The 57,671-nt window shown below is 43.0% G+C and carries 47 protein-coding genes and 2 pseudogenes (2 of these 49 cut by a window edge); 36 read left to right on the forward strand and 13 right to left on the reverse strand.

The features are described from left to right. The 6 genes from N0824_RS10370 to N0824_RS10395 all read left to right on the forward strand — a co-directional run. Positions 1 to 2,572, forward strand: the 3' portion of a protein-coding gene (locus tag N0824_RS10370) for a type I polyketide synthase (RefSeq protein WP_108936700.1). 2,012 nt of this gene lie to the left of the window's left edge; the window shows 2,572 of its 4,584 coding nt (coding positions 2,013-4,584); its start codon lies off the left edge, out of view; the stop codon is at positions 2,570 to 2,572. A 98-nt stretch (positions 2,573 to 2,670) separates the two neighbouring features. Continuing rightward, positions 2,671 to 2,973, forward strand: coding sequence for an acyl carrier protein (locus tag N0824_RS10375; RefSeq protein ID WP_108936701.1), 303 nt, complete (start codon positions 2,671 to 2,673; stop codon positions 2,971 to 2,973). Between the two features lie 69 nt (positions 2,974 to 3,042). Next, entirely contained in the window at positions 3,043 to 4,641 is a 1,599-nt protein-coding gene (locus N0824_RS10380) for an alkaline phosphatase family protein (protein ID WP_108936702.1), read from the forward strand. 111 nt (positions 4,642 to 4,752) lie between these two features. Beyond that, the gene (locus tag N0824_RS10385; protein ID WP_108936703.1) at positions 4,753 to 5,637 is read left to right on the forward strand and encodes an alpha/beta fold hydrolase; all 885 of its coding nucleotides are present in this window, start codon (positions 4,753 to 4,755) and stop codon (positions 5,635 to 5,637) included. Between the two features lie 67 nt (positions 5,638 to 5,704). Further along, positions 5,705 to 6,463 (forward strand): SDR family oxidoreductase, encoded by a 759-nt coding sequence (locus tag N0824_RS10390; RefSeq protein WP_108936704.1) that lies wholly within the window; start codon positions 5,705 to 5,707, stop codon positions 6,461 to 6,463. Positions 6,464 to 6,494: 31 nt separating this feature from the next. After that, the gene (locus tag N0824_RS10395) at positions 6,495 to 7,268 is read left to right on the forward strand and encodes an SDR family oxidoreductase (RefSeq protein ID WP_045357576.1); all 774 of its coding nucleotides are present in this window, start codon (positions 6,495 to 6,497) and stop codon (positions 7,266 to 7,268) included. Between the two features lie 70 nt (positions 7,269 to 7,338). Here N0824_RS10395 and N0824_RS10400 read toward each other — a convergent pair whose 3' ends face one another. Continuing rightward, positions 7,339 to 8,706, reverse strand: a complete 1,368-nt coding sequence (locus N0824_RS10400; RefSeq protein ID WP_223213025.1) for a hypothetical protein — start codon at positions 8,704 to 8,706, stop codon at positions 7,339 to 7,341. A gap of 182 nt (positions 8,707 to 8,888) precedes the next feature. On the opposite strand from N0824_RS10400, the gene N0824_RS10405 reads away from it, so the two are divergent. Both N0824_RS10405 and N0824_RS10410 read left to right on the forward strand, forming a co-directional pair. Beyond that, positions 8,889 to 9,848 carry a sulfotransferase gene (locus N0824_RS10405; RefSeq protein ID WP_108936706.1) on the forward strand — a complete coding sequence of 320 codons (960 nt, stop codon included), beginning with the start codon at positions 8,889 to 8,891 and terminating at the stop codon, positions 9,846 to 9,848. A gap of 216 nt (positions 9,849 to 10,064) precedes the next feature. Continuing rightward, entirely contained in the window at positions 10,065 to 11,084 is a 1,020-nt protein-coding gene (locus tag N0824_RS10410) for a PHB depolymerase family esterase (RefSeq protein ID WP_233256408.1), read from the forward strand. Between the two features lie 226 nt (positions 11,085 to 11,310). On the opposite strand, the pseudogene N0824_RS10415 reads toward N0824_RS10410, so the two are convergent. Then, a pseudogene (locus N0824_RS10415) lies at positions 11,311 to 11,781 on the reverse strand (transposase); the annotation flags it as partial. A gap of 197 nt (positions 11,782 to 11,978) precedes the next feature. Further along, positions 11,979 to 12,904, reverse strand: a pseudogene (locus N0824_RS10420) (transposase family protein). A 467-nt stretch (positions 12,905 to 13,371) separates the two neighbouring features. Here N0824_RS10420 and N0824_RS10425 point away from each other — a divergent pair. Both N0824_RS10425 and mutS read left to right on the forward strand, forming a co-directional pair. Beyond that, positions 13,372 to 14,118 (forward strand): metallophosphoesterase family protein, encoded by a 747-nt coding sequence (locus tag N0824_RS10425; RefSeq protein WP_108936708.1) that lies wholly within the window; start codon positions 13,372 to 13,374, stop codon positions 14,116 to 14,118. Between the two features lie 186 nt (positions 14,119 to 14,304). Then, positions 14,305 to 16,953 (forward strand): DNA mismatch repair protein MutS, encoded by a 2,649-nt coding sequence (mutS, locus tag N0824_RS10430; protein ID WP_108936709.1) that lies wholly within the window; start codon positions 14,305 to 14,307, stop codon positions 16,951 to 16,953. A 217-nt stretch (positions 16,954 to 17,170) separates the two neighbouring features. Here the strand turns inward: mutS and N0824_RS10440 are convergent, their stop codons facing one another. Further along, complete coding sequence (locus N0824_RS10440; protein ID WP_108936710.1) at positions 17,171 to 17,668, reverse strand: 2TM domain-containing protein; 498 nt, start codon at positions 17,666 to 17,668, stop codon at positions 17,171 to 17,173. A 60-nt stretch (positions 17,669 to 17,728) separates the two neighbouring features. Next, entirely contained in the window at positions 17,729 to 19,066 is a 1,338-nt protein-coding gene (trmFO, locus tag N0824_RS10445; RefSeq protein ID WP_108936711.1) for an FADH(2)-oxidizing methylenetetrahydrofolate--tRNA-(uracil(54)-C(5))-methyltransferase TrmFO, read from the reverse strand. Between the two features lie 242 nt (positions 19,067 to 19,308). Between trmFO and N0824_RS10450 the strand changes: the two genes are divergently transcribed. Beyond that, entirely contained in the window at positions 19,309 to 19,587 is a 279-nt protein-coding gene (locus tag N0824_RS10450; protein ID WP_108936712.1) for a thylakoid-associated protein, read from the forward strand. Between the two features lie 119 nt (positions 19,588 to 19,706). Here the strand turns inward: N0824_RS10450 and N0824_RS10455 are convergent, their stop codons facing one another. After that, the gene (locus tag N0824_RS10455; protein ID WP_108936713.1) at positions 19,707 to 20,786 is read right to left on the reverse strand and encodes a PIN/TRAM domain-containing protein; all 1,080 of its coding nucleotides are present in this window, start codon (positions 20,784 to 20,786) and stop codon (positions 19,707 to 19,709) included. Between the two features lie 379 nt (positions 20,787 to 21,165). Between N0824_RS10455 and hemW the strand changes: the two genes are divergently transcribed. Beyond that, a complete protein-coding gene (gene hemW / locus N0824_RS10460; protein WP_108936714.1) occupies positions 21,166 to 22,338 on the forward strand; it encodes a radical SAM family heme chaperone HemW in 1,173 nt (390 codons plus the stop codon). Between the two features lie 15 nt (positions 22,339 to 22,353). Here hemW and N0824_RS10465 read toward each other — a convergent pair whose 3' ends face one another. Both N0824_RS10465 and N0824_RS10470 read right to left on the reverse strand, forming a co-directional pair. Continuing rightward, positions 22,354 to 22,677: a cupin domain-containing protein gene (locus N0824_RS10465; RefSeq protein ID WP_108936715.1), complete on the reverse strand. Its 324-nt coding sequence runs from the start codon at positions 22,675 to 22,677 to the stop codon at positions 22,354 to 22,356. Then, the gene (locus N0824_RS10470; RefSeq protein ID WP_108936716.1) at positions 22,677 to 23,249 is read right to left on the reverse strand and encodes a shikimate kinase; all 573 of its coding nucleotides are present in this window, start codon (positions 23,247 to 23,249) and stop codon (positions 22,677 to 22,679) included. The genes N0824_RS10465 and N0824_RS10470 overlap by 1 nt, the downstream gene beginning before the upstream one ends. 233 nt (positions 23,250 to 23,482) lie before the next feature. On the opposite strand from N0824_RS10470, the gene N0824_RS10475 reads away from it, so the two are divergent. Next, positions 23,483 to 24,556 (forward strand): Gfo/Idh/MocA family protein, encoded by a 1,074-nt coding sequence (locus tag N0824_RS10475; RefSeq protein WP_002737757.1) that lies wholly within the window; start codon positions 23,483 to 23,485, stop codon positions 24,554 to 24,556. A 51-nt stretch (positions 24,557 to 24,607) separates the two neighbouring features. Here N0824_RS10475 and N0824_RS10480 read toward each other — a convergent pair whose 3' ends face one another. Both N0824_RS10480 and hisD read right to left on the reverse strand, forming a co-directional pair. Then, positions 24,608 to 24,943: an excalibur calcium-binding domain-containing protein gene (locus N0824_RS10480; protein WP_108936717.1), complete on the reverse strand. Its 336-nt coding sequence runs from the start codon at positions 24,941 to 24,943 to the stop codon at positions 24,608 to 24,610. A 92-nt stretch (positions 24,944 to 25,035) separates the two neighbouring features. Next, positions 25,036 to 26,340, reverse strand: a complete 1,305-nt coding sequence (hisD, locus tag N0824_RS10485) for a histidinol dehydrogenase (protein ID WP_108936718.1) — start codon at positions 26,338 to 26,340, stop codon at positions 25,036 to 25,038. A gap of 66 nt (positions 26,341 to 26,406) precedes the next feature. On the opposite strand from hisD, the gene N0824_RS10490 reads away from it, so the two are divergent. From N0824_RS10490 to N0824_RS10545, 12 genes are all read left to right on the forward strand, one after another. Further along, a complete protein-coding gene (locus N0824_RS10490; RefSeq protein ID WP_108936719.1) occupies positions 26,407 to 27,093 on the forward strand; it encodes a hypothetical protein in 687 nt (228 codons plus the stop codon). Between the two features lie 525 nt (positions 27,094 to 27,618). Then, positions 27,619 to 29,046 carry a UDP-N-acetylmuramate--L-alanine ligase gene (murC, locus tag N0824_RS10495; RefSeq protein WP_108936720.1) on the forward strand — a complete coding sequence of 476 codons (1,428 nt, stop codon included), beginning with the start codon at positions 27,619 to 27,621 and terminating at the stop codon, positions 29,044 to 29,046. A 154-nt stretch (positions 29,047 to 29,200) separates the two neighbouring features. Next, positions 29,201 to 30,079: a UDP-N-acetylmuramate dehydrogenase gene (gene murB / locus N0824_RS10500; RefSeq protein WP_108936721.1), complete on the forward strand. Its 879-nt coding sequence runs from the start codon at positions 29,201 to 29,203 to the stop codon at positions 30,077 to 30,079. A 149-nt stretch (positions 30,080 to 30,228) separates the two neighbouring features. Further along, positions 30,229 to 31,962, forward strand: coding sequence for a peptide ABC transporter substrate-binding protein (locus N0824_RS10505; protein ID WP_108936722.1), 1,734 nt, complete (start codon positions 30,229 to 30,231; stop codon positions 31,960 to 31,962). Continuing rightward, on the forward strand, positions 31,963 to 32,919 hold the full coding sequence (locus N0824_RS10510) for an ABC transporter permease (protein ID WP_002803240.1): 957 nt from the start codon (positions 31,963 to 31,965) through the stop codon (positions 32,917 to 32,919). A 2-nt stretch (positions 32,920 to 32,921) separates the two neighbouring features. Then, positions 32,922 to 33,284 (forward strand): VOC family protein, encoded by a 363-nt coding sequence (locus N0824_RS10515; protein ID WP_108936723.1) that lies wholly within the window; start codon positions 32,922 to 32,924, stop codon positions 33,282 to 33,284. Positions 33,285 to 33,405: 121 nt separating this feature from the next. Further along, positions 33,406 to 34,134, forward strand: a complete 729-nt coding sequence (locus tag N0824_RS10520) for a cytochrome c biogenesis protein CcdA (RefSeq protein WP_079208066.1) — start codon at positions 33,406 to 33,408, stop codon at positions 34,132 to 34,134. 50 nt (positions 34,135 to 34,184) lie between these two features. After that, on the forward strand, positions 34,185 to 35,528 hold the full coding sequence (locus N0824_RS10525; protein ID WP_108936724.1) for a cytochrome c biogenesis protein: 1,344 nt from the start codon (positions 34,185 to 34,187) through the stop codon (positions 35,526 to 35,528). Positions 35,529 to 35,697: 169 nt separating this feature from the next. Further along, positions 35,698 to 36,543, forward strand: a complete 846-nt coding sequence (locus tag N0824_RS10530) for a DNA-formamidopyrimidine glycosylase (protein WP_108936725.1) — start codon at positions 35,698 to 35,700, stop codon at positions 36,541 to 36,543. 161 nt (positions 36,544 to 36,704) lie between these two features. Then, entirely contained in the window at positions 36,705 to 37,760 is a 1,056-nt protein-coding gene (locus tag N0824_RS10535; protein ID WP_108936726.1) for a TrkA family potassium uptake protein, read from the forward strand. A gap of 93 nt (positions 37,761 to 37,853) precedes the next feature. Then, positions 37,854 to 38,075, forward strand: coding sequence for a DUF4278 domain-containing protein (locus N0824_RS10540; protein ID WP_108936751.1), 222 nt, complete (start codon positions 37,854 to 37,856; stop codon positions 38,073 to 38,075). Positions 38,076 to 38,374: 299 nt separating this feature from the next. Further along, positions 38,375 to 38,836 carry a PPC domain-containing protein gene (locus tag N0824_RS10545; RefSeq protein ID WP_108936727.1) on the forward strand — a complete coding sequence of 154 codons (462 nt, stop codon included), beginning with the start codon at positions 38,375 to 38,377 and terminating at the stop codon, positions 38,834 to 38,836. On the opposite strand, the gene cobS is transcribed toward N0824_RS10545, so the two are convergent. Continuing rightward, positions 38,833 to 39,591: an adenosylcobinamide-GDP ribazoletransferase gene (gene cobS, locus N0824_RS10550; protein WP_108936728.1), complete on the reverse strand. Its 759-nt coding sequence runs from the start codon at positions 39,589 to 39,591 to the stop codon at positions 38,833 to 38,835. The two genes, N0824_RS10545 and cobS, sit on opposite strands and share 4 nt — an antisense overlap. 275 nt (positions 39,592 to 39,866) lie before the next feature. Here cobS and N0824_RS10555 point away from each other — a divergent pair, with 275 nt between their 5' ends. Next, on the forward strand, positions 39,867 to 41,132 hold the full coding sequence (locus tag N0824_RS10555) for a hypothetical protein (RefSeq protein ID WP_108936729.1): 1,266 nt from the start codon (positions 39,867 to 39,869) through the stop codon (positions 41,130 to 41,132). Continuing rightward, positions 41,132 to 42,901 (forward strand): class I SAM-dependent methyltransferase, encoded by a 1,770-nt coding sequence (locus N0824_RS10560; RefSeq protein WP_233256409.1) that lies wholly within the window; start codon positions 41,132 to 41,134, stop codon positions 42,899 to 42,901. Before N0824_RS10555 ends, N0824_RS10560 begins: the two co-directional genes overlap by 1 nt. A gap of 413 nt (positions 42,902 to 43,314) precedes the next feature. On the opposite strand, the gene N0824_RS10565 is transcribed toward N0824_RS10560, so the two are convergent. After that, positions 43,315 to 43,791 carry a peptidase C15 gene (locus N0824_RS10565; protein WP_108936731.1) on the reverse strand — a complete coding sequence of 159 codons (477 nt, stop codon included), beginning with the start codon at positions 43,789 to 43,791 and terminating at the stop codon, positions 43,315 to 43,317. 107 nt (positions 43,792 to 43,898) lie between these two features. Here N0824_RS10565 and N0824_RS10570 point away from each other — a divergent pair, with 107 nt between their 5' ends. The 5 genes from N0824_RS10570 to N0824_RS10590 all read left to right on the forward strand — a co-directional run bounded on the left by N0824_RS10570 (position 43,899) and on the right by N0824_RS10590 (position 48,370). After that, positions 43,899 to 44,954, forward strand: coding sequence for a metallophosphoesterase (locus tag N0824_RS10570; protein WP_108936732.1), 1,056 nt, complete (start codon positions 43,899 to 43,901; stop codon positions 44,952 to 44,954). A 15-nt stretch (positions 44,955 to 44,969) separates the two neighbouring features. Further along, positions 44,970 to 45,857, forward strand: a complete 888-nt coding sequence (locus N0824_RS10575; protein ID WP_108936733.1) for a ParA family protein — start codon at positions 44,970 to 44,972, stop codon at positions 45,855 to 45,857. Between the two features lie 12 nt (positions 45,858 to 45,869). Beyond that, a complete protein-coding gene (locus tag N0824_RS10580; RefSeq protein ID WP_108936734.1) occupies positions 45,870 to 46,214 on the forward strand; it encodes a TIGR03792 family protein in 345 nt (114 codons plus the stop codon). Positions 46,215 to 46,336: 122 nt separating this feature from the next. Beyond that, on the forward strand, positions 46,337 to 47,419 hold the full coding sequence (gmd, locus tag N0824_RS10585; RefSeq protein ID WP_108936735.1) for a GDP-mannose 4,6-dehydratase: 1,083 nt from the start codon (positions 46,337 to 46,339) through the stop codon (positions 47,417 to 47,419). A 12-nt stretch (positions 47,420 to 47,431) separates the two neighbouring features. Further along, positions 47,432 to 48,370, forward strand: coding sequence for a GDP-L-fucose synthase (locus tag N0824_RS10590; protein ID WP_108936736.1), 939 nt, complete (start codon positions 47,432 to 47,434; stop codon positions 48,368 to 48,370). A gap of 53 nt (positions 48,371 to 48,423) precedes the next feature. Here the strand turns inward: N0824_RS10590 and N0824_RS10595 are convergent, their stop codons facing one another. After that, positions 48,424 to 49,101, reverse strand: a complete 678-nt coding sequence (locus tag N0824_RS10595; protein ID WP_108936737.1) for a hypothetical protein — start codon at positions 49,099 to 49,101, stop codon at positions 48,424 to 48,426. A gap of 450 nt (positions 49,102 to 49,551) precedes the next feature. Between N0824_RS10595 and N0824_RS10600 the strand changes: the two genes are divergently transcribed. The 4 genes from N0824_RS10600 to adhE all read left to right on the forward strand — a co-directional run. Beyond that, complete coding sequence (locus tag N0824_RS10600) at positions 49,552 to 50,736, forward strand: ATP-grasp domain-containing protein (RefSeq protein ID WP_108936738.1); 1,185 nt, start codon at positions 49,552 to 49,554, stop codon at positions 50,734 to 50,736. Positions 50,737 to 50,886: 150 nt separating this feature from the next. Further along, positions 50,887 to 51,774 (forward strand): CoA-binding protein, encoded by an 888-nt coding sequence (locus N0824_RS10605; protein ID WP_108936739.1) that lies wholly within the window; start codon positions 50,887 to 50,889, stop codon positions 51,772 to 51,774. Positions 51,775 to 52,523: 749 nt separating this feature from the next. Next, positions 52,524 to 56,108 carry an Eco57I restriction-modification methylase domain-containing protein gene (locus tag N0824_RS10615; RefSeq protein ID WP_108936740.1) on the forward strand — a complete coding sequence of 1,195 codons (3,585 nt, stop codon included), beginning with the start codon at positions 52,524 to 52,526 and terminating at the stop codon, positions 56,106 to 56,108. A 395-nt stretch (positions 56,109 to 56,503) separates the two neighbouring features. Next, on the forward strand, positions 56,504 to 57,671 hold the 5' portion of the coding sequence (gene adhE, locus N0824_RS10620; protein WP_108936752.1) for a bifunctional acetaldehyde-CoA/alcohol dehydrogenase. Its footprint extends 1,499 nt past the window's final position; 1,168 of the gene's 2,667 nt are visible here — the first part of the coding sequence; its start codon is at positions 56,504 to 56,506; the stop codon falls past the right edge of the window.

Genomic DNA, 57,671 nt, shown 5'->3' on the forward strand with positions numbered 1-57,671 from the left:
GTGTGACGTGATGGTTGGTCACAGTACGGGAGAAAATACAGCCCTGATTGCATCTGGAACTATCCAACTGGCCAGCCGCCAAGAAATGGGGCAGAAAATTCTTGAACTTAACCAAATTTACCTAGATTTGACAGCAGAAGACCGCATTCCCCGAGGGACTCTGCTCACTGTTGGTGCCGTGGAAACTGCCATTTTGGCGGAGATGGTCGCCCAATCTTCGGGGCAACTCTACCTAGCCATGGACAACTGTCCTAACCAAGCCGTTCTCTTTGGTAATGAAGAGGCCATCAAGCAAGCGGCCAATCAACTCAGGGAATTAGGGGGAATCTGTACCCGTCTGCCCTTTGATCGTGCCTACCATACGCCCTTGTTTAACCAAGTGGCAGAAGCTCTCAGGGAATACTATCAGGGGTTGACCGTTGGACCAGGGCATACCCAACTCTACACTTGCGCTACGGCCGCTCCTTTCCCGCCAACACCACCGGAAATTCGAGAATTGGCCCTGAGCCAGTGGTCGAGCCAGGTGCGCTTCCGGGAAACGATTGGCCACCTCTATGAACAGGGAGTCAGAACTTTTGTCGAGGTCGGTCCGTCGAGCAATCTCAGCAACTTCGTTAGAGATATTCTCTCCGGGCAAGACTGCTTGGTTCTGGCCAGCAGCAGCCAACGTCGTTCCAGTCTCGAACAAATTCAACATCTGTTAGCCCAGTTATTTGTCAACGGTCGCGCCCTCAATTTTGCTCCTCTCTACCAATACCGGCAAGTGAACCTAGTAAACCTAGAGACTGCCTCTCTAGAAGCAGCAGGCAAAGGTAGGCAGAAAAGGCTCTTGGACTTGACCATGCCCAAGATGAAACTTACATCAGCTTTTGTCCACACCCTTGAGCAGAAGCTCCCCTCTGTGCCGCCAGTGGCAACGGGTAGAGAGGGCATAGTCCAGAAGAATATTGAACTACCCTCAACTTTGCCGGTTTCCCTCCCAGAGAAGTCTCCTCTACAAGAGCAGATTTCTTCCCCCAGTTTCTCTGCTTTGTTCCCCGATATTCGTCTTCCCGTCTTCTTGAGTCACTTGGATTTGATGGAGGAATTCCTCAATAGTCAAGCTAGGACGATCAGCAGTTTCTATACAAACCCATTCTCTGATCAGCAGCAAGAAGCGGTTGGTCTGCCGATGCTTGATGTAGAATCTGTTCCCCTCAGCTTTTCAGAGGCTTGGCCTTTCCTAGGGGAGATTATTGAGAAGGGCGAAGGCTACCTCTACTGCCGGCGACATTTCGATCTCCACTGGGATGACTTCATCTATGACCATATGCTAGGAGGCCCCTGGTCCCATCGGCAGGCTGGTGAATTTCCCTTGCCCGTGATTCCCTTTACCGTCAGCATGGAAATTATCGCAGAAGCTGCTGCCTTCCTCTGTGATGGACAGCAATGGGTCAGTCAGGTTGACAACGTGCGTAGCTATCGCTGGCTGGCTCTGGAACAGGGACACTTGGTTCTCGACATCGTTGCCCAACTGCAAGAGCAATTAGCACCAGATATTTGGGATGTCCACGTCCAACTGTTTCAGCCGTCGCGGGGCAGCGAGCGCCGTTTAGTCTTTGAGGGTGATGTCAGGCTCACCTCTCAACTAAATCCATCACCACCAGCAACCCCTTGCCAGTGGCAGGACTCCCAACCCTCACGCTGGTCAGACGAGCAACTTTATACGGAAGGTATGTTCCACGGTCCGCGACTCCAGGGGGTCAAGCATATTCGCCAGGTCAGCCAGCAAGGGATTGAAGCTGATCTAGAAGTGATGCGCGTCGATAATTTTTTTAGAGATATTGCCAGACCCATCTTTCAGATTGATGCGCCACTTTTGGATGCGGCCGCCCAGTTAGTGGCCTACTGGGGTTCGGAGTTCTTTGGGGTGAATTTTCATACTTTTCCTTTCAGTGTTAGGGTTTTCGAGCAATATGCTCCTCCCTTGCCTGCCGGAACTCCCATCTCCTGTCGTGGTTGGTTAAGCTTTGACGGCGAGCGACAGCTTCAAGGTAATTTTGAGTTTCTCAACAGCGAAGACCTTGTGATTGCTCGCGTGTTCGGATTACTGGAAATCTTTATTCGTGTCCCTCTGGAGTATCATCAACTCCGCCGGGAGCCGCAAGTGGCCTACTGGTCCGAGCCTTGGCAAGAGGAACTAGGTCTGCTCTCCCGCCGGCTGACCTTAGTTCCCGTCAACTTTTTGGATGAATTGGGAGGGGTGATTAAATATATCATCGCTCACCTGATTTTCACCCAATCAGAGCGAGAATTTTGGTACAGTTTACCAGAGCAGGGTTCCGAGCGTAAGCAGTGGCTCTTAGGGAGTTTGGTGGCCAAGGAAACTATTCGCCAGTTTGCCTTGCAAAAATTTGACTTGGCTCTGGGCCCCCTAGACGTGCAACTCTTCCCCACCGAGAGCGGTAACTTGCAAGTGTACTGCCCTCCACTGGAGAGGATGGGAGTAGTGCCTGAGGTTTCAATCAGCCAGAATCAGAACGTTTTTGTCGCCGCTGCGGTTGAACCAAGTATTGATCATCAAGAAAACTAACAGGCAGCCTTTGACAAGAGCGGCTAAGTGACTATAATGTAAACACAACATTAATTCTTGTTCAGTTGTTGTTTTTGAAAAGTGAGGTTAATTAATTTATGTCTGGGAAACAAAGTTTAATTTTTAGCCAAGAAGAGATCGAAGCCCAAGTAATTGCTGTCTTAGAAAATATGACGGCCGATTGGGAATTGGAGGATGGCGGCAAAATAGATACAGAAACTCGCCTAATGGAAGATTTGGCTTTTGAATCGATCGATGTGGTGCAGTTGGTAGTAGCACTAGAAAAGAACTTTGAGCGCAAGGGATTACCCTTTGAACAACTGTTTATGAGGGATGGAGACTACGTTGATGAACTGGAAGTGAAAGAGATTGTTGAGTTCCTGCACAAAAATCTACAATAACTATAACAACTAATAGGAACTTGATACTCCCACGGGTAAACGCGTGGGATTCTTTGAAAGAGGATTTTTATGAATAAAGTTTTGATGATTGGACTCGATGGAGCGACCTTCTCTCTCTTGAATCCTTTGATGGAGGATGGTGTTATGCCATTCTTGCAGCGATTTGTCAAGCAGGGAGTGTGGGCAGATTTAATGTCAACCCCTAATCCCCTCACCCCGCCGGGATGGGTATCGATGATCACTGGCATGAGTCCTGATGCTCACGGTATCCATGATTTTTTGTATCCTGAACAGGTTGGCGAACAAATCTTTCTCAAGGTCAATGACTCCCGCAATGTTCGCTGTGAAACAGTCTGGTCGATGGCCAATCGCTATGGCAAACGAGTAACGGCTTTGAACTTTTTTGGCATGGCTCCTCCCCCGCCTCTTGACGGCTATTCCATCTCTGGTTTCGTCACTTGGAAGCATTTACGGAGTGCCACCCACCCCTCTCAACTAATTGATACCATCAAAAACTTGCCTAATTTTGACTACAAACATTTAGGGATGGATATCACGGAAGAAAAGAAAACCATTCAAGGCATACCAGAAGAAGAATACGAAGATTGGATCGCCATTCATTCCCAGAGAACGAAAACTTGGGCTGATTTACTCGCTTATCTGATGACAAACGATCCCACGGATTTAACTGCCATTGTCCTGGACAGTCCCGACAAGCTGCAACACTTTTTCTGGCGCTATCTCTATCCTCCACTGATGGGGACTGATGCCGATCCAAAAGAGAGCCAAATTCGAGAACTCTGTATTCAGCACTATCGAGAGTTAGATGGCATGATCGAGCAGTTGGTGCAGTTGGCAGGACCGGAAACTAATGTCCTTCTGACCTCAGATCATGGATTCGGCACAACAACAGAAGTTGTGTATCTCAATGAATGGCTGGCCTGTCAAGGATACCTAACTTGGGGGGAAACAGCCCAGACGGATACGGACGGCAAGTTAACAGCAGACAGGATGAAAGATCATCTCATGCTGATTGACTGGCAGAAGACCATTGCCTATTGCCCTACCCCTAGCAGTAATGGCATTTACATTAAGAAAGAGACTCCTCTCAATCATGGTGTTAAAAAAGAAGATTACCAGCAATTTTGCCAAAGCTTGCAGCAACAACTTCTTGACTACAGAAATCCAGCCGACGGGGAACCGATCTTTCTGGAAGTCACTTTAAACCGAGCTAAACTTGCTGGAAAAGCAGAAGCGGAAAATTCCCCTGACATGACTGTCAGGTTGCGGGATGGGGGCTTTGTTTCCATTTTGAAATCCACAGAGGTGGTCAGGCCTAGAGTCAAACCCGATGGAACTCACCGTCCGGCTGGAATTTTCATCGGTTCTGGTCCCGATTTTGTCAGCGGCCAACACGTACAGCCCCTATCTATTCTCGATATTACGCCTTTATTGTTATATTGCTTGCAACTGCCAATTCCCACTAATCTAGAAGGAAGAGTTCCCCAAGAAGTTCTCAAACCTGAAGTTCTTAAGTCTCGTCCCATTAATTATCAAGACTTCTCTGACAGTTGGGAGCAGGAAAGTGACGAAGAGGAAGCAGAAATTTCTGAGACCGAAAAAGAGGCTCTTCTCCATCAACTTCAGTTACTGGGTTATATGGAATAAATCTGATTGGACATCTCCAAGAATTGGGTTATGACCGTTATAATACCGATTTAAAATCCCAGTTTCCGGAGATGTCTAATCTAACTTTCTCAACTTTACCCTTTAAAGACAATGCCTACAGTTCAAGTTGATCCAGTTCACCAGATATCTTTAAACTACCAATGCTTGGGAGAAGGGGAAGATTTATTGCTTATCCATGGGCTAGGAGCTAACCTAGCCTTTTGGTATCCCGGTATCGCTTCTGCCCTTGCCCAGCACTACCGCGTGATTATTTATGACCTCAGAGGCCATGGCAAAAGTACAATATCTGACTCTGGCTATACTCTGACTCGGATGGTACAAGACCTGCGAGTGCTGCTTGAGTATCTCGAAGTCGAAAAAGTTCATCTTGTCGGGCATAGTTTTGGAGCGAGGGTTGCTCTCCTTTATAGCATTTCCCATGCTCAGCAAGTTAAGTCTCTGACAGTAGCAGATACTCAATTACAATGCTTGCAAGCCAAGATGCGGCTGCGGGATTGGCCTCATTGGCAGAGTTGGCGACAAAAACTTCTAGAACAAGGAGCACCCCTGCCGTCAGAAGATCAGATTATTGATTTTCACCTGCTCGACCAGTTGAATACAACTGTCAATGAACTGACCAAACCTTCCTTAAAAAACCGTGATATGGGCAGAAAAGGAAAGGAGCGATGGCAAAAATTGATGGCAACTGCTGCCAAGCAAGAATTTGAGCAGGAAACTGAAATAACGACGGCTAAATTGTCACAAATTATTCAACCAACTCTAGCAATTTATGGAGAGAAGTCTCACTGTCTGCCGACTTGCTCCCAGTTAAAGAACTTACTTCCCAATTGTTCGGAGGTAATTATTCCAGAAGTAGGACACTTTTTTCCCGTGATTAAACCCGATCAATTTGTGCAAGTGATCTTGAATTTTTGCCAGAAGGACAATCGGTTTTTAGAGAGAAAGTTGTTGGTCAGTCCAGCTTTAGAAAAATAGTGATAACTACTGCTTTTCTACAACAGCATCTCCGTCATGACTTGAGAAAATTGGGAACCAACAGTCCATGTCTAATCAACAGAAAGTGGCAATTGTTACAGGTGGCAGTCGAGGCATTGGTAGAGCGACTTGTTTAGCTCTTGCTGGGCAAGGCTTTTCTGTTGTCGTCGTCGGCACCAACCCTGAGCGCATTGAGCAGACTCTCAACTTAATCAATGATAAATGCAATCCTTCTCCAGCTTCCCATCTCGGACTAGCACTAGATGTTAGAAAGGAAGCAGATATGGAGGAAATGGTCAACCAAACAGTCGCCCATTTTGGTAACATTGACTTACTTGTTGCTAGTGCTGGATTGGGTAAAAAAGTCAGATCAGATCGTTCACTACCCCGTCCGACTACTGAACTTTCCTTAGATGAATGGCACGATCTCTTGGAAGTTAACCTAACAGGAATATTCTTAAGCAATCGTGCCGTTTTGCCGATCATGATCTCACAAGCATCGGGTCAGATTGTGAATATTTGCTCGTCAACAACACCCTATGGCTTAAGGGGGGAACCTTACGCTCCCGCTTATTGTGCCTCCAAGTTTGGCGTGGTAGGATTAACTGAATCCCTTGCTGAAGAGGTGCGCCCCTATGGTATTCGTGTGCAAGCAATCTTTCCTGGTTTGGTAGAAACTGGCATGATTGCTAAAACTGCATTAGCCCGTCGTTATGGTGGACTGCTCACAGTAGAAGATGTGGCAGCAATTATTGTTTATTTAACTCAACAGCAAGACGATACTGTAATTGTCCACCCCCACCTACTTCCTGTTTTAGAAAGATAATCGAGGGGATTGTCAAGGAGAAGATTTAATTATGAGCGAGCAAACAGGGTCTAATTTAACCGATCAAGTCACAATTATTACAGGAGCTAGTGGAGGCATCGGTCTTGCCTGTGCCAAGCGACTCTTGAGCCAACACCATAAAGTGGTATTAGTAGATATCAATCCAGAAAAATTGGCTAGTACCGTCGAAGAATTAGTTACAATTGCTGCACCAGAGCAAATTCTCAGCTTGGTACTTAGTGTCTGTGATGAAAATGATATGGCGGCAATGGCCAGCAAAACAGTAGCTCATTTCGGGCGGATTGACAACCTCATTGCTTGCGCTGGTATTCTGCGAGTGGGAGAGGATTTGAAAACAATCTGGCAAACCTCTTTGGAGGAATGGCGGGCAGTGATTGAAACTAATTTAACGGGGACTTTTTTGAGCAATCGAGCCGTTATCCCCACGATGATTGAACAGAAACAAGGGGATATTATTAATATTTCTTCAGTTTCTGGCCGTCAAGGTCGGCCCTTCGATGGCCCTTATTGCGCTTCCAAATTTGGCATTATTGGACTGTCTGAATCCCTGTCGGAAGAGGTTTCCGCTTGGGGAGTGCGGGTACAGACTATTTTACCAGATGCCATTGATACACCTCTGTGGAATCAAAATGGCCCAAGTGTGCCTAAACCAACTTACGCTCTTCCTCCAGAAAGGGTGGCTGAGTTTATTAGCTATCTTCTGAGTTTACCTAGAGATACTTTCTTGCTCAATCCCGTCCTGATGGCTTTTAAGAGCCGCAAAAAACGTCCTAAGATTAAGTAACGGACTGGCCTAAAAATGACACCCCCGCCGATAAATCGGCGGACTTCTGCTGACAGTAAGTTAAAGCTTACTAAGGCCTACCGAGCCAGACTTCTAGCCCTCCTCGCGGGTTGTCAGTATAGACCCACTTGCCATTTTCCCTCACGGCGATTTTAGGTGCAAAAGGATTGGCCGTACCCGCAAAAAATCCGTGGGGAGTCGAAACTAAATTTCGCAAGCCAATATTGTAGGGATTGCCAAACCCGTGCTGCTCCACTGGCAGCCAGTTTTCTCCGTCATAAGTTCGCCACAATTCAAACCCACTTTGATTTTTGATGAGATTTTCTAGTCCCACTTTATCCAGATAGCGCCGCGCTCGCTCTTCCAGTTTAGTGTGATCGAACCAGGAGAGAATAACACTACCATTACAAGTTCCTAAATAAAGCCAACCGTCATGAATTCCCATGTGCCAAAAATAGCCATTAAAAAAATTGCCAAATCCTGGTTGTAGATAGCTAATAGGGCGTTTTTCGCCTTGGGGAGTCTGACGGGGGGAACCTACCACTAGCTCCCAACTATCATCGGGAAAAATGCGGATCAATTCCCCGGGTGCAGGTCCGATGCGATTGATAATATCATACCCAGAGTTTTGAATCGCACTCCCCACATATAAGGCATCGTTGAAAACCATCATGCAGGCTGCAATCTGGTTGAGCGGGCCGCGATAGGCTCCTTGGTCAATCACCTTTACCCACTTATAGGGGGGTTGGCCCAGACAGTCACTCCGCCAAACTTGGAACCCAGTACAATTGAAAGTACCGGCGTAAAGCTGATCTCGAAAAGGACAGACAGCAAACACGGCTTCATTGGTCGGATCACCAAAACCGTTAAGGCTACAGGGCAGCCATTTTCCTCCCAGAGGATCACTGCTTTCGTAAATAATGGTGTAGTCTGAGGTATTGTGCTTACTGTTGCGAGAGCCAGTGGGAGAAGTATATAGCTTACCACGAAAGGGAACTAAAAACCTGATACTGGTGATCGGCAGGCCGACAATACCATATTCAGAAGCAGGCTGGAAAGTCTCTCCATCTTCAGACCGTAAGATTAAAGCTCCAGGTGCTCGGCCAGGGCAGGTACTCGCCACATACAGGGCGGGCTGGGAATCGGATTCTCCCTGGAAAACCATCATGTGGCGGTAGCCCATCTCCCTCGGCACCATTCCCCCCTCACTGCCCACTACCATTGGAGATTGGTAAACATATCGCCATTCTTTGGTCACGGGATTGTAACGCCAGATTTGGGAGCGTCGATCTACTTGCTCATATAAGCCCTCCACATCATCGGGACATTCAATTGGCCAGACCTCAAGCCCCCATTCTTCAATGCAGCGATGCAATTTGAGAGCACAGAGCAGAGAGCGGGTTGTACCCACAAATAAATGATCTTTAAACCACGCCATAGAGTGGGCGTGAGTATTGTGTCCATCGCCGAAACCATTTTCGCAGATCTTCGAGAAATTGGGAAATTTCAGTCCTGCAGGAGGGGAAGGGTCAAAGGGTCGCTGTCTAGGCGAATTAACCATATTTGGGATACAATAAGTGACAAAGTTAAGGAATATTATTATAACTCCTAAATTTACTCATGTCGGCCACCCCACCCTTATTTATTCTGGCTTCTCCCCGTTCGTTTACTTCTCTAACCAGCGCCATGTTAGGGCAGCACCCAGAGACTTATGGAGTCCCAGAAATCAATCTTTTTTATGCTGATACAATCGAAGATATTCTCCAGCGCCTGAAAGATGAAGGACAGGCTCGAAAAACCCACGGACTTTTACGCACTATTGCCCAACTCTATGCTGGAGAACAGAGTTTCCCGGCCATTAAAATGGCCCATCGCTGGCTCATGCAACGTTCCCATAAGACTGGAGGAGAAGTGTATCTCGAACTGTGTGAGAAAGTTCAACCCCTGTGCATTGTCGATAAGTCTCCCGCTTATTCTCTATTTATTGAAAATCTTCAAAGAATTCCCAAGACTTTCCCTGATTCATACTACCTCCACCTCGTCCGCCATCCGCGAGGACAAGGAGAATCGGTCATGAAACTGGTACCGGAGGTTCGCATCGGCAAAGCCCCGAAAAAAGCTATTTTCGGAGCGCCTAAAACTCCTAACCCAACTATGCTTAACACTCTAGATCCCGGCCAAAAAACTGCTGTGATTGACTATCAATTTCTCTGGTATCGGATGCAGAGCAGAATTATGGAATTCTTGGAATCTATACCATCCGAAAAACAAATGCGGCTGCGGGGAGAAGATTTGTTGGGCAATCCCCCTCTTTACTTTGAGAAAATCTGTCGCTGGTTAGGCTTGTCTTGGAATGAAGCAGCCTTTGAAGCGATGTTACATCCAGAAGACTCCCCTTTTTCTTCCCCAGGTCCTTTGGGAGCGCAATTTGGTAACGATCCTAACTTTTTAAAGAACCCGGTTTTCCGACCCAAAAATATTACCTTACCAAAGTTAGAAGGACCTTTACCTTGGCGTTCAGATGGCAAAGGATTCAGTCCAAAAGTGATCGAAATGGCTCAGTTTTTAGGATATGATTGAAAGCCCTAAAGGACTTGCCTAGGAATAATATCCCAGCCAGACAATCGCTTACCTCAATAGTGGGCAATGACCTCCTCTTTGGCTTGGCCGACTGGACAACGATTTCCTCTTTGGGGCTGCTGATAGCGATTGGTTCTGCTATATTAGCAAAAAAGGATTTAATTTTGAGTGATGATCGAGATTTATCTTGCAAGCCTAATTGTCGCCTTTAATACTGTGTCAGTCAATCTTTATGATATTCTCACTCCAGAGAATAACTTCCTGACTCAACCAATTGCCCAGAGAAGGCGAACTGCTCAGATGAGGCGAGGAAGACCCGAGCAATTTTCTGGCCAAGACGGTCTAATTTTAGAAAAACTGGTGCGGCAAAACCAAGAAAGGAGTTATTACCTCTATATTCCCCGTTCCTATCAAGCGAATAAGCCGATGCCCTTGCTCTTAGCGTTTCACGGGGGTGTCAGTCAAGGTAATAGTATGGCGGTCAAAACTGGTTTTAATAAGATAGCCGAGCGTGAGGGCTTTATTGTCGCCTATCCTAATGGTCTTGATCGGGGTGCTTATGGTCAGTGGAGTGACGGTCGCCATTTGCCAGCCAATGATTCGATTGATGATGTTTCTTTTATGAAAGTGCTAATCAAACACTTATCTAAAACCAGAAATATTGATCAAAAGAGAATCTACGCTACTGGCGGTTCTAATGGGGGATTTTTCACCCAAAGGTTAGCTTGTGAAATGTCCGAGCAATTAGCCGCTGTCGCTTCTGTAGCAGCAACACTTCCGCAACCGATGGTATCAAGGTGTAAACCCAAAAGAGCAATTCCCATTCTGATGATCAATGGCACCGAGGATAAACTTGTACCTTGGGCGGGGGGAACGATGGAAATTGGCGCAAACGCTCAGATTCTTTCGGTGCCACAAACAGTAGCCTTTTGGAGAAGCCGCAATGGCTGCTCCACCAGGAACCAAGAGGTGCGACTTCCTGATACGCAAGCGGACGGGACCGAAGTAGTTAAAATTGGATACTTTAATTGCAAGAGTGGTGCGCCGGTAGTGCTTTATCAGATAGAAGGTGGAGGTCACGGCTGGCCTGGCGGACAGACAGATGCACTTCTGGGAAACGATTCTAGGGGAAACACACGAGGGAATCGCGCACGCCAGAGATTGGTTGGTAATACCAGCCAAGATATTAACGCTAGTGAAGTTATCTGGCAATTTTTACAGAAATATTCTCTGTGATTTACCTGTGGTGGCGACAAGTAGGCTAAAAGCTTCTGCCAATTATTAAAACTAAGCTGGAAAGTCGCCTTTCCGACTTGTCCTCAAAACCGTGCCTGAGAGTTTTCACCTCACACGGCTCCCCTCCCCTCCGATAGACCCCTTGTCATAGGTACGCTCGATAGCTCGATGGGAGCATCTCATTTATGCAAGTAAGTAGGGTTTGCTGAAAAAGTCGCTCAAAGAATTATGCTATTGAGTGCCAATAATTTGTCGCCCAAGTGATAAGTTTTACTTGAGTAAAATCACTTTTAACATAATTTTTATTAAAGCGTTGCCGACATCTTAGTTCTTTTGTTCGCCCAGAAATCAAGAAAGACAAAAAAAGCCCAAAAAACTGCCGAAGCAGTCGGGAAAGATTGACAACCAAAAAGGTAATAGCAATGGACGTTTCTGAAGTTTCAGGTAGTTTTGTCATGCACAGATTTAAACCAAATCTTCTCTTAGCTTGTCCGAATTTCCCTTCTATTGCATTGCGAAAACTCTCGTCCTCTTGTGCTTGTTTTTTTAGTCCAGCGCTTCGATTCTTCGGTGGTCTTCCCAAGGGTAATCCACTTAATCTTATCCCTCTTTCCTTGCACCATGCCAAGTTTTCTCTGGTTCGATAAATTTTATCGACATGAACGGATTCGGGATAACAACCATAAGTCTCTTTAAAGTTAGACCTCTTGCAAAAATTTTTTATGGTATAATGAAAAGTTTATCTATTTCGTCTTTGAACTTCTAAATTTATGATCTTTCCACCATTATTTTTCCACAGATACGGTTAATCAACTCTCAATACATTATTCGCACGACAAAGATATCTAGCTTGTTATTATCAGCTAAATTAAAAGAATATAGTTAGTTTTTTGCTTAGGTTTTTGAACCTAAATCGTTATTGTAAATTCCAGCGATTAAATGACTTCTTAATCCAAATTTATATCGGCGATTTCGATAGGGGTAAGAGAGAATTTTGAAGATTTTTAAACAGCGATTAACATTTTCTACAGCTACTCTTATTCTCCCTAATTCCCGATTATATTTCCTCTGCTCCTCCGAGTAATTCTTTCCTCTTGGTTTCCTAACAGGAATCTCACTTAGTTCATGAATTTTTACAATTCCTTGGTAGCCTTTATAGCGGTGTACAGTCGTATGAGGTACAGTGTCACGAGCTATAAACCATGCTAGGCAAAGCTTGGTCTGTATCTCACTCAAGCGCTTACCGCTATATCTGCTAATAATTTTATTGTTTTAGGTAATTTTACTTGACTTTTTTGGAATAATTTAAAATCGTGCATTCTTCCTTTTCCATGCCTTAAACACATTATCTTCTTCGTTTTTAAATCAATAATCACCTGCGTCTTCAAAGTATGTTCCTTTTGTTTTCCACTATAAAACCCTTTTTGCCTTTTCTTTGGTCTTTCAATAGGACTTTCCATCACATCGATGACTAGAACGGTGTCTGGGTCGGATAATTTTCTTAATTCTTTTTGTCCAGGTAGGGATAATTTTCCCGATTTTATCAATAAGTTTTCGACTTTATGCACAGTTCGACAAACCATCGACTCTGAGACTCCCCACTCGCACCCAATGTGAAAATAAGTCCGATATTCCCGCCAGTATTGAATAGCTATTAAAACCTGATCTTCTGGGATTAATCTACAAGGACGACCCAGCTTATTCTTCTTTTTTTCGTATTCTTTAATGATGTTAACAATCAGATAGAAAGTTCGGCGACTCATTCCCGTTAAACGCTTAAATTTCTTTCGACATAACCTATTCGTTTCGGCAAATTTCATACTTTTATTCTGTTTTTTATCTATTAAGGACAGATTTTAAACAGTATCACAAAAAAACTCTTTTATTACGCTGGCAACACTATCTCATTGTGGCGATCGCTGTCTCGTGAGAGTATTGGCAAAAATAAATAACCCTTTATTATATCACGAAAGACTTTTGCAAGAGGTCTAGTGAACTGAAAACTCACATTTGATCAGCTGTTAAGTATTTAAATTGCTTGTTTAGACGAGGCAAGAGGCACTCTTGCAAAAGCCAACAGTAAAAAGATTGGGGGAGATTCGGCTAATCTTAATAATAAGCGGTTTAAATGCGTCTTAGCTTAACTGATAACTGATTCAAGGCTGTCTCCTGACTCCTGATGTCTGACGGCTTTCTTGAATCAATGTTAATTTCTAAGTCTCAACTGGGCATATTAGAATTAGTCCCGATCGAGGGACAATAACACAGATACCCAATTTCTACTATCATGTCCTCCCGTCGAATCATCATCGGTGACGTTCACGGTCAATACGATGCTCTTTTGCAGCTAATGGAAGCAATCGCGCCTCAAGAAAAGGAACCAGTTTATTTCTTGGGCGATTTAATTGATCGTGGTCCCAATAGTGCCCAAGTGGTTGAATTTGTTCGTCAACACCGCTATCGTTGTCTATTAGGCAATCATGAACAGATGCTGCTAGAGGTGTTGGGCAGCCAAAGAATGATGGGGGAAATGTTGCCAGGTTGGCTTTATAATGGCGGTAATACTACTCTTTTTAGCTATAACCACAAAATACCGCAAGATCACATCGATTGGCTGAAAACCTTGCCTCTTTACCTCGATTTAGGCGATATTTGGCTGGTTCATGCTGGGGTTCATCCCCATTTACCCCTCGAAGAACAAGATGCTACTCATTTTTGTTGGATCCGCGATGAATTCCACAGTATGCCGGAACCTTTTTTTAGTGATAAATTAATTATCACTGGCCACACGATTACTTTTACTTTTCCGGGGGTAAGTCCGGGGCAATTAGTCGCCGGTGCCGGTTGGTTAGATATCGACACGGGAGCCTATCATCCCCACAGTAATTGGTTAACTGGATTAGATATCACTAATCGTTTGGTTTATCAGGTCAATACCAAAGATAAAACCCTGCGAAAATTTGATTTAGAAGATATAACCACCTTAATTAATCCTGCCGAAGTCTATACTAAAAGAGTGCAGCCCACCCCTTAAAAATAACTGTTATTAACAAAAATATAATTCTCGGACGGGGAGTGATGCCAAATCCCCCCAGATAGCTCAGATATTAATCCTTGGGTTGAATAACGCGAACCAGCAGCTTAGGCTATTGGGATTCTTTGATCGTAGGTTCTCAAGAGCGGTAAATTGAATAAAGAATTGTCCAGCTTTCCTTCACCCATGACTCTCCCCTCGGATTTTCCCCTAGAACCACCCGCTACCAATAAAGATCCCCATCGTGATTATCGCGGACTCGATCGCGGTAAACTCACCCCCATGTACCAGCATTATGTGGAGGTAAAAGAAACCTATCCCAATGCCCTTTTACTCTATCGTGTGGGCGATTTTTTCGAGTGTTTCTTTCAGGATGCGGTGATTATCTCCAGAGAATTAGAATTAGTTCTCACCAGCAAGGAAGGGGGTAAAGGGATTGGGAGGGTCGCCATGACCGGAGTTCCCCACCACGCCCTAGAGCGCTATAGTCGTTTATTGGTGGAAAAAGGCTATGCTGTGGCGATTTGTGACCAAGTGGAAGATTCAACGGAAGCAGCCGCCGAAAAACGGCTCGTAGAACGCGCTATCACCAAACTGCTCACCCCCGGAACCCTCACCGATGAGGGAATGTTAAACGCAAAAAAGAATAATTTTCTGGCTGCAGTGGTGATTACCGGAGAAAATTGGGGATTAGCCTATGCAGATATCTCCACCGGAGAATTCTACACCACCCAAGCCAGTGATTTAACGGCTTTAAGCCTAGAATTAACCCGTTTACAGCCCTCAGAAATCCTTTTTCCCATCAATGCCCCCGATTTAAACCGTATTTTGCGCCCCGGGGAAAAATCCGACCATCTCCCCCCCTGTTTACCCGATAGTTTTTGTTATTCTCTCCGTCCCCAAAATATCTTTACTCTCACAGAAGCGAAAAATCGTCTCTTAATCACCTATAAAATGCGTTCCCTAGAGGGGATGGGCTGCGAACATTTACCCCTTGCTATTCGCGCAGCCGGAGGCCTATTAGAATACATTGAAGATACCCAAAAAGCCAATCAAGTCCCCCTACAACCCTTAAAAACCTACTCTATCTCCGAATTTTTGATTTTAGATGGGCAAACCCGTCGTAACCTTGAAATTACCCAAACGGTGCGCGATGGTAGCTTCTATGGTTCTCTATTATGGGCGATTGATCGCACTTGCACGGCCATGGGTAGTCGCGCCTTACGTCGTTGGTTACTGCAACCCCTCTTAGATTCTCGCGGTATTCGCGCCCGTCAAGATACTATCCAAGAGTTAAAGGATAATCCTGCCCTGCGCCAAGATATTCGGCAAAAATTAGGGGAAATCTACGATATAGAACGTTTAAGCGGTCGTGTAGGTGCAGGAACAGCTAATGCCCGCGATTTACTTTCCCTAGCGGCATCTTTAGTCAAATTAGCCGATTTAGCGGCTTTGGTTGCTTCGGGAAATTCGCCCTATTTGAAAGCTTTACAGCAAATTCCCGCCGATTTAGAAAAATTAGGCCAGCAGGTGATAGCGCATCTGGTGGAATCTCCTCCGCTGCATCTGAAGGAAGGGGGGGTGATTCGTGAGGGAATTGATGCCCAATTGGATGCCCTGCGGCGCGACTATCAGGAAGTAATCGATTGGTTTAAGAATCTGGAGACGACAGAGAAAGAAAGAACGGGTATTAGTAATCTTAAGGTTAATTATAACAAAACTTTCGGTTATTATATCAGTTTACCCCGCAGTAAAGCCGATTTCGCCCCAAAAGAGTATGTGCGTAAGCAAACTTTAGTCAATGAGGAACGTTATATCACCACCGAGTTAAAGGAGAAAGAAAATATAATTCTGACGGCAGTAGATGAATTAAATAAGTTAGAATACGAGATTTTTAGCGATTTACGCCGTCAAGTGGCCGAATTTTCCCCAGAAATCCGGGAAGTGGCCACAAAAGTCGCCGCTTTGGATGTGTTGGCAGCATTGGCAGAAATCGCCGTTTATCAGGGATATTGTCGCCCAGAAATCGCCGATGGTCGTCTTATCGATATTAAAGATGGTCGTCATCCCGTGGTGGAACAATCCCTTGGGGCCGGCTTTTTTGTGCCGAATTCGATTAATTTGGGCAATCAGGAGGGTTTAGAATACCCCGACTTGATTATTCTCACCGGTCCCAATGCTAGTGGCAAAAGTTGTTATCTGCGACAGGTGGGATTAATTCAATTGTTGGCCCAAACCGGCAGTTTTGTCCCAGCAAAGTCGGCCAAAATCTCCATCTGCGATCGCATTTTCACCCGGGTGGGGGCTGTGGATGACCTCGCTACGGGCCAATCCACCTTTATGGTGGAAATGAACGAAACTGCCAATATTCTCAATCACGCCACAGACAGATCATTAGTATTACTAGACGAGATTGGCCGGGGGACAGCCACTTTTGACGGTTTATCCATAGCTTGGTCTGTGGCGGAGTATTTAGCCACGGTACTGCAATCGCGGACGATTTTCGCCACTCACTACCACGAACTGAACGAATTAGCTTCAATCTTAGAGAATGTGGCCAATTATCAGGTAACAGTCAAGGAATTACCCCATGAGATAGTATTTTTGCACCAAGTACGACCGGGAGGCGCGGATAAATCCTACGGTATCGAAGCGGGAAGATTAGCCGGTTTACCAGCTTCTGTGATCGATCGTGCCATGCAGGTGATGGGTCAAATCGAAAAACATAGTAAAATTGCGATCGGTTTGCGTCAAGGAATTAAGAAAATTAAACCAGTTAAGTCGGATAATTCCCCCTCTCTGCAGCAGTTAGATATTTTTGATGACAGTAAGTAGGTAGGTGTTAAAATTTGTCAGACACCCCCCTTATCAAGGGTAGATCCCCCCGCCTATCGGCACCCCCCTTATCAAGGGGGGCAGGGGGGATCGAACCTAAAATTCATTTTTAATTTAATTATAACCAGCTACTTAAGTAGTCGTGGAAAACTCAACTTTGTGTACTTTGTGTCTCTGTGGTTCACAAAAACAAAAAAGGCTTAATTTAGCAACACTATTAAAACTGTAAAAACTTTTTGATTTGTGTCCAAAGATTGGTAAAAGACTCTTTCATTTCCTCCTTAATTTTCCAGCGTTTAAATGCTTCTTCGTAGGCAATTCCTTGATTTTGAAAAGTTTTCCAAGCAGAAAGGGAAAGAGGTAAACCCATCAGCAAAAAGATATAAATTGCCCAAGAAATTGTTCCAGCACTAATTAAATTAATGATAATAAAAAAACTATTGATAATCAGATAGCGAACGGTTTTATTTTTTAGCTCCTCGCGACGAAAGCGATCAAATTCTTGCCGTTTATAACTGAGCATTTTTGACTCTTGCCAGTCCTTTTCCGCCGCTTCTAAGTCTTTAACTTCAATAGCTAAATCGTCAGCAATTTCTAACAACTGGTGGCGGGTAATTTCTCCCTTATCCCCTTGACGGGAGATAGCCAAATAGAGAATTTCCTGCACATCCTCTTGACTGTAGGATTGGGGAGGGAAAAAATCGGGGTTTGGCATAGCGATAGAGAAAGAAATAGGTTCCTTCTCTATTATGGGCGATCGATTAGCGATTGACAGTTAGACGAGACAGGGAGTTTTTAACTGATTCATCCATGCTTCTAAATCCTGCAAAGAGCGCTCGGCATATTGACCGTAACGTTCCCGTTTATTGCGGATTTTTCTGGTAAAATTCGGCAAAATGCCAAAATTTGGCGGCATCGGTTGAAAATGTTTCGGTTCGGCACTGCTGATAAACTCAAATAATGACCCCATCATCGTTGTGGTTGGCAATGTCACCGTTTCTAATCCTAAAGCTAAACGAGCGGCATTAGTTCCCGCTAACCATCCCCCAGCAGCCGCGGCCGTATAGCCTTCCGTGCCGATTAACTGTCCTGCCGCTAACAGCGTCGGTCGCGATTTAAACTGGAGACTGGAGGATAATAACTGGGGAGAATTGATAAAGGTGTTTTTGTGCATCACCCCCATGCGGACAAATTCGGCCTTTTCTAACCCCGGAATCAGACGGAAAACCCGTGTTTGTTCACCCCATTTTAAATTAGTTTGAAATCCCACCATATTCCACAATTGGCCCGCTTTATCTTCCATTCGCAACTGTATAACTGCGTAGGGACGTTGATCCGGATATCTGGGATCCGCTAATCCCACCGGTTTCAGGGGACCAAAACGCATGGTATCCTCTCCCCGACTGGCTAATTCTTCGATTGGCAGACAAGCCTCGAAAAATTTGGCATTTTCTCGCTCAAAATCCTTCAATTCTGCCTGTTCTGCCTGTTTTAACTCTTGCCAGAAATGCAGGTATTGTTCACGATCCATGGGACAATTGAGATAGGCGGCCTCACCTTTATCGTAACGGGAGGCCAGAAAAGCGATCGATCGATCAATAGATTCCCCTAGAATAATCGGACTAGCGGCATCAAAAAAGCTCAGATAGTCCAGACCGGCAAAATTTTGCAGATCTGCGGCCAAGGCAGCACTGGTTAAGGGTCCAGTGGTTAAAACGACGATACCATCCCGGGGAATTTCCGTGATCTCCTGACGTTTTAAGGTGACTAGAGGGTGGTTAGCCAAGATTTCCGTCAAATTTCGACTAAAGACCCCTCGATCGACCGCTAAAGCCCCTCCTGCGGGGACACTGTGCTGATCGGCCTGAGCAATAACTAGAGAATTTAAGCGTCGTAATTCTTCATGGAGTAACCCGGTGGCGCGATCCACCGCCATGGCACCAAAGGAGTTACTACAGACTAATTCGGCTAAAAATTGGCTATGGTGGGCGGGACTAGAGCGAATTGGGCGCATTTCGTACAGGATCACGGGAATACCTGCTTGGGCTATCTGCCACGCCGCCTCAGTCCCCGCTAATCCTCCACCAATTACATGAATAGGGCGATCGATCATAGTTGGGAGAAAATGGCTAGAGTAGGATTATTTTAGCGTTAGTTCCGAGTCACCAAAAAATAGGGCCAGCCTAGGGCGATCGCATGAAGATTTGGGTCGATCACAAACTCAGGTTATAATATAAGAAAGGGATAGAATATTATATTTTATCTCGTCACGGTTTTTGCTTTCGAGAAGGTGGCAACACCGCCCCACTTTCTCACCATCTCCTTCCAGATGGGCTAGTTAGCGGTTTGACTTCTATGAACACCAATTATCTTGAAGAATACCAAAAATACCTAGCCGAATGGCAGAAAATGCTTCTGTCCGCTTGGGGTAATGGTGTTCCCACGACTACACCAGTGTTTGAGTTTCCGGAAACTTTGGTTAAATCCCTTGAATATCAACAAGAATGGGTGAAATCCTACCTAACTGCCCAAGAAACCGCCACCAAAGTTGCCCTCGATAGTCAGAAACAATTCTGGGATAGTTATTTCGGTTTTGCTCGTCAGTCCATGGCTGTAATCAATAAACCAGCTTAATTAGGTATCAATTGGCTAGATAGTTCGGTTAGTGACTTAACTTCCCTTAGAAAATAAAATACCTCAAATACAATCCCCTCCGGCCTTGTATTTGAGGATTTTTTCGGTTTTATTCCCCTTTAAGCAATCAGGGAATTTTGGGGTTTAGCAAAAATCATCCGGCCGGCCGAGGTTTGCAGTGCAGATGTCACCACTACCCGCAATTCTCCCCCTAGATAATCTTTTCCTTCTTCTACCACTACCATCGTGCCATCTTCTAGATAACCGATGCCTTGGGTGGGTTCTTTTCCTGCTTTGAGAATTTTCAGATCCAAAGTATCCCCAGGTAAGTAGATCGGGCGTACTGCTTGGGCGAGATCGTTGACATTCAAGATGGTGACTTTTTGCAGATTGGCCACTTTACTGAGATTATAATCGTTAGTGAGCAAGGTGGCGTTAATTTCTTGGGCAAGATGGACTAATTTAGCATCTACGGTGTTAATATCCTCATAATCGGCGGGATGAATGACAATGCGATCGGGGAATTCTTGCTGCATCCGGTTTAAGATATCTAATCCTCGTCTTCCTCTAACTCGTTTTTGGTCATTACTGCCATCCGCTAACTGTTGCAATTCCTGAAGGATAAATTGGGGAATGAGTATCTGTCCCTCGATAAATCCCGTGTCTAACAATTGTTCGATACGACCATCGATAATACAACTGGTGTCAACAACTTTGGTGGCGGCCGCTTGCAGGGTCCCTTCTGCCACTAAAATTGATTCCATACTATTGGGGTTAATCAGACGCAGAAAAGTGCGACCGTGGGTATCAGCTAAACTAACCCCCAGATAGGAAAACATAATACTGCCTAAAATGGCGATTATCGGCTTAATAAACGAGAATTCTCTGGGAATCGGTAGGAAGAAAATCGGGGCCAGGATCAGATTAGCAATTAACAAACCGATAACTAGACCGACCGAACGGGTTAAAATAACTTCGATCGGAGTTTGTCTTACTTGGGTTTCTAGACGACGATAGGTAGTTTGGGCAACTAAACCAAGAGCTAAACCAATAATTGAGGCAAAACCCGCCGATAACCAGCGTAAAGCTTCAATATTGCTGATTTGAGACTGGACAGTAACCGGCAGCAAGTCAACACCACTATAACCAATACTGGCAACAGCGAAGACGAATAGTAAAATTATGACAGCATCAAGCATGGGGATAATACCAGAGGGGATAGGGGGGGAATGATGGTAGAAAAATAATGAGTATGGATGCTTTTATATTATATCTGTGGGTTTCTCCTAATTTGTCTCGGGAAAGTTGCTTTTATTCTAGGAGATGTTCTCCCCAGCCATAATACATCTTAACGAAGATCAACGAAATTATAGCCGTCAGGAGACAGGAGACTCCGAGACAGGAGACTCCGAGACAGGAGACTCCGAGACAGGAGACTCCGAGACTCCGAGACAGGAGACAGGAGATTGTTTTTATTTATTCTCCCCACTCTCCACTCCCAATTCATAATTTATAATTCCCACACCCCACACCCCACACCCCACACCCCAACCCCCTTCTCCCTTTTTCCTTGATAAAATGTCCTATTTTGACCCCATAACCTCGGTTTATATTCATATTCCCTTTTGTCGTCGGCGCTGTTTTTACTGTGATTTCCCGATTTTTGTCGTCGGTAATCACACCAATCCGGCGACTTTTCCCCCTGTGGTTGAGTATGTGGAAATATTACAAGAAGAAATTAGCCTTAGTCAGGGGACGGGGAAACCCCTAGAAACAATTTTTTTTGGGGGGGGGACTCCTTCCCTGTTACCGGTGGAATTATTAGGGGCAATTCTGGATACTTTAGCTAAAAAGTTTGATTTTGCGGCCGATATAGAGATTTCTATGGAGATTGATCCGGCTACCTTTAGTTTAGAACAATTACAGGGTTATCTTAGCGCGGGAGTCAATCGGGTTAGTTTAGGAGTACAGGCTTTTCAAGAACCATTATTACAGGTTTCTGGTCGATCGCATACCGTTAAGGATATCTATCAGGCAGTGGAATTAATTCAGGGATTGGGAATAGTTAACTATAGTTTGGATTTGATTTCGGGATTGCCACAACAAACCCTCACAGATTGGGAAAATTCCCTAGAAAAAGCGATCGAACTGCAACCGGCCCATCTTTCCTGTTACGATTTGGTCTTAGAAGCGGTTACTGCTTTCGGTAAACAGTATCAACCGGGAAAAAAACCCTTACCCGATGATGAAACTACGGCGAAAATGTATGTTTTAGCCGGTGAAAAACTAGCTTTAGCCGGTTATCAACATTACGAGATTTCTAACTATGCCAAACCGGGTTATCAATGCCGACATAATCGAGTTTACTGGGAAAATCGTCCCTATTACGGTTTTGGTATGGGGGCTGCTAGTTATCTCCATCAACAACGTTTTACCCATCCGCGCAAAAGTCGCGACTATTTCGCTTGGGTAAAAGAAGGCTGCCCAATTGACGTGGAGAAAAATAGTTTTATCGATGATCTTCTCGAAACCTTAATGCTAGGGTTAAGGTTAGCAGAAGGTGTGAGTTTACCTGCAATTGAAGCTAATTTTGGTTCGGAAATCAAAAAAGCAATGTTAGAGGTCTTAGAGCCGCATAAACAGCGTAATCTAGTAATAATTGAGGGGGATACCAGGGTAAGATTAAGCGACCCCGAAGGTTTTTTGTTTTCTAATATCGTTTTAACCGATTTATTCGATCGCTGGCAATAGTTCAGAAACTAGATTTTACTGACGATAATAGATAGCTAACCAAATACAAGGGGGATTATTGCTAGTAAATTCGACGCGATGTTTTTGGTGAGGAGGAATCAGGAGATAATCCCCCGCTTGCAGATTAACTTGGCTGCCATCTTCATAACTAATCTCAGCGAATCCCTGTAATAAAATCACCCATTCAAACTCAGATTGATCGTACCATTGACCCTGGGGAGTGGTTTGACCGGTAGAAATAATTCTTTCTAGACGAATAGCTTGACTTTGAGCTAAAATTTCCAGAATTTCTCGGTCGGGAATTAGTTCAGGTAAATCAAAAATTGAAGCTGCTGTCATTAGTTATTATCTCTTTCTGGATGAAAATCTTTAATCACCGTCGGTATTGCTGTTAAAATTTTCTCAACGATATCAGCAGGTGTATCTAGGTCAGAAACAACAATCCGAAGATCTGCTTCTGCATAAATTCCTCGTCTTTGTTCTAATAATAATTCCAGTTTACTTTCTAAATCAGTGGACTCCAGCAAGGGACGAGAGGTATCTTGTTTTAAACGTTTAACCAAAACTTCTAGGGGAACATCTAACCAAATCATTAAACCGTGACGAAGATAACTCCAATTTATCGGTTTTAAAACCATCCCTCCCCCGGTGGCAATCACAGTTTTAGTCAGAGAGGATAATTCGACCAAAACTTGGGTTTCCAACTCCCGAAAAGTCGCTTCTCCCTCGTCGGCAAAAATTTCCCTGATTTTCTTTCCCGCGACCCTTTCTATTAATATATCTGTATCAAAAAAACGATATTGTAACCGTCGGGAAAGCAACTCTCCCAGGGTGGATTTGCCAGATCCCATCATTCCTAGCAAAAAAACACTTAATCCCCGTAAGGAGTTAAAATCCGTTGAATTGTCCATAGTTAAAATTTAGCTGAATGTAGTCCTCGCTACTCAGGGATGATTTTTTGATAAGCATTTAGGAGTGAAAACCGCCAGATGGAATCAGAAAATCTTCTCAGAACCCCCATTGACACCGACATCGTGTCAGAATCTGGATAACCATGATACCATCTTGGTAATTAATCGACAAAATCAGCTTGATTAATTTAATCAAGTGGTATGGGGAGTGTGAACACAGGAGTCTAAAATTCATGTCCAATCAACCAGCAAACTTTCCGGGTAACAGAAATCAACTCAAACCGATTAAAGTCGGGGTTATCGGGGTCGGTAACATGGGACAACACCATAGTCGCATCCTGAGTTTATTAAAAGACGTGGAATTCGTCGGGGTGGCCGATGTCAACGTCGAAAAGGGACTGGAAACTGCCAGTAAATACCGAGTCCGTTTTTTTGAAAATTATTTAGATCTCTTACCTAGGGTAGATGCGGTTTGTCTCGCTGTCCCCACGCGGTTACACCATCGAGTCGGGATGGACTGTCTGCAAGCGGGAGTACATACCTTGATCGAGAAACCGATCGCCGCTAGTATTAGTGAAGCGGAATCTTTAGTCAATGCGGCAGCCGATCACGATTGTATTCTGCAAGTGGGTCATATCGAGCGTTTTAATCCCGCTTTCCAAGAGTTATCGAAGGTCTTGAAAACCGAGGAGATTTTAGCGATTGAATCCCATCGCATGAGTCCCTATTCCCAGCGCGCTAATGATGTGTCGGTGGTGTTAGATTTAATGATCCACGATATAGATTTAATTTTAGAATTAGTCGCCGCTCCCGTGGTGAAATTAACCGCTAGTGGTAGTCGCGCTGCCACTGATTCCGGTTATCTCGATTATGTCACTGCAACCCTTGGTTTTAGTAATGGAGTGGTGGCTAATTTAACCGCTAGTAAGGTGACTCATCGCAAGATCCGTCGTTTAGCGGCCCACTGTAAAAATTCTCTCACGGAAGCTGATTTTCTCAATAATGAAATCCTCATTCACCGGCAAACCACCGCTAACTATAGCACCGATTACGGTCAAGTTCTCTACCGTCAAGATGGTTTAATTGAAAAGGTTTATACCAGCAATATTGAACCTCTACACGCGGAATTAGAACATTTTGTTCATTGTGTGCGCGGTGGGGACCAACCTTCTGTCGGTGGGGAACAAGCTTTAAAAGCTTTACGATTAGCTAGTTTAATCGAACAAATTGCCCTTGATGGTCGCGTTTGGCAACAATCGGACTGGAATTATCAATATCTTAATTCTCCCGTGATTACTGCTTCTTAATTGTTTCTACCCCGATTCTTTAAGTAAGAGAATTGGGGTGAGGTAACAAAATTAGTTATTTTGAGAACTTTTTAAACATTTTTCTGAGGATTTTTTCCCACACCATTGACTTTCACAGGGAACTCCATCACCGTCTCCATCCATTTTGACATTAGGGCAATTTCTCAAGAAAAAAGTCGCTTCTGCACAGGAGGTCATCTGGGAACAGTGAGTTCTACCATCGCACCGAAACTGTGGAGAAGGACTAGGTTTTTTCTGGGGAGTGGGACGATTATTGTTGTTAGCTACGGCTAAATTATTGAGGGTTTGATTGCCAGAAATTGGTGATTTTATTGATATTTGTTCGCTCAGAAAAGACAGAATTAAAATAACAATTACTTTTTTCATAAAATGCTTGCCTGATTCTCTGCTCTTATCATAGTAGCAGATAGGAGACAGGATAATAAATCTGAGTTATTCCCTGTTTCCCATTCCCCTATTTAGAGTAAAATTTCCCTGTGTTGAATTGCTAATTTATGGGCGGGAAAACCCTCGTACTCGGCTAAAGTTTTCGTGGTTTCTTTTAACTTTTCAAAGCCTTCAGGGGTGACATAAGCCAAAGTAGAGCGCTTGAGAAAATCATAAACTGAAACCGCCGAATAGGAACGGGCAAAACTTCCCGTCGGCAGCACAGCATTTACCCCGATGGCGTAGGTAGCCATAGAGGAAGGAGTATGATTTCCCAGGAGAATTTCTCCAGCATTTTTAATCTTGCCCAGAATGGCAAAAGGATTACTAACTAAAACCTCCAGATGTTCTGGGGCGTACTCATTGACGAAATCGAGGGATTGCTGCAAACTATCGGTTAAAATTATGCCCCCATAGGCGGCTAAACCCGCCTCACAAAATTCCCGTCGCCAATCTGGGAGTTTTTGCAGGTATTCCTGAGCGTATTCACTAGCAGCGATCGCCACCTGTTCACTGTGGGTGACTAATAAAGCCGCCGAATCCGCCCCGTGTTCCGCTTCAATTAATAAATCCAAGGCCGCTAAACGGGCATCGGTGGACTCATCGGCCAAAACTATCGACTCACTTGGACCTGCTGGTAAACCCACATCCACAGTGCCGAAAAGTAACCGTTTGGCCGCCGCCCCATAGACGCTGCACGGACCTGTAATTTTGTCAACCCTTTTGATATTTTTTGTTCCCAAAGCTAAAGCAGCGATCGCTTGTACGCCCCCTAACTTATAAATTTCTCTGACTCCAGCCATGCGTGCCGCCACCAGAGAAACCGGCTCCACGTTGCCCTGTTTATCGGGGGGAGTGCAAACCACCACTCTTTCCACTCCTGCCACCATTGCCGGTATGGCTAACATTAACATCATCGAAGGAAAAGCACCGCGGCCCCGGGGAACGTATAAACCCACATTGGGGATAGGAGAGATTTTTTCGCCGGCAAAGACACCTGGTTCAATTTCTGCCAGTAGTGTTTCTTCCGGCATTTGGCGACGATGTACCTCTTGAATATTCCGGAAAGCCTGTTCAATGGCGGTTTTTACTTCTGGTTCAATTAACTGAAAAGCCTGCTCAAATTCTGCCTCGCTGACTTTGATATTTTCTACCGTCGCACCTTCGTAGTCAAAACGCCGCACATAGTCCACAACGCCGGCATCCCCCCGCTCGCGGATGGTTTCTATCACCGTTTGAGCGACTTTGAGGGCGTTATCAATATCTAACTCGGCTCTTTTCTGAAGTTTTGCCCGTTCCGCGCTACTTAATTCCGAAAGTTTTAATATTCTAACCACTATTGCTGCTCCTACTGCCCCCTTCCTCTCAAGAATAGCGGGGAATCTGAATCTTTTTTGATTATAATGCAGATCATGTTTAAGCTCTCTTGCTGTTCTGTAAATGCGATCGCTCTTGGTTTGTTATGGGGGGCGAGTGGTGCTGTGTGGGCAGAAACGGAGTTAGACTTAGATCCGAAAATTCGGCAAGAAAGCCCAGTTTTAGAGCGTTGGTTAGAAAAAATACCCGATATCGCCGAAGATATTCGCCGCGATCCTAGTTTTCGCACTCGTATCCGTTTAGGATATGCAGAGTTTCCTTCTAGGGATAATTCCAGTGTCGTGATTTTGGGGGTAGAAGATGTGTTTTTCGGTCAAACCAGTTTAACCCTAAGCGGCGATTATCAGACGGCTTTTAACGGCAAAAGGACGGCAATAGGAGCAAATTTACAATACTATCTCCTCCCTTTGGGTGATTATGTCAATCTGGCTTCCATGGTGGGCTATCGTTACATTCAAACAGGAAATTACAGCACCGATGGGCTTAACTTAGGATTAAAGCTCAAATTAGCCCTTTCTCGCACGGGGGCGGCAGATATCACCGTCAGTCAGAGTTTTATCTCCCCGGGGGGTGATAACGAGGTGGGATTAACTACTCTTTCCCTTGGTTATGCGATTACCTCTAATTTACGTTTAGCCGCCGATATTCAAGCCCAAAATTCCCGCGCTCGTAAAGATAGCTCCCTGGGAATTTTACTGGAATGGCTGCCCTAATGAGGGTTTGCGGCAAAAAGTTTTTCGTGGGGTGCAGGGTGTAGGGTTTTACCGATTTAGGGTTGTTTCATTCTCCCAAATGTCATTCTCTCAAATCCTTATCTGGCAACGTTTTTGGTGGATTTCTCGGAATAAATAGCTGAAAATTTGTCAAAACGTCGTGCTTTGTAGGTTGATTCATGAATCAACCTACTATGAGAGCAAAAACCTGTACTTCCCTGCTCCCTAGCTTACCTGATGAGCGATTAAGGGTAGCAAAAAAAAGAATTAGATTCGGAGAATGAATCAGCCCTACCCTTCCTCTTAGTTGTAAAATACCTACACCTGTCAGGCTCCCCGCTCCTCTCCAATCCCCAACCCCAAAAAAAAGGAATTGGGAGAAAAAATTTTAATTCTGCGTCAAGGATTTTGCAAGGCGACTGGGCAACATTTTGGAATTCTGCCCAAATGCCCCTATCATGAGGTTGACTTTACTACCGATCGAGTTTAAAACTTATATAATCGTGGGTCTGAGGAGTGAAAACAGTGAAAAAAGTTAATTTTAACGGCCAACCTTTCCATTTCATCGGTATTGGCGGTATTGGGATGTCAGCTCTCGCTTATATCTTAGCCAAGCGCAATTTACCCGTGTCTGGCTCCGATTTACGTCCTACCCATATTACCCAACGGCTACAGGGAGCGGGAGCGCACATTTTCCACCGTCAAGAGGCAAATAATTTAGCTTTATTTCATTCTCCGGTCCCTCAAAACAGTAGCCAAACAGTTCCGCAAGTAATCTGCTCCACGGCGATTAATGACCATAACAAGGAATATCAAGCGGCCAGAGACTTAGGATACCCAATGTTTCACCGTAGCGACGTTTTAGCGGCTTTAATCGCTGATTACGACAGTATCGCCGTCGCTGGCACCCACGGCAAAACCACCACTAGCAGCCTAATCGGTTACGTTTTGTTAGAAGCGGGATTAGACCCCACGATCATTGTCGGTGGTGAGGTGGACGCTTGGGAAGGTAACGCTCGTCTTGGTCAAGGTCGTTTTTTAGTGGCAGAGGCCGATGAGTCCGATGGTTCCCTAACCAAGCACGCCCCGAAAATCGGCGTAATCACTAATATTGAGCTAGATCACCCCGATCATTACCAGAATTTAAGCGAAGTTATCGATACTTTCCATGAATTCGCCCATCAGTGCCAGATTTTAGTCGCTTGTTTAGATTGTGACACGATCGCCGAGCATTTCCGTCCCACAATCAGTTATAGTCTCGATCCAGAAAAAGGTGCCGATTACACCGTCAGCGAGATTATCTATGAACAGGGAATGATGAAAGCTTCCGTCTGGGAAAAAGGCAGTTATCTGGGACAAATGGAAGTGAAAATCCCGGGGCAACATAATATTAGCAATGCCTTGGCAGTGGTGGCCATCGGACGTTATCTCGGTTTAGAATTTGCCGTTATTGCCGATGCGATCGCTACTTTTGCCGGAGCAAAACGCCGTTTTGAACACAAGGGAGAGGCAAACGGCATTACTTTTATCGATGATTATGCCCACCATCCTAGCGAATTGTTGGCCACGTTAGCGGCGGCAAAATTAAAGGTAGAAGGCAAACAGTACCAACGTTCGATCGCTATTTTCCAACCCCATCGCTACAGTCGCACCACTGCCTTTTTAGAGGAATTCGGCTCCGCTTTCAGTTCCGCCGATGTGGTAGTCTTAACGGATATTTATAGTGCCGGGGAAGTGAATATCAATCACGTCACTGGGCAGCAAGTGGTCGAACAGGTGAGAAAACACCATAAAAACGCCTACTATCACCCCGAATTGAGTTCTTTAGGTCAATTCCTGCTAGAAATTCTCCAACCAGGGGATCTAGCCCTCTTCCTCGGTGCTGGCAATCTCAATCAAGTTATCCCCGAAATGCTCTCTCTTTACCGCGAACAATTAGCCGTTAGAGTCTAGGAGTCAGGATTCAGGAGTCAGGAGACAGGATTCAGGAGTCAGGAGATTATTTTTATTTATTCTCCTTGCTACCTGCTCCTTTGCTCCCCATCTCCCCAACCCCCAAGTTATAATTCATAATTCATAATTTATAATTTCCAACCCCTAAAACCCTATGATTAAATCCTCTGTTTCTCTAGCTGATTTCACTTCCTACCGGGTGGGGGGAAGAGCGCAATGGTATGCCGAACCAGTTAATCTAGAGGAATTAAGAGAATTGTTCGCTTGGTGGCAATCGCAAGATTTACCCTTGACTGTTTTGGGGGCTGGTTCAAATTTACTAATCAGCGATCGAGGTTTACCCGGACTGGTCCTCAATACTCGCTATCTGCGATCGAGTTGTTTTGATGCCGAAACTGCTACGATTACAGCAGCGGCGGGGGAACCCCTGCCAAAAATAGCTTGGAGAGCGGCAAAAAGGGGCTGGAAGGGCTTAGAATGGGCGGTGGGTATCCCCGGTACGGTGGGGGGTGCTGTGGTGATGAATGCGGGCGCACATACCTCCTGTGTGGCGGATCGATTAGTGCGGGCGCTGGTATTAAATCCCGATGGTCAGTTAGAAATTGTAAGCAAAGAAGATTTAAATTATAGTTATCGCAGTTCTTCTCTGCAAGGGGATCAACGTTTAGTTGTCGAAGCCACATTTCAGTTAGAAGCTACCGATAATTGCGAGGAAATAATGGCAATTACTACCCATAATTTACGCCATCGCAAAAGTACCCAACCCTATGATCGTCCTAGTTGTGGTAGTGTTTTCCGCAATCCTAAACCGCAATTTGCCGGGGCTTTAATTGAGGAAATGGGATTAAAAGGTTATCAAATTGGTGGGGCGCAAGTATCAGAATTACACGCTAATTTTATCCTGAATATTGGTTCAGCAAAAGCCTCGGATATTCTGCGTTTAATTCGTCATGTGCAGGAACAAGTGTTCGATCGCTGGTCCCTCTGGTTAGAACCAGAAGTGAAAGTTTTAGGAGAATTTGACGGGATTTAACTATTTTTCTCGATAACTTGACTAGGAATGGATAAAGGCAAATAATCAATTAATCGATCGAGATCAAGACTCAATGTCTGATAACTTGTTATTGGTGGGGTAGGGAATCACCTAAGTCACCCTGTTGAATTATTGATTGTCATTAAAAAATGTTTAAGCGATCGCTTTTCTTGCCCCTGTTAATTTTATCCCTTAGTTGTACGCTGCTTTTTAGTGCTTGTCGTCAACAAACAGCTAATAATCCTCCAGCAACGACAAATAATAATTCAGAAACTTTAAAACTTTTATATTGGCAAGCGCCGACGATTTTAAATCCCCATCTCTCCACGGGATTTAAAGACTCAGAAGCGAGTCGCATTACCTTAGAACCTTTGGCTAGTTTCAATGAAAAAGGAGAATTAGTTCCTTTTTTAGCGGCAGAAATTCCTACTATTGAAAATGGGGGAGTTGCCCGGGATGGGAAATCGGTGACATGGAAGCTAAAAAAAGATATTAAATGGTCAGATGGTACTCCTTTTACTGCCAAAGATGTCATCGCTACCTATAATTTTATTACCAATCCGAAAACTGGTTCTACTAGCGCTGGCAATTATGAAATAGTTAAAAGTGTGGAAGCGATCGATCCCCATACGGTTAAAATAACTTTTAAGCAAGTTAATCCCGCTTGGTCATTAGTTTTTGTGGGGACAGAAGGGATGATTTTACCAGCACATCTCTATGAAAAGTATAGCAATGAAACGGCACGCCAGGCCCCGGCTAATTTATTACCGGTGGGAACGGGTCCCTATAAAGTGGTAGAATTTAAACCGGGAGATACGGCGGTTTATGAACCAAATTCTTTTTTTCGAGAAGCGGATAAGTTAGGTTTTCAAAGAATAGAATTAAAAGGAGGAGGTGATGCCACGTCTGCGGCACGAGCGGTTTTACAGACACAGGAGGCGGATTATGCTTATAATTTGCAAGTAGAGGCCAAGGTTTTAAGTGATTTAGAAAAAGCGGGTCGGGGTCAGTTAATATCTAGTTTCGGTTCTTTGATTGAAAGAGTTTTATTTAATCTGAGTGATCCTAATAAAGTTACTCCTGAAGGTGAGAGGTCTAGTATTAAGTTTCCCCATCCTTTTTTGAGTGATGTAAAAGTAAGACAAGCTTTATCTTTAGCCGTTGATAGAGATACTATTGCCACGCAGCTTTATGGTATTGCTGGGAAAACAACTCCTAATTTTATTGTGATGCCATCGGAATATAATTCGCCCAATACTAGCTATGAATTTAATCTAGAAAAGGCTAAGAAATTCCTAGATGATGCGGGATGGAAAGATAGTAATGGTGATGGCACTAGGGATAAAAATGGGATAGAAATGAAATTAGTTTTTCAAACTACTGTCAATCCTCTCCGTCAGAAAACCCAAGAAATTATCAAACAAAGTTTACAAGCGATCGGGGTAGGAGTAGAATTAAAAACTGTTGATGCCAGTATTTTCTTTTCTAGCGATCCTGCTAACGATGACACGGTAGAAAAGTTTTATGCTGACCTACAAATGTACACTACCGGTAATAATAGTCCCGATCCAAAAGCCTATTTTAAAACCTTTACCTGTAGCGAAATTCCCCAAAAAGCTGATGGTTGGGCCGGTGATAATTATGCTCGTTATTGTAATCCTGAATACGATAAATTATGGCAAGCTTTTAGTCAAGAATTAAACCCAGAAAAACGGAGAGAAATAGCAATTAAAATGAATGATATGTTAATCAATAATTTTGTGATTATTCCCCTAGTTCATCGTGCCGATGTGGTGGCAATTAGCAATAGTTTGTCGGGGTTTAAATTAACTCCCTGGGATAGAAATACTTGGAACATCAAGGACTGGAAGCGTAGTAAATAAATGCTGAAATATTTTCTGAAAAGATTATTATTTTCGATTCCCACTCTTTTAGCTATTAGTATGGTGGTTTTTGGCATTTTGGCCCTAGCGCCGGGGGATCCGATGGGAGAATTTGCAGCTAATCCCGCTATCACCGAAGCGGTGCGAGAAAATATTCGCAAAAGTCTCGGATTAGATCAACCCCTTCCCGTGCGTTATGTCAAGTGGTTGTTAGCATTTCTTCAAGGAGATATGGGCTATTCTTTCACCAGTCGCAGCCCAGTTTTTACCCTCATTTGGCAGCGTTTACCCACAACTCTCTGGATTGTCGGTATTGCCTATATTTTCGGGGTTTTAATTGCTTTTCCTTTAGGCGTAATTTCAGCAGTCAAGCGCTATTCTTGGTTAGACAAAATCATCTCTACTTTTTCGCTACTTGGCTTTTCTTTACCCACCTTTGTGACGGGATTATTATTAATTATTATCTTTAGTGTGCAGTTAAACTGGCTACCATCTTTTTATAACAGTACCCTAGAAATCCGTGATTTTAATAGTTTGGTCGAGCAGGTTAAACAGTCAATTATGCCCATAACCGTATTAAGCTTATATCAAGGGGCGATGTTGATGCGTTTCGTGCGTTCTTCCGTAACCGAAGAAATTCACCAAGAGTACGTTAAAACTGCCTTAGCCAAGGGATTAACTAATTTTTCTGTCCTAACTAAGCACATAGTTCGCAATGCTTTAATCCCCGTTGTCACTCTGATTGCTCTCGATATTCCCTCAATTTTTACTGGGGCCTTAGTTACAGAACAAGTGTTTCGTGTGCCGGGTATCGGTGCTTTATTAATTGATTCTATTTCCCGCAGTGATACCCCCGTAGTGATGGCGATTACCTTTATCTACGGGATTTTAATTGTTATCTTTAACTTAATTGCCGATTTAACCTATAGTTGGCTCGATCCGCGAGTCAGATATTAACTATGAACATCATGCGATCCTTACACACGGCGATTTTAGTCACGGAGCTAGAAAAAGCCGTTAACTTTTACGAAAATGTTCTAGGATTAACTAGAATCGATCGCCCTTTTCAATACGATGGGGTTTGGTATCAAGTGGGAGATTATCAAATTCATTTAATTGTCGATAGCAATTACCAAAACTACCGTCCCAATCCCGAAAAATGGGGACGCAATCCTCATCTTGCCTTCGCTATTGATGACGTGGCGGCCATGGGTAACTATCTAGAAAATCAAGGTTATACAATTCAAATGAGTGCCTCGGGTAGAAAGGCATTATTTGTCAGTGATCCCGATGGTAATATCCTAGAAATGAGCCAAATTTAGCCTTAATTAGCTAGACACAATTAATTACACATATCTAACTACCCCTTGCCTCTTGCCTTTTGCCTTTTGCCTATCCTAACCAAGAAGTTAATTTTGTTCTATTGCTTAAAAATTCCCCGATATGTTAGACCAATTACAGACTCAACTCTATCACCTTGAACAATACGCCGATCGCTTAGTGACTTCCCAACTAACTCACCTTAGTTTTGTCAGTATTGCCGTGATTTTTCTAGCCGGTTTACTTACCAGTCTTACCCCCTGTATGCTGTCGATGTTGCCGATTACCGTCGCTTATATCGGGGGTTACGAAAATAAAGGTCGTTTAGCGGCTTTTTGGCAGTCCACATGGTTTTCCCTAGGATTAGCCACCACCTTAGCGGGATTGGGACTAATTGCCGCTACTTTAGGAAAAGTCTATGGACAGGTGGGGATCGGTTTACCAATTATCGTCAGTGCGATCGCTATTTTGATGGGGTTAAACCTCTTGGAATTATTACCCCTGCGCTTCCCCTCCCTTGGCGCTACCGATTGGATTACCGGGGATTTTCCTCCGATTTTGCGGTCCTATCTTCTCGGTTTAACATTTGGTTTAATCGCCTCTCCTTGCAGTACACCTGTTCTAGCAACTTTATTGGCATGGGTGGCAAATACGGGAGATTTAAGCTTAGGAGGGGGATTATTGTTATCCTACACTGGCGGTTATGTTTTACCCCTAATTATCGTCGGTTCTTTTACTGCCTCGCTGAAAAGCTTTCTTTCTCTGCGTCAATGGTCCGGGTGGATTAATCCTGTCAGTGGGGTTTTATTAATCGGTTTTGGAGTTTTTTCTTTATTATCCCGTCTGCTGTGATGGTGGAGAGTTATGATAGATAATTGGCTAGAATTGCAAAACTTTTAACTATGACTATATCGGAAACTTCCTCAAATTTAAAGAATACACCGCCTCAATGGGGACGTAAATTTATCCAGACTATTGCCGATCTAAGATTGGCAATTATCCTCTTACTTTTAATCGCTATTTTTAGCATTTCTGGGACGGTAATCGAACAGGGTCAATCCCTATCTTTCTACCAAGCTAATTATCCTGAAAAACCCGCTTTATTTGGGTTTCTGACTTGGAAAGTTTTATTACTATTGGGATTAAATCATGTTTATAGCACTTGGTGGTATCTATCATTATTAATTCTCTTTGGTTCCAGTTTAACCGCTTGTACCTTCCGACGACAATTACCCGCTTTAAAGGCGGCAAGAAACTGGCAATTTTATCAACAATCTCGCCAATTTCAAAAACTAGCTTTAAGTGCTGAATTAGAAACTGGTTCCTTAGAATCTCTCACCCCTCTATTAGAAAAAAAAGGCTACAAAGTTTTTCTAGAAAATAACAGTCTTTATGCTCGTAAAGGTCTGATCGGTAAAATCGGTCCGATTATCGTTCATGCAGCCATGTTAATTATTTTAGCAGGGGCAATCTGGGGAGCGTTAACGGGGTTTTTCGCTCAAGAAATGGTAGCTAGTGGCGATAGTTTTCAGGTTAAAAATATTATTGAAGCTGGACCCTTATCTAAAAATTCTCTCCCTAAAGATTGGGGGATTAAAGTTAATCGTTTTTGGATTGATTATAGTCCTAAAGGTGATATAGAACAATTTTATTCTGATTTGTCGGTGATCGATAATCAAGGAGAGGAGATTGATCGCAAAACTATTCAAGTTAACCAACCTTTGCACCATAAAGGGGTGACTTTTTATCAAACCAGTTGGGGGATTGCCGGGGTAAAAGTACAGGTGAATAATAGTCCGATCCTACAGCTACCGATGGCTAGTTTAGACACAAAAGGTAATGGACAAATCTGGGGAACTTGGATTCCGACTAAAACCGATCTTAGTGAGGGAGTTTCTCTTTTAGTCAGAGATTTACAAGGTACGTTAATTGTCTATGATGCTAAGGGAGATTTAACCTCTGCTGTGCGAGAAGGAATGACGATTCCTATCAATGGAGTTAATCTAAAAATAGTTGAATTAGTCGGCAGTACAGGTTTACAGATTAAGGCAGATCCAGGAGTACCTATTGTCTATTTAGGTTTTGCTTTATTGATGATGGGAGTAGTAATGAGTTACTTTTCCCATTCCCAAATTTGGGCTTTACAATCGGGCGATCGCTTTTATATTGGTGGGAAAACTAATCGCGCTCAAGTCAGTTTTGAACGGGAAATAATTGATACCATCGAAATCTTAAAGTTAAAGTAGAATTGACGTTAATTTGGTGTCGTTTCCCGATCAAAAGTTCTGTTTATCTACAGCCTTTCTCCCAAGGATGAAGTATAACCTAATTTGCTATTGACGACTGGCTCCTGACTCCTGACTCCTGACTCCTAACTCCACCAACAAACTTTTTCAGTAAACCCCAATCACTTATATGCCAGAATTGCCAGAAGTAGAAACGGTACGTCGCGGATTAAATCAAGTTACCCAGGGCAAAAAAATTATCGGTGGGGAAGTATTATTACAGCGTACCCTAGCCTATCCTAATTGCGAGGCAACTTTTCTGCAAGGAATTGCTCAGACTACGATTAGCAATTGGCAGCGCCGGGGCAAATATCTCCTCGCCAATTTAGATAATGGTAGTAGTATCGGGGTTCATCTGCGTATGACCGGACAATTGCTCTGGGTAAAAGATACTACTCCCCTGCCGATTCATACGCGCTTACGCTTCTTTTTTGCTAATCAGCAAGAATTGCGCTTCGTCGATACCCGCACTTTCGGGAAAATTTGGTGGATTGCCGCCGATAAAACCCCAGAAAGCGTGATTACCGGTCTGAAAAAACTGGGAATGGAACCCTTCGATCGCAATTTTACCCCCGATTACCTCTATAGTCACTGTCAAAAAAGTCGTCGTCCGATTAAAACTTTTCTCCTCGATCAAAATGTGGTGGCAGGAATTGGCAATATCTACGCGGATGAAGTTCTTTTTAAAAGTGGTATCCATCCCCAAACTGCCGCCAATCTCTTGAAAATTGAGCAAATAGACTTATTGACAAAAAACATTATTTCTGTATTGGAAGCTGCGATCGCTGAAGGCGGGACCAGTTTTAGCGATTTTCTCCACGTTACGGGAGTTAATGGCAATTATGGCTCGATGGCCTGGGTTTATGGTCGTACCGGCGAAAATTGTCGTCTTTGCGGTGCAACTATTGCCAGAATTAAATTAAGTGGGCGCTCGGCTCATTTTTGTCCCCAATGTCAAGTCTCAAGGGAATTATGAATTATGAATTATGAATTATGAATTGGGAAGTGGGGAAGTGGGGGAGAGGGGAAGTGGGGAAATTGAACTAAAACCCCAAAACCCCAAAACCCCAAAACCTGTCTCCTGCGTCCTCGATTCTGCTGTAAGCTAATGGCTAGATTGTCAGGTCACGGAAATCGATGCAAAGTTCACTGAAAAGGATTATCATCGGGGCGAGTTTTTTTCTCGCTACGGTAGTCGGAGCAACTATCGGTTATATGGCCTACGGTTGGAGTTTTCTCGATGCCGTTTATATGGTGATAATCACCATATTTGGAGTAGGTTTCGGGGAAGTTAAACCGATTAACACACCCAGTCTGAGAGCTTTTACCATGTTAGTTATCGTCTGTGGGACCACCTCGGCCGTTTATGTGGTGGGAGGTTTTTTTCAGATGCTCACCGAGGGAGAAATTAATAAAGCCTTTAGCGATCGCCGGATGAATAAAGAGATGGAATGCTTAGAAAATCACGTCATAATCTGCGGTTTTGGGCGCATAGGACGCATCCTAACCACTAAATTGGCAAAAACAGCCCAATCCTTTATTATCGTCGATAATAACCCCGATCGCATTCGATTAGCTCAGGAAAAAGGTTACATAACTCTTAATGGTAACGCCACCGATGAAAGTATTCTCCAGAAAGCCGGTATCGACAAAGCGCGAGTTTTAGCGACGGTGTTGCCCGATGATGCCTTAAATGTCTTCATCACTTTAACCGCAAGGGAACTCAGTCCGCAACTATACATCATCGCCAGGGGAGAATATCCCAGCACCGAGAAAAAATTAAAACTAGCCGGAGCCGATCAAGTGGTCTTACCTGCTACCATTGGAGCGGAGAGAATGGCCCATTTAATCACCCATCCGGCCGCGATTGATTTTTTACAGGAAGATGAAGGTAGGCGCAATCTTAACGAATTATTAGCCGATATCGACCTGCAATTTGAAGAATACTCGATTTTAAGCGATTCGCCCTTTTTGGGACAACCTATCAGTCAGATGGAAGTGCGGGGACAGGGTGCTTTTATTATCGTCGCTATCCGTCAATTTGATGGTGGTGTCATCACCCATCCCGACCATTCCACCATTTTACAGCAAGGCGATACAGTCATTTTATTAGGTCATCGGGGCGATGTTCCTAATTTTGCCCGTCGTTATGCTCTGCGTCGAGAAATGCGCTATCGAGGGTCTTCTTGGTAGGATATTTACCTACAAAAAAGTTGAGCTTTTCTGGAATTAATTTCGCTGCCGATGGAGATAGGAATGGCTCACCAATTATCTCCAGGGACAGCTATGAAATTAACCTATCGCGGCATTGCTTACGACAAAAATCCCACTGCCACCGTTGCTTCCAGTCCGATGATTTTAGGCTATCGTGGTGTTCCCTATTTAAAAAACCGTGGTGTCGTTCAAACCATTGAGAAACAGGTAGCCGTTACCTATCGCGGTCAAGAACATCATATCACTCAATCTTTAGCTTCTTTGCCCACGGAAGGACATTCTTTAAGTTTTTAACTTCTAGTTCATTTTTCAATTAATCTTTTTTAAATATTGTCAATTAATGATTTCATCAATTACCTTAGACGGGTTTTATCTTCCCTCTTTCCCCCTTGCTCAAAGGGGGATTTTTTTACTTGTTTTTGCCAACTAAAGAATAACTACCTAAGCAAAATTAATTACACATATTTTTCCCTTCCGCAGTTCCCCAGTCCTGATGTTCCCCCTTTCCAGATTCTGAATTTAATTTTCTCGAACTGCTGATAGTTATCAGTTTTTTGTAGAATAGGGAGATTGAGAAAACGAACATCTGCCCTATGATAAGATTCCCTTTGACTGGTCGTTATTCTGGTTTATGCGTCTTGCTCACTTTATTCTGGTTAAGCGGTCAATCTTTACCGGTGCGAGCAGAAAAAATCTATAATCCCGTCCCCCTCATCCTCAATAAAGAAATTAACGATACTCTCACCGACAAAGATATTCCCACGGGTGAGGGGGGGTTTGCTAGGGATTATACCGTAGATCTGGAAAAGGACGATCAGGTGGCCATCGATCTCAAATCGGAAAATTTTGATGGGGTGTTAATTCTCCTGGCCGACGATGGTTCCACTGTAGCGGAAAATGATGATGGTCCCGATGGTGGTACTAATGCCCTCCTCTTTGCACGCATTACCGAGTCGGGTAAATATATTATTCGGGTGAGAGCTTTCGGAGAAACCAGTGGGGGAAAATTTACCCTGAAATTAACCCGTTTACGGGCCGTGGAGGGCAAAAATTAGCTAATTATTGTCAAAAAAACCAAGAATAGAGCCTCTGTCCACTCCACCACCGCACCGTAGGTATCGCCGGTGTGACCGCGAAGACGACGATATAACCAGTAACCAGTAAGCAGAGCGAGGGCGATTCCGGCACTAATGGCGATTATTCCCCACCTTAGACCACCAAATAGGGCGATTAACCCCCAAATTACTCCCCCACAGTCCCAGGGCAGACAAAAAGCCACTTTATGAAAGGCTCCCTTACCGGTGGGTTTGAGGTAGGGATAAAGAGCGATCGCCATTACTTGCCCCCAACGTCCCCAAATTGGTGCTAAAATTAGAGCTAAGGCTCGATTATCGCTTAAATCGCTCAAAGCGGCGATTTTTAGCAGCAAAACCATGGTCACGGCCATGACTCCAAAGGCCCCAGTAACACTATCGGCCATGACCAATAAACGACGCTGGGGGTCGGTGACAGCTAAACCATCGGCCGTGTCACTAACTCCATCAAGGTGTAGTCCTCCCGTTAGATAAACCCAAACCCCCACAAGGACAACCGCACGAGTTAGGGGTGGCATTCCCAGACCAGCTAGAGTTATATCGAGCAAAACCAGAATTAAACCCAAAAATAAGCCCACTAAGGGAATCCATCGGGCAATTCTGCCAAAATTAGGCCAAGCAATCGGAACCGGAATAATCGTGTAAAAAGCGATCGCACCTAAAAATGAGCGAATTTCTTGACAAATGAAGTTAAATATGGTAGTCAATCTCCCCAATTCGCTCCCGGTATGGCATCCTTTCTCATAAAGATGAAGTATAACTTAATTTTGTATCGGCCACCCTGTGGGATTTTCAAAACATGAGAACACCTATAATAATTCGATATAACACGCTTATTGTAATGTTATAGGAAGAGTTCTTGTGATCGCTCTATAGGAGAGTAATAGGCGGAAAGATTTTTTAAAAAAATGTGTATTTAGCGTGATATACGGAAACTTTCCGTATATTGTGTAGTTAGCGGGCAAAATCACTATAAAGGAAGAGACTCAGCATGATTGATAATAATTGGATCGAAGACCTTCTAAATAAATCAAAATCAAACACCAAAAAAGAAGAAAAAGAGCATAATAATCCGCTTGAGTATAAGCTCATCACAAATCTTATTGACGAATGTTATAAAATACACAAAGGAGATACTCTTATCCCGCTTGGTAAACTTCTTGCGAGTACCTTTGACCTGCTTATTTCTGCCGATTATTATTCTTATGTTGGGCATAAAGGTTGGTATTATTGCCCTACTCCAACACCGAGCCTTTATTATCATTTTACAAACTGTTGCCCAAGACATGCACTGGGTAACATTTTCTACTTTCATCCAGCCAGTAAACCAGAAAGCGGCAGCATTGGGAAATCTACTTCTAGGCTACTCAGAGCATTTTTGAATGTATTGCTCAAAAAAAGAGGCAGATCTGAAAGAATTTTGAAAGGTGCTGAACCCGTTGATGTTGTTATCGTTAATGAAGAAACACATTGTATCCTATTTGGAGAGATTAAGGCATCTCCCCTGTTGACTTTGCCATTGCAAATGGCATGCGAGAAATTGACAGATGATGGCGGAAAAGAAATTACTGAACATGATGGTAATCTTACAATCAATACAATATTTAACCAGCAAATCAATCTATTCGTTCCAAAGCTCGTTGAAGGTAGTTGGTGTGAATCCCAATATCCTTTTGGTAATAGAGCAGCTCTATCTGATAAATATTGGGGCTATCGTTCGGTTATTGAATTGCTTGCAAAAGATGCTAGTTTTTTGAAGAACTATTATAGTTTCTGGAATGAAGCGTTGAATAAATATCATCCAAAACTTACAAATTCAATCTACTGGCTCACAAATGCTTGCGGTTCGCCAAGTCCAAGGCCTGACTGGTGGCCGAAATCTAAGGGTGGGGATGGTGCTGGGTTCGAGAGTGTATCTGACAGCAAAACTTCAGTGGGCGTTGATAGAACCGATGACATAAAAAAGGGAATTTACCAAGTCTTAAAACTCGGAAGCGAAGGAAAGCCTGTTGCATCGAAATGGAAATTTAAGGTTGGGATAATATCAAACATTCACGCAGCCAGACATTTTGAAGAATATCTGGAATCTTTGAAAAATCTAATTTGGACACATGACACCACAGGCAAAGCCCATAAAGCTGGTGACCTAAATCCAGAACATCCATTGTATAACCTGTTTGATGGAATTATTGCATTAACCGAAAGCCATTTCAGGGATGAATGGCTCAAAGAAGTTTTTGGACTGGAAAACAACTAATGACGAATCAATTTTATTATTTGAAGCTGCGGGCAAACATCATGCTTGATGGCGATATTGATTTGGCCGAACGTGAGGTAAGGTCATTCTTTAAAAACACTGAGCGCGTTAGCAACCCAGCAGAAGTTGAAACCAAAACAGGGTTATCTAACTCCCTCGCAGGTCTCCATACTAGAAATAATGGTTGTATAGGGTTTTTGGCTTGTGACACTACTTTGTCAAATGATGAATTGGTTCGATTACTGAACTTTATTCAAGAAATATGGTTAGAAAAACCATGTAATACTAAAATTAAACCTTTAAGCAATAGTGAACGATGGTCATATAAAGTCAAGAGCGGCGGCAAGGATTTTATTTGTTTGTTGCCGTTTATGGCTTGCGGTGAACTGCTTGGCCAAAACAAAATCCCCGAACCAAAGGTAACTGATATCCAGAGTCTAACTGCTTATCTTGCGGGTAGCCAAGATATCAAGCATAAAACAATTAAGGCACCTACAACGGGAGGGACTTCAACCCAACATCTTCATTCACTCCACAAATACAAAGCAAAATTCTTCCCGCGCCTTATTCGCTCTTTTCTCGTTGAATGCCTGCCAAGGCTGCCCACAGATAAAAACAACAAAGTATTACTATTAGATCCATTTGTTGGTAGTGGAACAGCATTAGTTGAGGCTGCATTACTTGGCATTGATTATGCTGGCGTTGATATTGATAAGCTGTCTTGCGCAATATCTGAAGCAAAACTTAACGCTCTTATGATTGCACCTGAAAGAGTAGATAGTTCCATAAATGAATTAATAAAAAATGCTACTCAAGGAGCTAGTTACGAAGCAGGTTATAAGTTTCCAAGAAAGATTATTCAAAAATTTGAGAGATGGGGTGCGCTTGATGAACAAATTGAATATGAGCGGATTATAACCAAATGGAAAAATGCAATAAGCGGTATTAAAGACAACGAAACAAGGCAACTATTGTGGATATGTCTTAGTGACGCTCTAACGAGAAAATTTGTTATTCGTATGATGGGGACTGGTGTAGGAAGATTTGCCCTTGAAATAGCGAAAACATCGCTTGACACTTTAATTATATCTAATTTGAAATCACTTACAAGAAGTTGCCATGCTGCACAAAGCTTGATAGAGGCATATAAAATATCACTCGGTAAAGGGACGGTTCACCAAGGGACAGCGGTTAGCCTCCCTTTTGCTGACAATAGCTTTAGTGTCATTATTACATCCCCACCTTATTTACCAGCGTCTTCTGGCCGGGAGGATTACCTAGTTGGTAAAGCTGTTTCTTGCTTGGCCTTAAACTTGATGTCCGATGATGAAATTGAAGCAGCAGAAACGGGTTCTGTTGGATCAATGAAATGGTCAATTGAAAATGGCGACGGTTTACCTAGTGCCGTTTATGAATTACACGATTGGCTTTTAAGCGACCCTCTTAGAGAGATTAAAGCAAAGCCAGTCCTTGCCTACTACATGGCATTAAAGAAAGCATTAAAAGAGAGCTTTAGAGTTTTAATGAACAACGGGTTGGCTTTTTTCGTTATTGGTAAAGAAAGTGTATTCTATAAATTTAGTAGCAGAGAAGTTCTATATAAAGTTGATTGTGACAAAATATTTGCTGATCTTGCTCTGTTATCAGGGTTTAAAATTGAAGATCAAATTGATGTAGAGCTTGATAAAAAAAATATGAATGCAAGGCCAAGGTCTTTGGATTCCTTTTACGAAACAGTTTTTATCTTAAAAAAGATATCAGACCGCTAACAACCGCATCAACTCGGACTGGCAATTCCGCTGCGCTCCCTTGCCAGCCGATCTGGTAGCACTAGGGTGCGTTCCCTGATGTGGCTCCTACTGCTCCAGCGATCGATTTTTGGGGAACGCACCATGCAGATTGATTGCAGCTGTGGGTTTAAGTGCGATGCAGCTCTTGTGAGCTAAGTTGAGGAATGTTAGCGAAGATTCCCAATGTTTAGGTTAAAATAGAGGGGCAAAAGTTGCAACCGGGTCAAACTAATGATAGTAGCACCACCCCTCTACAGCAAAGAAGAATTTGCCCGACGTAGCAATGAGATTTATTAGAAGGTGCGCTCTCAAGTCGAGGAGGGCAATTATGACAAAATACCAGTATATCCTTTTTCCTTTTTCCCTTGAAACTTACTCTCGAATTATATGAGCTAACGGCTAAGGGTGATAATTTTTTGAAAATCCCTTTGAATAATAGCAAAATTTTTGTCAGTTAAAAGCGGCACATGAACGAATAAGGCTCTCGGATGATATTTTAAGACTTGAAAATATAACTCTTCGCAGACAAACTGACCGGCATTATCGCTGATATAACTATAGTCAAGGTTTTTAATTAAATCTGGTAAGGGAATTGATGTAAATAACTTTTTTGTACTACTCCTAGCCTGAGATTCTAAACTTAAACGATAACGACTTTCTGCCATACCACAACAAATAACTAAATCAGGCTTTTTGTCTTGAATAGCTTTGATAACTCGTTCACTGGCTCGATGGGTATTAACGGGAAGTTGACGCAAAAATAAAAGCTTTTTTGCATAATTATCTTGAATAGATACTAACAAATCATCGGAGGAATTACTCCGGTGATGGCATAACCAAGGCGCAAAAGAAGTTAAGAGAATTGTCAAGTTATCTCCTGATGGTTAATTGGGATAATCCACAAAAAAGCGATCGAAGGGACAAAAATTGCTACACTAACTGACGTGACCTCAATTAAAGACGAGATTGATATTCTATGCAACGCCGTAAATTTTTGCTTATCAGTGGCAGTTTAGGCGGTTTTAGCTTGGTAGCTTGCGCTCATCAAATTTTACAGCCCGTTACTTCCAAAAATCCCCCTGAGTCGGCTGTTAAACAAGCAGAAAAGGCGAAAAAAGTCAAGATAATCGTGATTAGTGACCTTAATAGTCAATACGGTTCCACTACTTACGATCCCGAAATCGATCGAGCTATCCCTTTAATTATCAATCATAAACCCGATCTGGTACTCTGTGGTGGGGACATGGTGGCAGGACAAAAAAGCAGCTTGACAGAGGCAGCAATTAACGCCATGTGGTCAGCCTTTGATCGCCATATCGCCGCGCCCCTGCGAGCTGCTAAAATACCTTTTGGTTTTACCATCGGTAATCATGACGCTTCTGGAGCTTTATCCGCAGGAAAATTTATCTATGCTCAAGAGAGAAAATTAGCCCAAGATTATTGGCAAAACCCCCAACATAATACAAGTTTAAATTTTATCGATAAAACTGGCTTTCCTTTTTATTATACTTTCACTCAAAATGGTATATTCTATCTAGTTTGGGATGCCTCCACTCATTTAATCTCTCGGGAACAACTAAATTGGGCAGCAAAAAACTTGAGTAGCCCCGACGCTAAAAATGCTAAGATGCGGCTAGTAATCGGTCATTTACCCCTCTACGGTATTGCCGTAGGCAGAAATCGACCGGGGGATTATTTAGCCGATGCTGAGCAATTAAGAGCGTTTTTAGAGGGCTATCAGGTGCATACTTATATTAGTGGCCATGCTCACGCTTACTATCCGGGTAAACGGGGGCAATTACAATTATTACACGCAGGAGCTTTAGGCAGTGGACCGCGACGGTTATTGAACAGTGAACAAGCACCCAGAAAAACCCTAACAATTGTCGATATTAATCCCCATCAACAGGAAACAGTTTACACCACCTACGACATGAAAACCCAAGAAGTGATCAATATTACCAGTTTACCTCCTTTGATTATGGCTCCCAACGGGCAAGTTTTACGTCGAGATATTCCATCGGTTAACTAGAAAGGAACTCCCATAATGGCCACTGTCATCAGCACCGTTAATATGAAAGGAGGAGTAGGAAAAACTACCCTTACCGTCAACCTTGCCACCTGTTTAGCTAAATTTCAGCAAAAACGAGTCCTTGTCCTCGATTTAGACGCTCAAATCAGTGCGACTCTCAGTTTAATGTCTCCCCACGAATTCGCTCAACTGCGTCGCAAAAAACGCACTTTAAGCTATTTATTAGAAGCAATTATCAAACCCAATCCCTACAATAAATTAACTATTGATGATATTATCGTCCCTTCAGTCTGTGAAATTCAAGGCTTAGATTTACTGCCAGGAGATATCGAACTTTATGATGAATATGTCGTCTCAGAAACCCTGCACCATCAAGCAATTTTACAGGAAGATTTAGGCTTTGATCATGCTTGGAATAACCTGGAAAGAATCCTGATTCAAAAAATCATTGATCCCATTCAAGACCGTTACGATTATATTATTATGGACTGCGCTCCGGGCTATAATCTTTTAACTCGTAGTGGTCTCTGTAGCAGTCATTGTTATTTACTACCTGCCCGTCCCGAACCTTTATCAATTGTCGGCATTCAGTTATTAGAAAGAAGAATAGTTAAACTCAAAGCTAGTCATCAAGAAACCCAACCGATTAACCCCAGTTTACTGGGTATAGTTTTTATTCTTTCCGGTGGTGGTTTACTCAGTCGCTACTATAATCAAGTTATGCGCCGGGTACAACAGGATTTTCAAGCCCATCAAATTTTTGCCAATGCGATTCCTATGGATGTTAATGTAGCTAAAGCCGTGGATATGTTCGTGCCTGCGGTGGCAGCTATGCCCTCTTCTAGTGGTTCCAAAGCTTTTATGAAACTCACAGAAGAATTCTTGATGAAAACCAAAAAATAGGAGATAATTACTATGGTCATTGAGTGGTTAGAATTTCAAGTTAAACCCGAAGCAAGGGAAAAATTTATCCAAAAAGATCAAGAAATTTGGACAAAGTTTTTAGCAAAACAACCAGGTTTTTTAGGTAAAGAACTTTGGATTAATCCCGCCATTGAGGAACAATTAATTATCGTTGCCCATTGGCAGACGCAAGAACAGTGGAAAGCTGTCCCCCAAAATTTACTTGATGACACCGAGGCAAAATTTTCCCTAGCCATGGGAAAAGATAATTATCAATTAACCAAAGTCAAGGAATTTCAAGTCAGAAAATTTCGAGAAAATTGTCAGAACAATTTAGAATCTATGCAGCCTGGATAAAAAATCAATTCATCTTTTTGTCCCCTGTCAACCTAGCCAAACTTGTCATGAGGGGCTAAAGTGTGCTATAAGCAGTCAGACCGTGCCATGGTCTTTATTCTTTCCGATTAGGTAAATTACTGATGACTCAACCGAAACGCGCTCTAATTACTGGTATCACTGGTCAAGATGGTTCCTATCTGAGCGAATTATTATTAGAAAAAGGCTATGAAGTCCACGGTATCATCCGTCGTACTTCAACTTTTAACACCGATCGCATTGATCATATCTACACTGACCCCCACCAGCCCGATACTAAATTATTTCTTCATTATGGCGACCTCACCGACGGGACGACCCTGCGGCGTATCCTTGAACAAGTGCAACCGGTAGAAGTGTATAATTTAGGGGCCCAATCCCATGTGCGAGTTAGTTTTGATGCCCCAGAATACACCGTTGATGCAGTAGGTGTGGGAGTTTTAAGATTACTAGAAGCAATTCGGGATTACCAAAAAAGAACTGGCATCGAAGTGCGTTTCTATCAAGCAGGTTCCTCGGAAATGTTCGGGAAAGTCATGGAAGTTCCCCAAAAAGAAACCACGCCATTTTATCCCCGCAGTCCCTACGCTTGTGCGAAAGTTTACGGTCACTGGCAAACAGTCAACTATCGGGAATCCTACGACTTATTTGCCTGTAACGGCATTTTATTTAACCATGAATCCCCCCGGCGTGGAGAAACTTTTGTCACGCGCAAAATTACCCGCGCTTTGGCCCGAATTATTGCCGGACAACAGAAAAAACTCTACCTAGGAAATCTCGATTCTAAACGGGATTGGGGTTATGCTAAGGACTATGTGCGGGCGATGTGGTTAATGTTACAACAGCAAGAACCAGATGATTATGTGGTGGCGACCAATGAAACCTATTCTATCCGGGAGTTTCTCGATATTTCTTTCCAATACGTTAATTTAAATTGGCAGGATTATGTGGAGTTTGATGAACGTTATTTGCGTCCAGCGGAAGTGGATTTATTGATAGGAGATTCTACAAAAGCCAGGGAGAAATTAGGTTGGCAGCCGTCGGTGACGTTCGAGGGACTGGTAAAATTAATGGTAGATGCGGATTTAGCGGCTTTGGGGATTAATCTTAATAACGGTGGTGATAGCCAACAGTTATTAAAAGATCTGGCTTATCTTCGCAATCGTTCGATGACAACTGTGGATTAAAGAGGTGAACATATGCTGAATTTAGGCGAACAAAGAATCGTCGTCACTGGGGGGGCCGGATTTTTAGGTCGGCAAGTAGTTAATCAATTAATTGCAGCGGGGGCAAATCCCGAAAAAATTACAATTCCTCGGTCTAAAGATTGTGATTTAAGAGTTTGGGAAAACTGTCAACGTTTAGCCGACGAAGAAGATTTAATTATCCATTTGGCTGCCCATGTGGGAGGCATCGGTCTCAATCGGGAAAAACCCGCAGAATTATTCTATGATAATTTGATGATGGGAACCCAATTAATTCACGCTGCCTATCTAGCAGGAGTGCAAAAATTTGTCTGTGTGGGTACAATTTGTGCCTATCCAAAATTTACTCCAGTACCTTTCCGTGAAGACGATTTATGGTCAGGATATCCCGAAGAAACCAATGCGCCCTATGGTATCGCTAAAAAGGCTTTATTGGTACAATTAGAGTCCTATCGTTTGCAGTATGGTTTCAACGGAATTTATCTTTTACCAGTGAATTTATACGGGCCAGAGGATAATTTTGATCCGGGTAGTTCCCATGTAATTCCTGCTTTAATTCGCAAGGTTTATGAGGCACAACAACGGGGGGATGAACAACTTCCTGTCTGGGGAGATGGTAGTCCAACCCGGGAGTTTCTCTACTCCACCGATGCAGCACGCGGCATTGTCATGGCCAGTCAATTCTATAATGAATCGGAGCCAGTTAATCTTGGTACAAATTATGAGATTTCTATCAAAGATTTAGTGGAATTAATCTGTGATTTAATGGGTTTTGATGGCGAAATTGTTTGGGAAATAGACAAACCGAATGGTCAACCGCGACGCTGTTTAGATACAACCCGCGCTCAGGAAAAATTCGGTTTTGTTGCCCAAATGGAATTTAAAGAAGGTTTGCAAAAAACCATTGAATGGTATCGGCAAAACGCCGCTTAGTATCGATAGCAGGTGTGTTAGATTAATAACTAACACACCTGATTTTTTTAAGCTTACTGACCTGTAAAATCAGAACGAAGGTTTAATTTAAAATCTTCCTTGGGGTTAATTGACAATAATTCCACCGATTCTCCTCGTAATAACCAGCCGGCTAATACTTCTAATCCCCCTCCTCGTAATAATCCCTCGCTAACCGGTTGGTCAGAAGTAAAGGAAGCGAGGACAGAAGCGGCGGATTTTCCTAATACTGCACCCTGAATAATTTTATCGGGGTTAACTCCTTTAATTAGCCTTTCTAGACGGGTGAAAACTGCCGAAATAGCATCAATAGATTTTTCTTGGGGTTGACGGGTTTTTAAAAAGATTTTTTGGGATAGAAAACGGGAACCTTGACCATCCGGTTTAATTTCTCCGATAATCTGACTACCATCGGGAATAATTGTCTGTCCTTGGGAATTTTTGATATTATCGGTGACGGTCAGAGATAAAGAAAAAGTTTCCTGTTTGGTTAAAAGAATTTTTTCCCCCTGCTCGTATTTTACAGGGATGTCTGTGCCGGCTGGAATTAATTGATCATTCCCCAAAGGAATCGGTTTAATCGGGTTAATTGGGGCGAATTGACGTGCGATCGCAGGAGTCAAGGAAAGGGAGACCACAACGAAAGAAGCACTTAAAAGCATTGTTAATAGGGTCAGAGGATGATGACGACCCTGCTTTTGAAAATTTAGCATCTTACCCTTGAGTTTCCTAGTGGGAGCGAATTAAAGATAAAGACGAAAGCGGAAAAAAGTTTGTTTCCAAGCAAGAAAATGCGGGAAAAAGGAGAATTTTAGCAAAAAATAACTGATATTTCCGACTAACTGCCAGTTATTAGTTTATTTGGTCTATTGAAACGCCAAAACTCTTGATTTGTCCGCAGTTCTTAGTTTGGCACGGTTAATGGGGATAACTATTTATGGGAGAATTATAGGTTCAATCCTATCAAAAAAAAATCACCCGATCGAATTAACTTTAAGTTTTGCGATCGAGATTGCCGTCACTACCAGTCCTCCATCCCTATAAACCAAGAATATTCTCCCTGATCACCCGCGAACCGGATGCTGTTGCTAAAATAATCTTCATAGTCCCCAAGCTACCGAAACGAGCAAAGAGAGAACCGCCACTTTATCAATTAATCAATTATGGATTTACTCGAATACCAAGCCAAGGAAATATTTGCTCAGGTAGGTATCCCCATTTTACCTTCCCAACCAATCCACGAACCGGGGGGACTAAAAAGATTAAACATTCCCTACCCCATCGTGCTGAAGTCCCAGGTACGAGCGGGAGGACGGGGAAAAGCAGGAGGGGTGAAATTTGTCGCTAATACCATCGATGCGATCGCTGCTGCCCATGCTATTTTTCATTTACCGATCGCCGGAGAATATCCAGAAGTAATCCTAGCAGAAGCCCGGTATAATCCGCAACAAGAGATATTTTTAGCCATTTTACTCGATTATCATCTGCAAAGACCGGTTTTACTCGGTGCGAGTCAAGGGGGGATGGATGTGGACAGTTTACTGGCAACCATGCAAAAAGTGGTCATTGAAGAGAGATTTTCACCCTATCTCTGTCGGCAATTAGCCGTATCTATGGGTTTAAGAGGGTCTTTGATCGAGTCTATCAGTCAAATTCTCGAAAAAATGTATAGTCTCTTTGTCAGCAAAGATCTCGATATTATCGAGATTAATCCCCTGGGTATCAACGAAGCTGGGGAAGTGATGGCCCTAGATGGCAAAATAAGTGTTAATGATGCCGCTTTACCTAGACATCTCGATCTTCTGGCCTTGACCCCTCCCCAATTACAATCCCCTTGGTCGATAATTGATCAAACTGGCCAAATAGCCGTGATCAGTAATGGCCAGGGTTTGATGTCCACTGTCTGGGATGCCTTAGCCAGCAAGGGGGCAAAACTAGCAGCCTGGCTTATACTGGAGGAAAGACTAGAATTAGAGCAATTAAACGAGCAAATAGAGGCCGGTCTGCAACAATTCCAACTATTGGCCGATTTAAAAGTGGTTATCGTTGATATTATCAGTTATCCCGACTTTGGCCAAAAAGCGATCGAGACTATTAGCAATTACTACCGCAGTTATAGCCCATTATCACCCAGCCGGGGCAGCGGCGAACGAACGATCCGGGCCACCCGACAGGAAAGACAAACCTTGCAACCTCGATCTTTTCTCAATCCCACCCTACCACAAATAATTTTTCGCGTCCTAGCTGACAGCAAAGCGATCGATCTCAGTCAGAGTTTAGCTGATGTTAACTTTCATTGGTTAGAGTCTTTAGAAGATGTGGTCACTGCAGCCATTAAATTAGCCTAGAATCAGTGATCAGCGATCAGTTATCAGTTATCAGTGATCAGATGTGAGTTTTCAGTTCACTGATTACTGTTTACTGTTTACTGTTTACTGTTTACTGGACGGCTACGCCGTGCCTTTGGCAACACTGAAACAACTCCCAACACTGAATATATGAAATGGACAGATAAAGATCAGATAATTATGCAAGGGATCGATCGACCCCTAGGCAAATATTACGCGGCACGATTGAAAGCTCAGGGAACCTGTTTAGTAGCGGGGGTGGCTAGTGGCTGCAGTGGTGAGATAATCGCAGAGATACCAGTGTTTGATCTAGTGGCCGAGGCCGTTGCTGAAGCCGGAGAAATCAAGACCAGTTTAATTTTAGTCCCCCCCAATCAAGTCCTAGATGCGGCCTTAGAAGCGATCGCAGCAGCCATTCCCCAATTAATTATCGTCACCCCCGGAGTTCCCCCCTTGGATCTGGTGGAATTATTAAAGATAGCTAGTACCACCGGGACATTAATTCTCGGACCCGGCAGCCAGGGTGTAATTATTCCCAATTATCTTTGGTTGGGTATTTGTGAACCCAGTTTTTATCAATTGGGGACAATCGGTCTGATTACGCGTGGCGATCGCATAGGGGATGAAGTGGCGAAAACTTTAACAGCAGCCGGGTATGGTGAATCTATGGCGGTAAATCTGGGGACTGACGGCATTATTGGCTCAAATTTGTCCCAATGGTTGCAGGTTTTTGAGGAAGATGAAAATACCGAGGCAATTCTCCTCGTCAGTCAGGTGGGGGGAAAGGCCGAAATCGAGGCAGCCAAATATATTGCCTCGGCAATCGAAAAACCAGTGATTGCCTATCTTGTGGGGTTAAATGCAGCGATTGAAACCAATTTCGGTGATACAGAAACAATTATTTCTAACCAACTTTCCTACTCTGTTGCCGCTAAGAATACCAGAAAAGATAGCCTACGTCATTTTCAAGAAGCTGGGGTGACAGTGGTGGAAAAATTCGCCGATTTACCTGCCTCTTTAGGGAAAGTCTTGTCCTGAATTTGACCCCATTGCTCCATTAACGAATTCAGCAGGGTTCTTCTACTTTCTCTATGAGAAGCAGAAGTGTTGAATGATAGCTTCATAATGCAAAAAAGCGACTAGAATATCATATTTTAGTCGCATATAAATTATAATAATCATTATTATGATGCTAAACTCTTTGGCGGAAATTGTCAAGACAATCTTAAAAAGACTACCCAACAATGACTATCCTGTTCTCAATACAAGGCTGTTTGTACTTATCTGGCTTCATCTAATTTTCTCTCAAAGTCTCGGTAGCTTACGAGATTTGTTTTTCCGACTAAATCATCAAGGAATAGCGGTGGACTTATTTACTTTCTCTAAAGCCAGTAAAAACCGAGATTATCAAACATTTAATCAGATTTATTTAAGCTTAAATCACGGGCGCTGCTTAATCAAGGTATGAATGCTAATGAGTGCATATATCAAAAAGTCAGTTTGAGCCTGAGTTTTAAAAAATGTAGATGCAATGATTCATACCCAAAGTTAGCAACGCCTCTGAAACTGGTTATATTGGAGAAAGTCCTGTTCATTTTGGCTTTAGTAACATGGAGATAAAATCGGCTCGATTTTTTTTCTGAAAACCCTTGACAAATGGCGAGACTTGCTTTAGACTTTATGTATAATGGGAATCCGTGCGCCCATATATATAGGGTTTTTGAGGGAAGATAAGAGAGAAAAAAATAGACTCAAAAACCGGGTTGAGTAGGAAGAGGATATAAGGTATGAAGACGGAAAATTTCTCTCCCCGACAAGCATTAAACAAAGCATTTCTGAGAGTCAAACCGAGTCGTAGTCAGGTGGAGAAGTTTCAAACCCACCTAGAACAACTTTTGGGGAGTATCAACGAGACAGAATCCGAGGAGTTCCACAAAAACCTGCTTGCAGACTTTCTCAAACACAGCTACTATAGTCCCCAACATTTCATCAACACCAAGGGAAGGAATGATTTAGTCATCCATAATGGGAAAGAATCGCGGGATTCCGTGGGGGTAATACTGGAAGTCAAGAAACCCAGCAATAAAAGCGAGATGCTGCGGAGAGACAAACTCAACTGTAAAGCATTACAGGAATTACTCCTCTACTTCCTACGGGAAAGAATAACCGAGAAAAACCTAGAGATAAAACACCTGATTGCTACCAATATATATGAGTGGTTTATCTTCGATGGGAATATCTTCGAGAGACTATTCGCACAAAATCAGGAACTCGTCAGACAGTTTAATGACTTTGAGACGGGGAGACTAACGGGAAAAACCACCGACTTCTTCTATAAACAGATAGGGGAACCCTTCCTGAACTCCATACTCGATTCCCTGACATACACCCATTTTGACTTGCGGGAATACACCCAAACCATCCTGGAGGACGAACATAACCTTATCAGTCTCTATAAAATCTTTTCTCCCGAACACCTCTTAAAACTCCCCTTTGCGAACGATAGCAACAGTCTCGACAAAAACTTTTATAGTGAACTGCTGCATATCATCGGATTGACAGAGAGAAAAGAGGGAGGAACAAAACTCATCCGACGTCTGCAACCGGCAGCGCGACAACCCGGTTCGCTGCTAGAGAACGCTATCAGTCAAGTGGAGAGTTTAGATAAAATCTCTCGTTTACCCAATCCCGAAGAATTTGGGGAGACGGAAGAGGAGAGACTATTTAATATCGGTTTAGAGTTGGGGATAACCTGGATAAATAGAATCCTCTTCCTCAAACTATTAGAAGCGCAGATAATTAGGTATCATCGGGGGGATAAATCCCTAGGGTTTCTCAATTTAGGCAAAATTGCCAACTATGACGACTTAAATCGCTTATTTTTCAGCGTTTTGGCCAAAAAACAGACAGAAAGAAGCAAAGACATCCAGAATACCCATACTCAGGTTCCCTATCTCAACAGTTCCCTATTTGAACCCACAGACTTAGAACAATCAACCATAGTCATCAGTAACCTGCGTTCGGAGAATATAGAGATTTTTGCAGGAACAGTCTTAAAGGATAGTCAGGGGAAAAAGCGAACAGGAGAAATCAACGCTTTAGCATACCTATTTGAGTTTCTCAATGCCTACGATTTTAGCAGCGAAGGTGGGGAAGCGATACAGGAGGATAATAAGACTCTTATCAATGCGTCAGTGTTGGGATTAATCTTCGAGAAAATCAACGGATATAAGGATGGTTCCTTTTTCACCCCCGGTTTCATCACTATGTATATGTGTCGGGAAACGATTCGACGCGCAGTAATAGAGAAATTTAACCAGAGTCAGGGATGGGATTGTCAGACAATCGAGGATGTGTATAACCGCATCAAAGATAAAACGGCAGCCAATGCTATTATCAATAGTCTCAAAATTTGTGATCCTGCGGTGGGTTCGGGACATTTTCTTGTTTCTGCTTTGAACGAGATAATCGCGATTAAGAGTGAGTTACAGATTTTAGTGGATAAAGAGGGGAAAACTCTCAGGGATTATCGGGTTGAGGTGGTGAACGATGAGTTAATCGTCACCGATGATGACGGTAATCTGTTTGAGTATAATCCCCGCAACCGAGAAAGTCAGCGAGTACAGGAGACTTTATTTCAGGAAAAACAGCGTCTGATTGAGGGGTGTCTCTTTGGAGTTGATATCAATCCCAACTCGGTGAAAATCTGTCGGTTGCGTTTATGGATTGAGTTACTCAAGAATGCTTACTACAAAGCAGACAACGAGTTAGAGACGCTACCGAATATCGATATTAATATCAAGGTTGGCAATTCTCTGATTAGTCGCTTTGGGTTATCCAATGATTTACAAGTCTTTTCCCGCAAAAGTCGTTTAAGTATCGAGAGTTATAAGGATGCGGTGAGAGTCTATCGCAACGCGGAGGATAAATCGCAAAAGCGTGAGATGGAGAGATTGATAAGTGAGATTAAGAGTAGTTTTCGTCAGACTTTACAGGGAGATAATCCTCTGAAAAAGCGCTTGCGGGGTTTGGAAACGGATTTATATAGTCTAGAGAATCAAATTTTGTTATTTGAGGAGTCACCCAAGGAAAAGAAAGCGCGGGAAAGGAAGATTAGTCAGTTAAGGAATGAGATTGATAAGTTACGTCCGCAACTGGAGGAGATTGAAAGCGGTAAGATTTATCATAATGCTTTTGAATGGCGCTTCGAGTTCCCCGAAGTTCTAGACGATAAGGGGAATTTTATCGGTTTTGATGTGGTAATTGGTAATCCTCCTTATGGAGTGAAATTCAAGGAAATGGAAAAAAGATTGTATAAGGAATTTTATACAACCATAGATGATATTTACACAATTTTTATGGAAAAAGCTACTAGAATATCTCACAAATCAGGATTTTTCTCTTTCATCACACCAATATCTTGGTTAACAGGTGATAAATATTATTCCACAAGGAAAATCATATATGAAAATTCTCATTTAGTCTTAGGAATAACTCTACCCTATGATATATTCAACGATGCTTATGTAGATACTGGAATTTATTTATTATCTAAAAACAAATCTTTAAATATGTCGTTGGTATATGAATTTAATCCCAGAGATAAAATAGATTTTAATATTATAAATTCCTTAGATTATCATATACTTAGCAAAAAAGAATGGTCTAACAGTCAAGATTTAAAGCTAATTTTTAACCCTCTGTCAAAACTACTGAACAATAAACTAAGTAAAATTCAAACAACTATCGAGGACATTACTGATTCAGCTAGAGGTATTTTAGCTAATAAAAATGATTATTCTTTAAATAAAATTGATGATTTTCACGAACCAATTTTAACTGGCAAGCTTGATAGATACTTTCTAGAAGATGTTAATGAATACATAAAATATGGAGACAATCTTAGGGAGAAACCGTCATCATTTGATTTTTTTACAGGAGAAAGAATTCTTGTCAGAAGAATTATAAGTAGACAGTTTAGAATAATGGCAACTTTGACTCAAAAACCACTTGTTGTTAAGAAAGATATTTATATTTTTAAATTAAATACGGACAGGTTCTCAATCAAATATCTCTTATCTATTATTAATTCTAAATTCGTTTCTTATCTTAAAACTAAAAACTCTACATCGGCAAAAAAAGATGATTTTACTCAGCTAACCATGAATGACATCAGAAAGTTAAGAATTCCTATTCCTACTCCCAATCAAGTAGTCAATATCGAAAATATTGTAGATCAAATTCTCACAGATAAAAAATCTAATCCCAAAGCTGACACCAGCGAGTTAGAAAAAGAGATTAACCAAATAGTGTATGAATTGTATGGATTAAGCGAGGAAGAAATCAGGATAATAGAGGGGGAAATAAAATAAATATAAATGTAGGGTGTGTTAGCGAAGCGTAACGCACCCAAAAGCATCCCAAAGGACTAAAAAAAATTTGATCCCCCTAAATCCCCCTTAAAAAGGGGGACTTAGGGGGATACAATCGTTCTGATGATAAATTCTGTTTTTAATAGTATGATGAACTCCCAATCGAACTTTAAAACCCATCTCCCCACTTCCCCTATACCTTCCTATTGCCTATTGCCTATTGCCTATTGCCTATTGCCTTATTTCAACAAGTAAATTAAATTTGCGCCCAGCTTATTAGTATTCTATAATACCAATGCTTAGGAAACTATAAAGAAAATCCCAAGATTGAGCGAGTACCTTGGCGAAAAAAGCTATAATAGAATAAAATGCCTAATTTTTTCAACAAAATTGTTATGATAGTTACCAATAGACAAGAGCTAGAAGAACTGATACAACAGGTAAAAAAAGCTCAACAACAATTTGCCAACTATAACCAAGAACAAGTAGATCTTATCTTCAAAAAAGCCGCATTAGCAGCCAACAACGCGCGCATTCCCCTAGCTAAAATGGCAGTACAAGAGACAGGGATGGGAGTAATAGAAGATAAAGTGATTAAAAACCATTTTGCCTCAGAAATCATCTACAACAAATATAAACACAGCAAAACCTGCGGCATTATCGAAGAAGATAAATCCTTTGGATTGCAAAAAATCGCCGAACCCGTGGGCATTTTAGCGGGGATCGTACCCACCACAAATCCCACCTCCACAGCCATTTTTAAAGCCCTAATTGCCCTGAAAACCCGCAACGGCATCATTTTTTCCCCCCATCCGCGAGCCAAAGACTGCACGATCGCAGCGGCCAAAATAGTCTTAGAAGCGGCCGTGAAAGCAGGCGCACCGGCCGGTATTATTGGTTGGATCGATCAGCCATCGGTGGAACTTTCCCAAGCATTAATGCAACATCCCAGCATTAATTTAATCCTTGCTACCGGCGGTCCTGGTATGGTAAAAGCGGCCTATTCTTCCGGAAGACCTTCCCTAGGAGTCGGTGCCGGCAATACCCCCGCTTTAGTGGACGAAACTGCTCACATAAAAATGGCCGTTTCCTCGATTATTCTCAGTAAAACCTTCGATAACGGCATGATTTGCGCCTCCGAACAATCGGTAATCGTTGTCGATAGCATCTATGAAGAAGTTCGACAGGAATTTATTGATCGCGGGGCCTATCTTCTTTCCCCCGAAGAAAGGGAAAAAGTCGTCGGGATTCTCCTAAAAGATGGTCATATCAACCCCGATATCGTCGGACAACCGGTAGAAAAATTAGCCACCATGGCCGGAATTTCCGTTCCCGAAGATACCCGCTTACTAATCGGAGAAGTAGAAAATATTGGCTTAGAGGAACCATTTTCCTACGAAAAACTCTCGCCAATTTTAGCCATGTACCGGGCCAAAGACTTTGAAGATGGGGTAAAAAAAGCCGAAAAACTGGTCTTATTTGCCGGTCGAGGTCATACGGCCGTGCTTTATACCGCACCCTCCAATCGGGAACATATTAAGCACTTTCAAGACAACGTACAAA

The organism is Microcystis sp. 0824 (assembly GCF_003112475.1).
Taxonomy (GTDB): domain Bacteria; phylum Cyanobacteriota; class Cyanobacteriia; order Cyanobacteriales; family Microcystaceae; genus Microcystis; species Microcystis aeruginosa_C.

What these genes read in the sequence shown, in the direction of transcription:
- N0824_RS10580 (WP_108936734.1), top strand. Translation starts at nt 45,870, where the DNA reads ATGGTCATTGAGTGGTTAGAATTTCAAGTTAAACCCGAAGCAAGGGAA.
- N0824_RS10555 (WP_108936729.1), top strand. Translation starts at nt 39,867, where the DNA reads ATGATTGATAATAATTGGATCGAAGACCTTCTAAATAAATCAAAATCA.
- N0824_RS10600 (WP_108936738.1), top strand. Translation starts at nt 49,552, where the DNA reads ATGGATTTACTCGAATACCAAGCCAAGGAAATATTTGCTCAGGTAGGT.
- murB (WP_108936721.1), top strand. Translation starts at nt 29,201, where the DNA reads ATGATTAAATCCTCTGTTTCTCTAGCTGATTTCACTTCCTACCGGGTG.
- hemW (WP_108936714.1), top strand. Translation starts at nt 21,166, where the DNA reads ATGTCCTATTTTGACCCCATAACCTCGGTTTATATTCATATTCCCTTT.
- N0824_RS10425 (WP_108936708.1), top strand. Translation starts at nt 13,372, where the DNA reads ATGTCCTCCCGTCGAATCATCATCGGTGACGTTCACGGTCAATACGAT.
- N0824_RS10505 (WP_108936722.1), top strand. Translation starts at nt 30,229, where the DNA reads ATGTTTAAGCGATCGCTTTTCTTGCCCCTGTTAATTTTATCCCTTAGT.
- N0824_RS10615 (WP_108936740.1), top strand. Translation starts at nt 52,524, where the DNA reads ATGAAGACGGAAAATTTCTCTCCCCGACAAGCATTAAACAAAGCATTT.
- gmd (WP_108936735.1), top strand. Translation starts at nt 46,337, where the DNA reads ATGACTCAACCGAAACGCGCTCTAATTACTGGTATCACTGGTCAAGAT.
- N0824_RS10545 (WP_108936727.1), top strand. Translation starts at nt 38,375, where the DNA reads ATGATAAGATTCCCTTTGACTGGTCGTTATTCTGGTTTATGCGTCTTG.
- N0824_RS10605 (WP_108936739.1), top strand. Translation starts at nt 50,887, where the DNA reads ATGAAATGGACAGATAAAGATCAGATAATTATGCAAGGGATCGATCGA.
- N0824_RS10560 (WP_233256409.1), top strand. Translation starts at nt 41,132, where the DNA reads ATGACGAATCAATTTTATTATTTGAAGCTGCGGGCAAACATCATGCTT.
- N0824_RS10535 (WP_108936726.1), top strand. Translation starts at nt 36,705, where the DNA reads ATGCAAAGTTCACTGAAAAGGATTATCATCGGGGCGAGTTTTTTTCTC.
- N0824_RS10510 (WP_002803240.1), top strand. Translation starts at nt 31,963, where the DNA reads ATGCTGAAATATTTTCTGAAAAGATTATTATTTTCGATTCCCACTCTT.
- N0824_RS10490 (WP_108936719.1), top strand. Translation starts at nt 26,407, where the DNA reads ATGCAGATCATGTTTAAGCTCTCTTGCTGTTCTGTAAATGCGATCGCT.
- trmFO (WP_108936711.1), bottom strand. Translation starts at nt 19,066, where the DNA reads ATGATCGATCGCCCTATTCATGTAATTGGTGGAGGATTAGCGGGGACT.
- N0824_RS10520 (WP_079208066.1), top strand. Translation starts at nt 33,406, where the DNA reads ATGTTAGACCAATTACAGACTCAACTCTATCACCTTGAACAATACGCC.
- N0824_RS10575 (WP_108936733.1), top strand. Translation starts at nt 44,970, where the DNA reads ATGGCCACTGTCATCAGCACCGTTAATATGAAAGGAGGAGTAGGAAAA.
- N0824_RS10595 (WP_108936737.1), bottom strand. Translation starts at nt 49,101, where the DNA reads ATGCTAAATTTTCAAAAGCAGGGTCGTCATCATCCTCTGACCCTATTA.
- mutS (WP_108936709.1), top strand. Translation starts at nt 14,305, where the DNA reads ATGACTCTCCCCTCGGATTTTCCCCTAGAACCACCCGCTACCAATAAA.
- N0824_RS10515 (WP_108936723.1), top strand. Translation starts at nt 32,922, where the DNA reads ATGAACATCATGCGATCCTTACACACGGCGATTTTAGTCACGGAGCTA.
- N0824_RS10395 (WP_045357576.1), top strand. Translation starts at nt 6,495, where the DNA reads ATGAGCGAGCAAACAGGGTCTAATTTAACCGATCAAGTCACAATTATT.
- N0824_RS10590 (WP_108936736.1), top strand. Translation starts at nt 47,432, where the DNA reads ATGCTGAATTTAGGCGAACAAAGAATCGTCGTCACTGGGGGGGCCGGA.
- N0824_RS10440 (WP_108936710.1), bottom strand. Translation starts at nt 17,668, where the DNA reads ATGCCAAACCCCGATTTTTTCCCTCCCCAATCCTACAGTCAAGAGGAT.
- N0824_RS10390 (WP_108936704.1), top strand. Translation starts at nt 5,705, where the DNA reads ATGTCTAATCAACAGAAAGTGGCAATTGTTACAGGTGGCAGTCGAGGC.
- N0824_RS10570 (WP_108936732.1), top strand. Translation starts at nt 43,899, where the DNA reads ATGCAACGCCGTAAATTTTTGCTTATCAGTGGCAGTTTAGGCGGTTTT.
- N0824_RS10465 (WP_108936715.1), bottom strand. Translation starts at nt 22,677, where the DNA reads ATGACAGCAGCTTCAATTTTTGATTTACCTGAACTAATTCCCGACCGA.
- N0824_RS10525 (WP_108936724.1), top strand. Translation starts at nt 34,185, where the DNA reads ATGACTATATCGGAAACTTCCTCAAATTTAAAGAATACACCGCCTCAA.
- N0824_RS10455 (WP_108936713.1), bottom strand. Translation starts at nt 20,786, where the DNA reads ATGCTTGATGCTGTCATAATTTTACTATTCGTCTTCGCTGTTGCCAGT.
- N0824_RS10385 (WP_108936703.1), top strand. Translation starts at nt 4,753, where the DNA reads ATGCCTACAGTTCAAGTTGATCCAGTTCACCAGATATCTTTAAACTAC.
- N0824_RS10470 (WP_108936716.1), bottom strand. Translation starts at nt 23,249, where the DNA reads ATGGACAATTCAACGGATTTTAACTCCTTACGGGGATTAAGTGTTTTT.
- N0824_RS10530 (WP_108936725.1), top strand. Translation starts at nt 35,698, where the DNA reads ATGCCAGAATTGCCAGAAGTAGAAACGGTACGTCGCGGATTAAATCAA.
- N0824_RS10405 (WP_108936706.1), top strand. Translation starts at nt 8,889, where the DNA reads ATGTCGGCCACCCCACCCTTATTTATTCTGGCTTCTCCCCGTTCGTTT.
- N0824_RS10375 (WP_108936701.1), top strand. Translation starts at nt 2,671, where the DNA reads ATGTCTGGGAAACAAAGTTTAATTTTTAGCCAAGAAGAGATCGAAGCC.
- N0824_RS10475 (WP_002737757.1), top strand. Translation starts at nt 23,483, where the DNA reads ATGTCCAATCAACCAGCAAACTTTCCGGGTAACAGAAATCAACTCAAA.
- N0824_RS10450 (WP_108936712.1), top strand. Translation starts at nt 19,309, where the DNA reads ATGAACACCAATTATCTTGAAGAATACCAAAAATACCTAGCCGAATGG.
- N0824_RS10400 (WP_223213025.1), bottom strand. Translation starts at nt 8,706, where the DNA reads ATGGCGTGGTTTAAAGATCATTTATTTGTGGGTACAACCCGCTCTCTG.
- N0824_RS10540 (WP_108936751.1), top strand. Translation starts at nt 37,854, where the DNA reads ATGAAATTAACCTATCGCGGCATTGCTTACGACAAAAATCCCACTGCC.
- N0824_RS10380 (WP_108936702.1), top strand. Translation starts at nt 3,043, where the DNA reads ATGAATAAAGTTTTGATGATTGGACTCGATGGAGCGACCTTCTCTCTC.
- N0824_RS10480 (WP_108936717.1), bottom strand. Translation starts at nt 24,943, where the DNA reads ATGAAAAAAGTAATTGTTATTTTAATTCTGTCTTTTCTGAGCGAACAA.